The sequence below is a fragment of the Pseudomonas sp. MF6755 genome (genome assembly GCF_016405635.1).
Lineage (GTDB): Bacteria > Pseudomonadota > Gammaproteobacteria > Pseudomonadales > Pseudomonadaceae > Aquipseudomonas > Aquipseudomonas haemolytica.
In genome coordinates this window covers 1-56,174 of sequence record NZ_JAEKDA010000011.1, presented here as the reverse complement: position 1 = coordinate 56,174, position 56,174 = coordinate 1, and the positions used below count along the sequence as shown (strand labels likewise).

The 56,174-nt window shown below is 60.0% G+C and carries 53 protein-coding genes; 29 read left to right on the top strand and 24 right to left on the bottom strand.

The annotated features are described in order from the left end of the window. The first annotated feature begins 80 nt into the window (after positions 1-80). On the top strand, positions 81-1,364 hold the full coding sequence (locus JFT66_RS16095) for an autotransporter outer membrane beta-barrel domain-containing protein (protein ID WP_198859621.1): 1,284 nt from the start codon (positions 81-83) through the stop codon (positions 1,362-1,364). An 83-nt stretch (positions 1,365-1,447) separates the two neighbouring features. Here the strand turns inward: JFT66_RS16095 and oadA are convergent, their stop codons facing one another. After that, complete coding sequence (oadA, locus tag JFT66_RS16090; RefSeq protein ID WP_034116504.1) at positions 1,448-3,256, bottom strand: sodium-extruding oxaloacetate decarboxylase subunit alpha; 1,809 nt, start codon at positions 3,254-3,256, stop codon at positions 1,448-1,450. Positions 3,257-3,267: 11 nt separating this feature from the next. After that, positions 3,268-4,683, bottom strand: a complete 1,416-nt coding sequence (locus JFT66_RS16085; protein WP_003195732.1) for an acetyl-CoA carboxylase biotin carboxylase subunit — start codon at positions 4,681-4,683, stop codon at positions 3,268-3,270. Between the two features lie 195 nt (positions 4,684-4,878). On the opposite strand from JFT66_RS16085, the gene JFT66_RS16080 reads away from it, so the two are divergent. After that, positions 4,879-5,853 (top strand): LysR family transcriptional regulator, encoded by a 975-nt coding sequence (locus JFT66_RS16080; protein WP_034116505.1) that lies wholly within the window; start codon positions 4,879-4,881, stop codon positions 5,851-5,853. Here the strand turns inward: JFT66_RS16080 and JFT66_RS16075 are convergent. The 3 genes from JFT66_RS16075 to JFT66_RS16065 form a co-directional block, all read right to left on the bottom strand. Then, the gene (locus tag JFT66_RS16075) at positions 5,783-5,980 is read right to left on the bottom strand and encodes a PA3496 family putative envelope integrity protein (protein ID WP_153837314.1); all 198 of its coding nucleotides are present in this window, start codon (positions 5,978-5,980) and stop codon (positions 5,783-5,785) included. The genes JFT66_RS16080 and JFT66_RS16075 overlap by 71 nt on opposite strands. A gap of 226 nt (positions 5,981-6,206) precedes the next feature. Then, a complete protein-coding gene (gene hexR / locus JFT66_RS16070; protein ID WP_003177007.1) occupies positions 6,207-7,073 on the bottom strand; it encodes a transcriptional regulator HexR in 867 nt (288 codons plus the stop codon). A gap of 163 nt (positions 7,074-7,236) precedes the next feature. Then, positions 7,237-10,110, bottom strand: coding sequence for a putative bifunctional diguanylate cyclase/phosphodiesterase (locus tag JFT66_RS16065; RefSeq protein WP_034116506.1), 2,874 nt, complete (start codon positions 10,108-10,110; stop codon positions 7,237-7,239). Positions 10,111-10,389: 279 nt separating this feature from the next. On the opposite strand from JFT66_RS16065, the gene uvrD reads away from it, so the two are divergent. The 3 genes from uvrD (at position 10,390) to JFT66_RS16050 (ending at position 14,174) form a co-directional block, all read left to right on the top strand. After that, the gene (uvrD, locus tag JFT66_RS16060) at positions 10,390-12,573 is read left to right on the top strand and encodes a DNA helicase II (protein WP_198859620.1); all 2,184 of its coding nucleotides are present in this window, start codon (positions 10,390-10,392) and stop codon (positions 12,571-12,573) included. A gap of 188 nt (positions 12,574-12,761) precedes the next feature. Beyond that, positions 12,762-13,631 (top strand): Tim44 domain-containing protein, encoded by an 870-nt coding sequence (locus JFT66_RS16055; RefSeq protein ID WP_153871234.1) that lies wholly within the window; start codon positions 12,762-12,764, stop codon positions 13,629-13,631. 135 nt (positions 13,632-13,766) lie between these two features. Then, positions 13,767-14,174 (top strand): SMI1/KNR4 family protein, encoded by a 408-nt coding sequence (locus JFT66_RS16050; RefSeq protein WP_017739032.1) that lies wholly within the window; start codon positions 13,767-13,769, stop codon positions 14,172-14,174. Positions 14,175-14,190: 16 nt separating this feature from the next. Here JFT66_RS16050 and JFT66_RS16045 read toward each other — a convergent pair whose 3' ends face one another. Next, positions 14,191-15,954 carry a cation:proton antiporter gene (locus JFT66_RS16045; protein ID WP_034116509.1) on the bottom strand — a complete coding sequence of 588 codons (1,764 nt, stop codon included), beginning with the start codon at positions 15,952-15,954 and terminating at the stop codon, positions 14,191-14,193. A gap of 296 nt (positions 15,955-16,250) precedes the next feature. Here JFT66_RS16045 and JFT66_RS16040 point away from each other — a divergent pair, with 296 nt between their 5' ends. Further along, positions 16,251-16,736, top strand: coding sequence for an acyl-CoA thioesterase (locus JFT66_RS16040; protein ID WP_034116510.1), 486 nt, complete (start codon positions 16,251-16,253; stop codon positions 16,734-16,736). Between the two features lie 79 nt (positions 16,737-16,815). Here the strand turns inward: JFT66_RS16040 and pdxY are convergent, their stop codons facing one another. Further along, the gene (gene pdxY / locus JFT66_RS16035) at positions 16,816-17,688 is read right to left on the bottom strand and encodes a pyridoxal kinase PdxY (RefSeq protein ID WP_034116511.1); all 873 of its coding nucleotides are present in this window, start codon (positions 17,686-17,688) and stop codon (positions 16,816-16,818) included. 117 nt (positions 17,689-17,805) lie between these two features. Here pdxY and JFT66_RS16030 point away from each other — a divergent pair, with 117 nt between their 5' ends. Then, positions 17,806-18,201 carry a DUF3301 domain-containing protein gene (locus JFT66_RS16030; protein WP_198859619.1) on the top strand — a complete coding sequence of 132 codons (396 nt, stop codon included), beginning with the start codon at positions 17,806-17,808 and terminating at the stop codon, positions 18,199-18,201. Here JFT66_RS16030 and JFT66_RS16025 read toward each other — a convergent pair. Genes JFT66_RS16025 through dksA form a run of 4 tightly spaced genes read right to left on the bottom strand, consistent with a single transcriptional unit; the run spans position 18,195 to position 21,483 of the window. Beyond that, positions 18,195-19,157, bottom strand: coding sequence for a CobW family GTP-binding protein (locus JFT66_RS16025; protein ID WP_153871232.1), 963 nt, complete (start codon positions 19,155-19,157; stop codon positions 18,195-18,197). The genes JFT66_RS16030 and JFT66_RS16025 overlap by 7 nt on opposite strands. 44 nt (positions 19,158-19,201) lie before the next feature. Beyond that, a complete protein-coding gene (locus JFT66_RS16020) occupies positions 19,202-19,846 on the bottom strand; it encodes a DUF1826 domain-containing protein (protein WP_153837308.1) in 645 nt (214 codons plus the stop codon). Continuing rightward, positions 19,846-21,051, bottom strand: coding sequence for a zinc metallochaperone GTPase ZigA (gene zigA / locus JFT66_RS16015; RefSeq protein WP_198859618.1), 1,206 nt, complete (start codon positions 21,049-21,051; stop codon positions 19,846-19,848). Before zigA ends, JFT66_RS16020 begins: the two co-directional genes overlap by 1 nt. 27 nt (positions 21,052-21,078) lie before the next feature. Beyond that, positions 21,079-21,483, bottom strand: a complete 405-nt coding sequence (dksA, locus tag JFT66_RS16010) for an RNA polymerase-binding protein DksA (RefSeq protein ID WP_034116516.1) — start codon at positions 21,481-21,483, stop codon at positions 21,079-21,081. A gap of 127 nt (positions 21,484-21,610) precedes the next feature. Between dksA and JFT66_RS16005 the strand changes: the two genes are divergently transcribed. Then, entirely contained in the window at positions 21,611-21,979 is a 369-nt protein-coding gene (locus JFT66_RS16005; RefSeq protein WP_034116517.1) for a hypothetical protein, read from the top strand. Here JFT66_RS16005 and JFT66_RS16000 read toward each other — a convergent pair. Next, positions 21,976-23,187, bottom strand: a complete 1,212-nt coding sequence (locus JFT66_RS16000) for an N-acetylmuramoyl-L-alanine amidase (protein ID WP_034116518.1) — start codon at positions 23,185-23,187, stop codon at positions 21,976-21,978. The two genes, JFT66_RS16005 and JFT66_RS16000, sit on opposite strands and share 4 nt — an antisense overlap. Positions 23,188-23,315: 128 nt before the next feature. Here JFT66_RS16000 and folE2 point away from each other — a divergent pair, with 128 nt between their 5' ends. The 5 genes from folE2 to JFT66_RS15975 are packed head-to-tail and all read left to right on the top strand — an operon-like array spanning position 23,316 to position 27,190. Then, positions 23,316-24,212 (top strand): GTP cyclohydrolase FolE2, encoded by an 897-nt coding sequence (gene folE2 / locus JFT66_RS15995; RefSeq protein ID WP_198859617.1) that lies wholly within the window; start codon positions 23,316-23,318, stop codon positions 24,210-24,212. Then, the gene (locus tag JFT66_RS15990) at positions 24,209-24,877 is read left to right on the top strand and encodes a metal ABC transporter ATP-binding protein (RefSeq protein WP_198859616.1); all 669 of its coding nucleotides are present in this window, start codon (positions 24,209-24,211) and stop codon (positions 24,875-24,877) included. The genes folE2 and JFT66_RS15990 overlap by 4 nt, the downstream gene beginning before the upstream one ends. Then, the gene (locus JFT66_RS15985) at positions 24,877-25,743 is read left to right on the top strand and encodes a metal ABC transporter permease (RefSeq protein ID WP_034116521.1); all 867 of its coding nucleotides are present in this window, start codon (positions 24,877-24,879) and stop codon (positions 25,741-25,743) included. The genes JFT66_RS15990 and JFT66_RS15985 overlap by 1 nt, the downstream gene beginning before the upstream one ends. An 11-nt stretch (positions 25,744-25,754) precedes the next feature. Then, positions 25,755-26,633, top strand: a complete 879-nt coding sequence (locus JFT66_RS15980; RefSeq protein ID WP_198859615.1) for a metal ABC transporter substrate-binding protein — start codon at positions 25,755-25,757, stop codon at positions 26,631-26,633. Continuing rightward, positions 26,630-27,190 (top strand): gamma carbonic anhydrase family protein, encoded by a 561-nt coding sequence (locus tag JFT66_RS15975; protein ID WP_005792581.1) that lies wholly within the window; start codon positions 26,630-26,632, stop codon positions 27,188-27,190. The genes JFT66_RS15980 and JFT66_RS15975 overlap by 4 nt, the downstream gene beginning before the upstream one ends. Before the next feature lie 17 nt (positions 27,191-27,207). Here the strand turns inward: JFT66_RS15975 and JFT66_RS15970 are convergent, their stop codons facing one another. Beyond that, positions 27,208-27,729: a DUF3617 domain-containing protein gene (locus tag JFT66_RS15970; protein WP_198859614.1), complete on the bottom strand. Its 522-nt coding sequence runs from the start codon at positions 27,727-27,729 to the stop codon at positions 27,208-27,210. Between the two features lie 130 nt (positions 27,730-27,859). Here JFT66_RS15970 and cls point away from each other — a divergent pair, with 130 nt between their 5' ends. Next, on the top strand, positions 27,860-29,299 hold the full coding sequence (cls, locus tag JFT66_RS15965) for a cardiolipin synthase (RefSeq protein WP_034116525.1): 1,440 nt from the start codon (positions 27,860-27,862) through the stop codon (positions 29,297-29,299). 138 nt (positions 29,300-29,437) lie between these two features. Here the strand turns inward: cls and cfaB are convergent, their stop codons facing one another. The 8 genes from cfaB to hflK (JFT66_RS15925) form a co-directional block, all read right to left on the bottom strand. After that, the gene (gene cfaB / locus JFT66_RS15960; protein WP_034116526.1) at positions 29,438-30,622 is read right to left on the bottom strand and encodes a C17 cyclopropane fatty acid synthase CfaB; all 1,185 of its coding nucleotides are present in this window, start codon (positions 30,620-30,622) and stop codon (positions 29,438-29,440) included. Between the two features lie 85 nt (positions 30,623-30,707). Further along, positions 30,708-31,496, bottom strand: a complete 789-nt coding sequence (locus JFT66_RS15955; RefSeq protein WP_198859613.1) for an HvfC/BufC family peptide modification chaperone — start codon at positions 31,494-31,496, stop codon at positions 30,708-30,710. Further along, positions 31,487-32,332: an MNIO family bufferin maturase gene (gene bufB, locus JFT66_RS15950; RefSeq protein WP_198859612.1), complete on the bottom strand. Its 846-nt coding sequence runs from the start codon at positions 32,330-32,332 to the stop codon at positions 31,487-31,489. The genes JFT66_RS15955 and bufB overlap by 10 nt, the downstream gene beginning before the upstream one ends. Positions 32,333-32,398: 66 nt before the next feature. After that, on the bottom strand, positions 32,399-32,653 hold the full coding sequence (bufA2, locus tag JFT66_RS15945; protein WP_034116529.1) for a BufA2 family periplasmic bufferin-type metallophore: 255 nt from the start codon (positions 32,651-32,653) through the stop codon (positions 32,399-32,401). 116 nt (positions 32,654-32,769) lie between these two features. Further along, positions 32,770-34,656: a cation-translocating P-type ATPase gene (locus tag JFT66_RS15940; RefSeq protein ID WP_198859611.1), complete on the bottom strand. Its 1,887-nt coding sequence runs from the start codon at positions 34,654-34,656 to the stop codon at positions 32,770-32,772. Beyond that, entirely contained in the window at positions 34,653-35,687 is a 1,035-nt protein-coding gene (hflK, locus tag JFT66_RS15935) for a protease modulator HflK (protein ID WP_198859610.1), read from the bottom strand. Before hflK (JFT66_RS15935) ends, JFT66_RS15940 begins: the two co-directional genes overlap by 4 nt. Beyond that, positions 35,684-36,679, bottom strand: coding sequence for a protease modulator HflC (gene hflC, locus JFT66_RS15930; protein WP_161793240.1), 996 nt, complete (start codon positions 36,677-36,679; stop codon positions 35,684-35,686). Before hflC ends, hflK (JFT66_RS15935) begins: the two co-directional genes overlap by 4 nt. A gap of 9 nt (positions 36,680-36,688) precedes the next feature. Next, positions 36,689-38,614 carry a protease modulator HflK gene (gene hflK / locus JFT66_RS15925; RefSeq protein WP_198859609.1) on the bottom strand — a complete coding sequence of 642 codons (1,926 nt, stop codon included), beginning with the start codon at positions 38,612-38,614 and terminating at the stop codon, positions 36,689-36,691. Between the two features lie 232 nt (positions 38,615-38,846). On the opposite strand from hflK (JFT66_RS15925), the gene JFT66_RS15920 reads away from it, so the two are divergent. Genes JFT66_RS15920 through JFT66_RS15895 form a run of 6 tightly spaced genes read left to right on the top strand, consistent with a single transcriptional unit; the run spans position 38,847 to position 44,527 of the window. Further along, positions 38,847-39,470 carry a CDP-alcohol phosphatidyltransferase family protein gene (locus JFT66_RS15920; protein WP_034116534.1) on the top strand — a complete coding sequence of 208 codons (624 nt, stop codon included), beginning with the start codon at positions 38,847-38,849 and terminating at the stop codon, positions 39,468-39,470. A 10-nt stretch (positions 39,471-39,480) separates the two neighbouring features. Next, positions 39,481-41,229, top strand: a complete 1,749-nt coding sequence (locus tag JFT66_RS15915) for a bifunctional alpha/beta hydrolase/class I SAM-dependent methyltransferase (RefSeq protein WP_198859608.1) — start codon at positions 39,481-39,483, stop codon at positions 41,227-41,229. A gap of 2 nt (positions 41,230-41,231) precedes the next feature. Then, on the top strand, positions 41,232-42,530 hold the full coding sequence (locus JFT66_RS15910; protein ID WP_198859607.1) for a phosphatase PAP2/dual specificity phosphatase family protein: 1,299 nt from the start codon (positions 41,232-41,234) through the stop codon (positions 42,528-42,530). Continuing rightward, complete coding sequence (locus JFT66_RS15905; RefSeq protein WP_034116537.1) at positions 42,520-42,963, top strand: hypothetical protein; 444 nt, start codon at positions 42,520-42,522, stop codon at positions 42,961-42,963. The genes JFT66_RS15910 and JFT66_RS15905 overlap by 11 nt, the downstream gene beginning before the upstream one ends. 9 nt (positions 42,964-42,972) lie before the next feature. Beyond that, positions 42,973-43,593 (top strand): lysophospholipid acyltransferase family protein, encoded by a 621-nt coding sequence (locus tag JFT66_RS15900; RefSeq protein WP_198859606.1) that lies wholly within the window; start codon positions 42,973-42,975, stop codon positions 43,591-43,593. Between the two features lies 1 nt (position 43,594). After that, complete coding sequence (locus JFT66_RS15895) at positions 43,595-44,527, top strand: phosphatidate cytidylyltransferase (RefSeq protein ID WP_198859605.1); 933 nt, start codon at positions 43,595-43,597, stop codon at positions 44,525-44,527. Between the two features lie 645 nt (positions 44,528-45,172). Here the strand turns inward: JFT66_RS15895 and JFT66_RS15890 are convergent. Then, the gene (locus JFT66_RS15890) at positions 45,173-45,721 is read right to left on the bottom strand and encodes a cytochrome b (RefSeq protein ID WP_170036618.1); all 549 of its coding nucleotides are present in this window, start codon (positions 45,719-45,721) and stop codon (positions 45,173-45,175) included. Between the two features lie 188 nt (positions 45,722-45,909). On the opposite strand from JFT66_RS15890, the gene JFT66_RS15885 reads away from it, so the two are divergent. The 8 genes from JFT66_RS15885 (at position 45,910) to JFT66_RS15850 (ending at position 53,186) form a co-directional block, all read left to right on the top strand. Continuing rightward, the gene (locus tag JFT66_RS15885; RefSeq protein ID WP_170036616.1) at positions 45,910-46,587 is read left to right on the top strand and encodes a thermostable hemolysin; all 678 of its coding nucleotides are present in this window, start codon (positions 45,910-45,912) and stop codon (positions 46,585-46,587) included. Next, positions 46,577-48,058 (top strand): AMP-binding protein, encoded by a 1,482-nt coding sequence (locus JFT66_RS15880; protein ID WP_170036614.1) that lies wholly within the window; start codon positions 46,577-46,579, stop codon positions 48,056-48,058. Before JFT66_RS15885 ends, JFT66_RS15880 begins: the two co-directional genes overlap by 11 nt. Next, positions 48,055-48,729 (top strand): TenA family transcriptional regulator, encoded by a 675-nt coding sequence (locus JFT66_RS15875; protein ID WP_170036612.1) that lies wholly within the window; start codon positions 48,055-48,057, stop codon positions 48,727-48,729. The genes JFT66_RS15880 and JFT66_RS15875 overlap by 4 nt, the downstream gene beginning before the upstream one ends. Continuing rightward, positions 48,716-49,525 (top strand): SDR family oxidoreductase, encoded by an 810-nt coding sequence (locus JFT66_RS15870; RefSeq protein ID WP_170036610.1) that lies wholly within the window; start codon positions 48,716-48,718, stop codon positions 49,523-49,525. Before JFT66_RS15875 ends, JFT66_RS15870 begins: the two co-directional genes overlap by 14 nt. Beyond that, positions 49,522-50,166: a tetratricopeptide repeat protein gene (locus tag JFT66_RS15865; RefSeq protein WP_170036608.1), complete on the top strand. Its 645-nt coding sequence runs from the start codon at positions 49,522-49,524 to the stop codon at positions 50,164-50,166. Before JFT66_RS15870 ends, JFT66_RS15865 begins: the two co-directional genes overlap by 4 nt. Before the next feature lie 12 nt (positions 50,167-50,178). After that, positions 50,179-50,838, top strand: a complete 660-nt coding sequence (locus tag JFT66_RS15860; RefSeq protein ID WP_170036606.1) for a response regulator — start codon at positions 50,179-50,181, stop codon at positions 50,836-50,838. Beyond that, positions 50,838-52,202 carry a sensor histidine kinase gene (locus JFT66_RS15855; protein ID WP_170036604.1) on the top strand — a complete coding sequence of 455 codons (1,365 nt, stop codon included), beginning with the start codon at positions 50,838-50,840 and terminating at the stop codon, positions 52,200-52,202. The genes JFT66_RS15860 and JFT66_RS15855 overlap by 1 nt, the downstream gene beginning before the upstream one ends. 798 nt (positions 52,203-53,000) lie before the next feature. Further along, entirely contained in the window at positions 53,001-53,186 is a 186-nt protein-coding gene (locus JFT66_RS15850; RefSeq protein WP_170036602.1) for a DUF3606 domain-containing protein, read from the top strand. Between the two features lie 442 nt (positions 53,187-53,628). On the opposite strand, the gene dmeF is transcribed toward JFT66_RS15850, so the two are convergent. Beyond that, positions 53,629-54,546, bottom strand: coding sequence for a CDF family Co(II)/Ni(II) efflux transporter DmeF (dmeF, locus tag JFT66_RS15845; protein WP_170036600.1), 918 nt, complete (start codon positions 54,544-54,546; stop codon positions 53,629-53,631). Positions 54,547-54,566: 20 nt separating this feature from the next. Beyond that, positions 54,567-54,842 carry a metal/formaldehyde-sensitive transcriptional repressor gene (locus JFT66_RS15840; RefSeq protein WP_170036598.1) on the bottom strand — a complete coding sequence of 92 codons (276 nt, stop codon included), beginning with the start codon at positions 54,840-54,842 and terminating at the stop codon, positions 54,567-54,569. A gap of 963 nt (positions 54,843-55,805) precedes the next feature. Here JFT66_RS15840 and JFT66_RS15835 point away from each other — a divergent pair. Continuing rightward, positions 55,806-56,018 carry a hypothetical protein gene (locus tag JFT66_RS15835; protein ID WP_198859604.1) on the top strand — a complete coding sequence of 71 codons (213 nt, stop codon included), beginning with the start codon at positions 55,806-55,808 and terminating at the stop codon, positions 56,016-56,018. The last annotated feature ends 156 nt before the right edge of the window (positions 56,019-56,174 follow it).

The following is a 56,174-nucleotide window of genomic DNA, read 5'->3' as shown; positions in this document are numbered from 1 at the left end:
ACCAGGAGTCGATAACCTGACAGTTATCGCCACGCCAGCTCGCTAAATTCCCGGCCTCATACATCAGAGGTTGGGAATTCATGTCTTTTGCACGCCAAAGAATCGCAGTTGCCATCAGCCTTGCGGTTGTCGCCAGTTTTCAACCTGCGCAAGCGCGAGGCGATATCGAATACAAGCCCAGTTTGAATCAATTCTATGACGCGGCCATCCCCACAGACGGGGGCCCGCTCCTCCCACCGCCCTACCCGGCACACATCACCCAACAGGCCACCTCGCACAACGGCCTGCAGGTTGCCAAAGTCCTGGAGCCGGCATTGATGGACCTTGTGAGCTCCGGCTTTTGGGACGCGGAAGAACTCAAAGACCTGCAAAAAGACTTTGAGGAACTGAGCAAACAGCCCGGTGGTATCGGCGCAGTCCTTGAACAATTGGCCGGTAGCCAAAACGCCAACCTGGCTGGCGCGACACAGAACTCCACGCAGCACCTGAGCAACCAATTGCTCTCCACCTTGCGCACGCTGCCTGCTAATGACGACGGCCACTTCTGGGTACAGGGCCTGGGCAACGGCGGCAACCTTAACTCACGGCGCGGTAGCGCCGGGCTGAAACATGGTACCCAAGGCTTGCTCTTGGGCGCTGACTGGGCACTCGACCACGCCTGGCGCATCGGTGTCATGGGTGCAAAAACCTCCAGCCGCTTCGACGCCCCACGTTTTGCCGCCGACCTCGACAGCTGGCACCTGGGTGGCTACGCGGTGCGCCAGGACGGCCCATTCGCCTTGCGCCTCGGGGCGGTCTACAGCAACCATGCCGGGCAAAACAAACGCAATGTCGCCGCCCTGAATTACAAGGAGCAGCTCAAAGGCAACTACAACGCCAACAGCCAAACCCTGTTCTCCGAGCTGGGCTATCAACTAGGCAGCGCCGATTTCAGTGTCGAGCCTTTCGCCGGCATCGGCTACCAACGCTATCAACGCGAAGGCTTCAAAGAGCGTGGTGGCCTGACTGCGTTGAACGTTGGCTCACAGACCCAGCAAAACCTGAACAGTACCCTCGGCCTGCGCCTGGCAACGGTGTATCGGTTTGATAACAATTTGAGCCTCACGCCCCACCTCAGCACGAGCTGGAAACACCGCTATGGCGACGTTGACAGCCAGGTGCGCCAAACCTCGCGCCATGCGCCGGACCTGATTGACGGCTTCACCATCACGGGCACTGCCCTGGATCGCAATAGCCTCGACCTGCAAGCGGGCCTGGACCTCGCCTTATCGGCAGACCACAGCATCGGCCTGACCTATACCAGCCAAGCCGGTACCGATAGCAGCAACCAAGGCCTGATGGGGCAGTGGAAAATGATCTTCTAAGCCTGCCAATCGCTCAATGGCAGGCAAAAAAAAGGAGGGCACCTGCCCCCCCGAGGATTAAACGTTAGTCTCGAAGGCTGTGATCAGCCTTCGATTTCAATCAGGATTTCGCCAGGGTTGACCCGGTCGCCCTTGGCCACATGAACAGCGGTCACCTTGCCGGCAATCGCTGCCTGTACCTCGGTTTCCATCTTCATGGCTTCGGTAATCAGCACGGCCTGGCCAGCCTTGACCACGTCGCCTTCCTTGACCAGCACGTCGACGATGTTGCCCGGCATCGCGGTGCTGACATGGCCCGGCTCAGTGGCGTGCTTGCGCTTGCTGCCGCCGCTGCTGACAAACTCGTTGAGCGGTTCGAACACCACTTCTTCCGGCATGCCGTCGATGGACAGGTAGAAGTGACGCTTGCCTTCGGCCTTCACGCCGACACCGGTGATGTCCACGCGGTAGCTTTCGCCGTGCACGTCGATGACGAATTCGGTCGGCACACCTTCGCCACCCGCACGGGCCACGCCACCGGCTTCAGGGATCGGCAGCAGCACTTCCGGCGCCAGGGTGCCGGCGTCGCGCTCTTCGAGGAATTTGCGCCCGATGTCCGGGAACATGGCGTAGGTCAGCACGTCTTCTTCGGACTTCGCCAACGCGCCGATTTCGCCGCGCAGCTTGGTCATTTCCGGCTTGAGCAAATCAGCCGGGCGCACGTCGATCACTTCTTCGCTGCCAATGGCCTGGCGACGCAGTTTCTCGTTCACCGTGCCCGGCGCCTTGCCGTAGCCGCCTTGCAGGTAGAGCTTCACTTCGTTGGTGATGGTTTTGTAGCGCTCGCCGGCCAGCACGTTGAAGAACGCCTGGGTGCCGACGATCTGCGAGGTCGGCGTGACCAGCGGTGGGAAGCCGAGGTCTTCACGTACACGTGGGATCTCGGCCAGCACTTCGCCCATGCGGTTAAGGGCGCCCTGCTCTTTCAACTGGTTGGCCAGGTTGGAAATCATCCCGCCGGGTACTTGGTTGACTTGCACGCGGGTGTCCACGGCGGTGAATTCGCTTTCGAACTGGTGGTACTTCTTGCGCACGGCGTAGAAGTACAGGCCGATTTCCTGCAGCAGCTCCAGGCTCAGGCCGGTGTCGAACTCGCTGCCTTTAAGGGCGGCGACCATCGACTCGGTACCCGGGTGGCTGGTACCCCAGGCGAAGCTGGAGATAGCGGTGTCGATATGGTCGGCACCGTTTTCGATGGCCTTGAGTTGGCACATCGCGGCTAAACCCGCGGTGTCGTGGGAGTGGATAAAGATCGGCAGGTTCTGCTCGGCTTTCAGCGCCTTGACCAGTTCGCCTGTGGCGTACGGCGTCAGCAGGCCGGCCATGTCCTTGATCGCGATCGAGTCGCAGCCCATGGACTCCAACTGCTTGGCCTGAGCCACAAAGGCCTCGACGGTGTGCACCGGGCTGGTGGTGTAGGCGATGGTGCCCTGGGCATGTTTGCCGGCAGCTTTGACCGCTTCGATGGCCACGCGCAGGTTACGCACGTCGTTCATGGCGTCGAAGATGCGGAACACGTCGATACCATTCACCGCCGCCTTGGCGACAAAAGCTTTGACCACGTCATCGCTGTAGTGGCGGTAGCCCAACAGGTTCTGACCACGCAGCAGCATTTGCAGGCGCGTGTTGGGCAACGCGGCGCGCAGTTTGCGCAGGCGCTCCCACGGGTCTTCCTTGAGGAAGCGTACGCAGGCGTCGAAGGTCGCGCCGCCCCAGACTTCCAGGGACCAGTAGCCGACTTTGTCGAGCTTGTCGCAGATCGGCAGCATGTCGTCGGTGCGCATGCGGGTGGCCAGCAACGATTGGTGGGCGTCGCGCAGGATGGTATCGGTTACGAAGATCTTTTTAGTCATTGGAATGTTCCTCACAGGCCTGCGTGGGCGGCGATGGCGGCGGCGATGGCCAGGGCCAGCTCTTCGGGTTTGCGCTTGATCGAGTAGTTGGTCAGCTCAGGGTGGCTTTCCACAAAGCTTGTATTGAACTGCCCGCTACGGAATTCCGGGTTACGCAGGATTTCCTGGTAATAGGCGGCGGTGGTCTTCACGCCTTGCAGGCGCATGTCATCCAGGGCACGCAGGCCGCGGTCCATGGCTTCTTCCCAGGTCAACGCCCATACCACCAGCTTCAGGCACATGGAGTCGTAGAACGGTGGAATGGTGTAGCCGGTGTAGATCGCCGTGTCGGTGCGCACGCCGGGGCCGCCGGGTGCGTAGTAACGGGTGATCTTGCCGAAACTGGGCAGGAAGTTGTTCTTCGGGTCTTCGGCGTTGATACGGAACTGCAACGCGAAACCACGGTGCTGAATGTCTTCCTGCTTGACCGACAGCGGCAGGCCCGAAGCGATGCGGATCTGCTCACGGACGATATCGATGCCAGTGATTTCTTCGGTGATGGTGTGTTCCACCTGCACCCGGGTGTTCATCTCCATGAAGTACACCTCGCCCTCGGCGAGCAGGAACTCCACGGTGCCGGCGTTCTCGTAACCCACGGCCTTGGCCGCACGTACCGACAGGTCGCCGATGTAGGCACGCTGTTCGGGGGTCAGTTGGGGGCTAGGAGCAATCTCGATAAGCTTCTGGTTGCGGCGCTGGATCGAGCAATCGCGCTCGAACAGGTGCACCACGTTGCCAAAGCTGTCACCGAGGATCTGCGCCTCGATGTGCTTGGGATTGACGATGCATTTTTCCAGGAACACTTCCGCCGAACCGAAGGCCTTGGTGGCTTCGGAGATGACACGGGGGAAGGCTTGTTCGAGTTCTTCGCGACTGTTGCAACGACGGATGCCGCGACCGCCACCACCGGAGGTGGCCTTGAGCATCACCGGGTAACCAATGCGGTCGCCTTCGGTGAGGGCTTCATGGATGTCGGCAACGTTGCCCTCGGTGCCCGGCGTCACCGGCACACCGGCCTTGATCATGCTGCGGCGCGCTTCGGTCTTGTCGCCCATGCGGCGAATCACTTCAGCGGATGGGCCAATGAACTTGATCCCACGTTCGGCGCAGATGTCTGCCAGTTCGGCGTTTTCCGACAGGAAGCCATAGCCGGGATGCAACGCATCACAACCGGTTTCCACTGCCAGGTTCACCAGCTTGCGCGGGTTGAGGTAGCCGGCCAGCGGCTCGGCACCAATGCTGTGGGCTTCGTCAGCACGTTTGACGTGCAACGCGTGGCGGTCGGCGTCCGAGTAAACCGCGACCGAGCGAATGCCCATCTCGGCGCAGGCACGCACGATTCGTACGGCAATTTCACCACGGTTGGCGATCAGGATCTTTTTTATCACTTGGAAATTCCCTTGAGCCGATTGCTGCGTCTTCGACCCGCTGAAGCCGGGTCGGCGCGTGACCAAATGTTTCATGACAGTCGCGAGACACACACTATGCGCACCGGAGAATTAACAAAAATCAATAATTATTGGGTTGTGTATAAGTAAAGACTTATAGTTGGCCGCATAGCCTGGGATGAGGGGATGTAGATCATGCGTAAGTCATTGATGAGACTGACATTACGTCAATTGCAGATCTTTCATGAGGTCTGTGATTTACGCTCCTACAGCCGTGCAGCCGAAGAAATGTCTCTCACACAACCAGCGGTCAGCCTGCAAATCCGCCAGCTGGAAGAACTGATCGGCCAGCCGCTGTTCGATTATGTCGGCAAAAAGCTCTACATGACCGAGGCCGCCGAGGCCCTGCAACGGGCCAGCCGCGATATTTTCGGGCGCCTGGAAAACCTCGACATGCAGCTCTCGGACATGCAGGGCTCGCTGCAGGGCCAGCTGAAACTGGCGGTGGAATCCAGCGCCAAGTACTTCGTGCCGCACCTGTTTGCCGCCTTCAAGCGCCAGCACCCGGAGGTGCAATTGCATTTGACCGTGGTCAACCGCGCCCAAGTCATTCGCCGGCTTTCGGACAACCGCGATGACCTGGTGATCATGTCCATGGTGCCCCAGGACATGGGCCTGGAATTCCTACCGTTTCTTAATAATCCAATTGTCGCCGTGGCGCCTCTCGACCACCCTTTGAGCCTGCAAGGGCCGCTGCGCCTGCAAGACCTGGAGCCTTACACGCTGCTGCTGCGCGAACCGGGGTCCGGGACGCGGCTGGCCTGCGAGGAATACTTCAAGGAAAAACGCGTGCACTTCACCCAGACAGTAGAAGTGGCCTCGGCCGAGGCGCAGCGTGAATGTGTGAGCGCAGGGTTGGGCGTGGCTTTGCTGACGCGCCACGCGGTCAACCTGGAACTGGCCACCGGCGGGCTCAAGGAGCTGCCGGTGGAAGAACTGCCGCTGTACCGCAGTTGGTGCCTGGTGCAGGCCAAGGCTAAACGCCTGTCACCGGTGGCCCATGCGTTTCTTGGCTTTATCCGCAGCGAACGGGTGCAAATCAGCGCGTTGGCTGAGCGTTTCGCTGGGCAGCCACGGGTGCCTGCCAATGAAGTTCCGGGTAGTCACTGATGCTCTGGAGCAGTTGGCGCTCCTGGCAACGGTCTTCGATGGCGCGACGGAACGCCATGCGGCGCTGGTCTTCCTGCTGACGACGGGTCTTGACGGTGCTGTTGCTGTCTTCGGAGTGCCGGGTCATTTGGAGTCTCCCAATGCGAGTACGGGGAGTACAGGATGGGCGCGGGGGATGACGGGGCGATGACAGCCTCATGAAGATTCTGGACACGCAATAGAATCCCATGTGGGAGGGGGCTTGCTCCCGATAGCGGAGTTTCAGTCACAAACTCACTGACTGACCTACTGCTATCGGGAGCAAGTCGAATCGTCGCACCGCCCCTCCCACATTGGGTGCTGTGTACGGTTTTTTAGTCGTCGAGGGCTTTGACGGATTTGGGCGACAACCGCAGGCTGCGCAAACTGCGCTTCACGCTCTTGAGGTGGTTGACCAGGCTCGGCCCACGGGCCATGGCCACACCCATCGCCAGCACATCGATCACCACCAGGTGGGCAATACGCGAGGTCAGCGGCGTATAGATTTCGGTGTCTTCATGCACGTCGATCGCCAGGTTCACCGTGGACAGTTCCGCCAACGGCGTCTGGCTCGGGCACAGGGTGATCAGCGAGGCGCCGCTCTCACGCACCAGGTTGGCGGTGATCAGCAGGTCTTTGGAACGACCGGACTGGGAAATACAGATCGCCACGTCAGTGGGCTTCAAGGTGACGGCCGACATCGCCTGCATGTGCGGGTCGCTGTAGGCCGCGGCCGTCAGCAGCAGGCGGAAGAATTTGTGTTGGGCATCGGCAGCCACCGCACCGGAGGCACCAAAGCCATAGAACTCGACGCGCTGGGCCTGGGACATGGCCGTCACAGCCTTTTGCAGCTCCACCGGGTCGAGCTTCTCGCGCACTTCCATCAAGGTGTGCAAGGTGGTGTCGAAGATTTTCAGGCTGTAGTCGGCGACGGAGTCGTCTTCATGGATCGCAAACTGACCAAAGCTGGCACCGGCCGCCAGGCTTTGCGCCAGCTTGAGTTTCAAATCCTGGAACCCGGAGCAGCCAATGGCGCGACAGAAGCGCACGATGGTGGGCTCGCTGATGCCCACGCTGTGGGCCAGGTCGGCCATGGAACTGTGCATCACAGCCGCAGGGTCAAGCAGCACATGATCGGCAACCTTGAGTTCCGATTTGCGTAACAGGTGGCGCGACTGGGCGATATGTTGCAACAGGTTCAAAGGGCAGGACTCTTGTTATTGGCAGGCGCCAGGGATGTAGCAAGCTTGTAGTTATACTACAGGAATTGTCGTTTTGCCCGTTCGATGCATCACTAAATCGCCCTGCTCCCCTCTGGTTTCAGCGGGCAGGCGCTATGTAGCCATAAAGGCGGCCTACGCTGCGTTAAGAAAAATCTGCATTTTTCCGTAACAAATCTGCCAGCCCTTTGGCCGGCATCGGCTGGCTGATCAGATAACCCTGCACTTCGTCGCATTGCTCACCGCGCAGGAAATCCAGCTGCTGCTGATCCTCCACGCCTTCAGCCACGACCTTGAGCGCCAACCCATGGGCCATGGCGATGATTGCACGGGTGATAGCCGCGTCCTCACGCCCCTGGCCCAGGCCACGGATAAAGGTCTGGTCGATCTTCACGTAGTCCACCGGAATGCGCTTGAGGTAGCTGAGGGACGAATAACCGGTGCCAAAATCGTCGATGGCCAGTTTCACCCCTAAATCGCGCAACTGTTGAAAGGTGGCGATGATGTGCTCAACGCTGTCGAGCAATTGGCTTTCAGTCAGTTCCAGCTCAAGGTATTGCGGATCCAGGCCGGTTTCTTCCAGCACCTGGCGTACCAGGCTGACCAGCTTGCCCTGGCGCAACTGATGCACCGACAGGTTGACCGATACCCGAATCGGCGCCAGCCCCTGGCGCTGCCACTCGCAGGCCTGCCAGCAGGCCTGGCGCAACACGAACTCGCCCAACGGCACAATCAAGCCGGTTTCTTCGGCCAGGCCGATAAAGTCGCCCGGCGGCACCATGCCCCAGTGCGGATGCTCCCAGCGGATCAATGCTTCGGCGGCATTCAGCTTGCCGGTGGCCAGGCATAGCTTGGGCTGGTAGAACACGCTGAGATGGCGTTCCTCGATGGCTTTGCGCAGGTGGTTTTCCAGCTGCAAACGTTCCAGCGTGCTGGCTTGCAGGCTGTCGGTGTAGAACTGGAAGTTATTGCCGCCCAGGTGTTTGGCGTGCTGCATGGCCATATTCGATTGGCTGACCAGTGCGGAGATTTCCCGCGCATTGTCCGGCAGCAGGCTGACGCCCATGGAAGCGCTGACCACCAACTCATGCCCTTCCACCGTCACCGGTACGCGCAGTTTTGCCAGCAGCCGCGTCGCCACGCGCGCCAGGCTCGACAAGTTGCCATAGGCATCAAAGAGCACGGCAAACTCATCGCCGGACAGGCGCGCGATGGTGTCGGCTTCGGGCAGCGCATTGATCAAACGCCGGGCCATTTTCTGCAATAGTTGGTCGGCCACTTCATGACCCAAGCTGTCATTGAGCAACTTGAAACGATCCAGGTTGATATGCAGCAGTGCCAGGCTGCGGCCACCCTGGCGAACGCGCTGGTGCGCCTCGCGTAGCCGTTCGCGAAACAACGAGCGGTTGGCCAGGCCGGTCAGCTCGTCGTAGTGGGTGAGGTAGCGCATACGCTCCTCGGATTCGCGCCGCGCCGACAGATCGGCGAAAAAGCCCACGATATGGCTGACGTTTCCCCGAACATCGCGCACTACGTTCAATTGCAGCCACTGCGGGTAGAGCTCGCCGTTCTTGCGCGTTTCCACCAACTCGCCCTGCCAGGTGCCGTGGCTGAGCAGCGCCTGGCGGATCACCGGGAAGTGGCGTCGCGCATCGCGGCTGCTGGGCAGTTCCACCACATTGCGACCGAGCATGTCGTCGATGTCAAAACCGGTGACACGGCTGAATGCCTGGTTCACCGCGATCAGCACGTACTCGGGATCAAGGATCACGATGCCTTCGCTGGCCGCCTCGAACACCGTCGAGGCGAGCCGTAGCTGTTCTTCCAGGGCTTTACTGGCGCTGATATCGCGGCGCGTGCCGAGCATGCGGGTCACACGGCCATTGGGCGCACGCTCTACCGCACGCCCGCGGTCCTGGATCCACACCCAATGCCCATCGCCATGGCGCACGCGGTACTCCACTTGGTAGTCCTCGCTGCGGCCTTTGAGATGCTCCACCAGCGCGCGCTTGAGCAACGGCAGGTCGTCGGGGTGCAGGCGCGGCTTGAGGTGGCTGAGCATCGCCGTGACGTACTCGGGCTCCAGGCCGAACAGCTCCTTGAGTTGGGTGTGGTGGACTTCGTCGGTTTGCAGGTTCCAATCCCACAAGCCCAGCTCGCTGGCTTGCAGGGCCATGGCCAGCCGCGCTTCGCTTTTATTCAGAGCGAGGCTGGCGGCATCCAGTTCGTGGCTGCGTAGCGCCACGCGGTCTTGCAGGTCGACCTGGGCTTCGCGCAGGTCCTGCTCTACCTGGCGACGCTGCTCCACTTCGCGTATCAACTCCAGGTTCAACTGCTCACTGCGCTGCTGCGCCTGCTGCAAATGCTCGATCAGCGCCTGATTCTGGAAGCGGCGCGACAGCCCACGCTGGATCAGGCGGTTGACTTGCCATGCCACCAGGCTCAGTGACGCCAGCAGGATCAGGCCGAGCACGCCCCAGCCCTGCTGCTGGGGGGTGCCATTCCAGAACAGGTAGACGATGGCCGGCAACAGGCACGGCAAGGCAAAGGACAAGAAGGCCCAAAGGTTCACGGCGTAGGCCACGCTGGCCGACAATGAAGCGGCGCCAATCAGGCCAAACACCCAGGCCTGATGCATAAAGCTGTCAGCGGGCACCAGGACGATGGCCGCGAAGGAAAGGGTCAGGCCACTGGCCGCCGAGCCGAGCATAAACATTCGCCGCCACACCGGTTGGGCCTGACGGCTGGGCATCGCCGAATCAAAGGCCGCCACCTGAATCACGCGCATCGCCACCAAGGCCAGCAGCCAGAGCAACCAGATGCTGTCGAGCATGTATTGCTGCGGGTTCCACAGTAACCAGGCGCAGACCAGGCCGTTGACCAGCATCAGCAGCGTCGGCAGCAACGAGCCCTGGTACAGCAGGCGCGTGCGCTCGACCGCCATTTCGGTTGCATAGTGTTTACGGATGACCTGCGCCGGCGCCGCCGAGGGGCCAAACAGGTCGGTGCTAAGGGTCATAGGCGGTGTTCTTATAATGGTGAGCCCGAAACGTCGACGGAGCATACACAAGCAGGCGCCTGGGCCAAACTGCTCCAGATCATAAAAAACTCGCAGAAACTGGCCGCAAACCTTTGGCCCAGACAGCTTGAGCAAGACGCGGCGCGGGCTGCAGTCCATGACCAACCGGTCATCCCTCCCGGCAGAATGTTTGCCCGGTCGGTAGCGTCTTGGATGTTTTCCGTCGACCACCTGGCATTGGGATTTGCCCGAGCTCCCTTAGGCCCATAGAATGCGTCGATGCGCGATGATCTCTCTCTTTTGCTGAACTCTCTCAACGATGCCCAACGTCAGGCCGTAGCGGCCCCCGTTGGCCGTCAGTTGGTCCTGGCCGGTGCTGGCTCCGGTAAAACCCGAGTGCTGGTGCACCGTATCGCCTGGTTGATCCAGGTCGAAAACGCGTCCCCGCATTCGATCCTGTCGGTGACCTTTACCAACAAGGCCGCTGCCGAGATGCGCCACCGCATCGAGCAGTTGATGGGCATCAGCCCGGCCGGCATGTGGGTGGGCACCTTCCACGGCCTGGCGCATCGCCTGCTGCGGGCGCATTGGCAGGAAGCGGGGCTGAGCCAGACTTTCCAGATTCTCGACAGCGACGACCAGCAACGCCTGGTCAAGCGCGTGATCCGCGAACTGGGCCTCGATGAACAACGTTGGCCGGCGCGCCAGGCCCAATGGTTTATCAACGGCCAGAAAGATGAGGGCCTGCGCCCGCAACATATCCAGGCCAGCGGCGACCTGTTCCTGGCCACCATGCGCAGCATTTATGAAGCCTACGAGGCAGCCTGCGTGCGCGCCGGCGTCATCGACTTCTCCGAGCTGCTGCTGCGCGCTCTCGACCTGTGGCGTGACAACCCAGGTTTGCTGGCCCATTACCAGAAACGCTTCCGCCACATCCTGGTGGATGAGTTCCAGGACACCAACGCCGTGCAGTACGCCTGGTTGCGCCTGCTGGCCAAGGGCGGCGACAGCCTGATGGTGGTGGGCGATGACGACCAGTCGATCTACGGCTGGCGCGGCGCGAAAATCGAGAACATCTACCAGTATTCCGAAGACTTCCCGGACGCGGTGACCATCCGCCTGGAGCAGAACTACCGCTCCACCGCCGGGATCCTCAAGGCTGCCAACGCCTTGATCGCCAACAACACCGGGCGCCTGGGCAAAGAGCTGTGGACCGACGGCGGCGAAGGCGAGGCGATCAACCTGTACGCGGCGTTCAACGAGCACGATGAAGCACGCTACGTGGTGGAAACCATCGAAAGCGCACTGAAGACCGGCCTGGCCCGCAGCGATATCGCGATCCTGTACCGTTCCAACGCCCAATCGCGGGTGCTGGAAGAAGCCCTGTTGCGCGAGCGTATTCCGTACCGTATCTACGGCGGCCAGCGCTTCTTCGAACGTGCCGAAATCAAGAACGCCATGGCCTACCTGCGCTTGCTGGAAGGCCGCGGCAACGATGCGGCGCTGGAGCGGGTGATCAATATCCCGGCCCGCGGCATCGGCGAGAAAACCGTTGAGGCGATCCGCGACCATGCGCGTCATGCCGATGTGTCGATGTGGGAAGCCATGCGCTTGCTGATCGCCAACAAAGGCCTGACCGGCCGCGCTGCCGGGGCGTTGGGCGTGTTTGTCGAGCTGATCGAGAACCTGGCCGCCAAGTGCGCAGAAATGCCTCTGCACCTGATGACCCAGACCGTGATCGAGCAGTCCGGGCTGATCGCCTATCACGAGGCGGAAAAAGGCGAGAAAGGCCAGGCCCGGGTAGAAAACCTTGAGGAGCTGGTCAGCGCCGCCCGCGCCTTCGAAAACACCGAGGAAGACGAAGAGCTGACGCCGCTCGCCGCCTTCCTTGGCCATGCGTCGCTGGAAGCAGGCGATACCCAGGCCGATGAGCATGAAGACAGCATCCAGCTGATGACCTTGCACAGCGCCAAGGGCCTGGAATTTCCGTATGTGTTCCTGGTGGGCATGGAGGAAGGTCTGTTCCCCCACAAGATGAGCCTGGAAGAACCCGGCCGCCTTGAGGAAGAACGCCGCCTGGCCTATGTGGGCATTACCCGGGCGATGCAGAACCTGGTGATGACCTACGCCGAAACCCGACGCCTGTACGGCAGCGAGACCTACAACAAGGTATCGCGCTTCGTACGTGAAGTGCCGAAGGGGTTGATCCAGGAAGTGCGCCTGTCCAACAGCGTCAGCCGTCCGTTCGGCGGTGGCCAGCAGCAGAACTCCAGCAACATGTTTGCCGGTTCCGAAATTCCGGAAACCCCATTCAGCCTCGGCCAGCAGGTCAAGCATGCGATCTTCGGCGAAGGCGTGATCCTCAACTTCGAAGGCGCCGGCGCCCAGGCCCGGGTGCAGGTGAACTTCGCCGAAGGCAGCAAGTGGCTGATGATGGGTTACGCGAAGCTCGAAGCGGTCTGAAACATTTGCCTACATGAAGGTTTTGGCCTGCCCTTGTTTTTAACAAGCGCGGGCCAATATCTGTCGTACGTCCTACAGACCCTTCGGATTCGGTCTTACGCAAAAGCCCGAAACATTATGCCGCTAGCCACTGTCACGACACCTGTGCAACATGGCGCGCGTGCAATCCACAAATGGGAATTCCCTTTATGAAACGTTTTCTTAGCATCGCCATGGCGCTGTGCATCGGCTTGACGATGAGCATCGACGCCAACGCCAAACGCTTCGGTGGCGGCAAAAGCTCGGGCGCGGCACCGACTCACCAGACCAGCCAGATGGCTCCAGCCGCGGGTGCCGGCGGTGCTGCCGCCACTGCAGGCGCAGCCGGTGCCGCTGGCGCTGCTGCCAAGGCCGGCGGTGCTTCGCGCTGGCTGGGCCCTCTGGCCGGTATCGCTGCCGGTGGCCTGCTCGCTTCCATGTTCATGGGCGGCGGCTTCGAGGGTATGCAGATCTTCGACATCCTGATCCTGGCCGTCATCGCCTTCGTGATCTTCCGCTTTATCGCCGCCCGTCGCCGCAAGCAGCAGGAGCACCTGGCTCCAGCCGGCGCGCCGATGCAGCGTGAAGTGTTCGAGCAGAAGCCAGCCATGGGTTCGATCTTCGGTGGCTCGGCAGCCCCTGCCGCCGCCCGTCCGGTGATCAATGCACCGGCCTGGTTCAACGAAGAGCGTTTCGTCGAAGCGGCCCGCAGCCACTTCCAGTCCCTGCAACAGCACTGGGACGCCAACGAAATGGACAAGATCTCCGAGTTCGTGACCCCGCAACTGCTGGAGTTCCTCAAGCGCGAACGTGCCGAAATCGGTGAAGCATTCCAGTCGACCTACATCGACGACCTGCGCGTACAACTGGACGGTGTGGATGATCGCGCCGACAAGACCATCGCCACCCTGACATTCAGCGGCGTGTCGAAGACTTCGCGTTTCGACCAGGGCGAAGTATTCAGCGAAAGCTGGAACATGGAACGCCCACAGGGTGACAATCAGCCATGGCTGGTCGCCGGTATCCGCCAGAACGGCTGAAACCAGCACGTTTGAGCAAGCGATAACAAAAACCCCGGACTTGTCCGGGGTTTTCTATTTCACGGTTGCACTTATAGCGAGCTACTGTATAAAACGCCCCTATAAACCGCGCCATCTAGCAAGAGGATCCCGGCCGTGGAAGAAATCATCGAACAATTGCGTGAAGCCAACGAACCGGTTCCGGTTCCTTTGGAGCTGCCAGACGAAGACCAACTGGTGGAAATCGAAGAACAACTGTTCATCGATATCCCGTTTGTCTTCCGTGAGTTCCTGCTCACCGTCAGCGACGTGGTGTATGGCAGCCTGGAGCCGGTGACCGTCACCGACCCACAATCCCACACCTACCTGCCGGACGTTGCCGCCAACGCCTGGGATGCTGGCGTCGACCGCAGCATGATCCCGATCTGCCAGGACGGCGACGACTACTACTGCGTCGAAGAAGACGGCACCGTGGTGCTGTGGTCCGGCGAGGAAGAACTCGTCACCGAAGAAACCTGGGAATCGGTATGGCACTGGGCGCGGGACGTCTGGCTGGAAAGCTGAGCGCCACACCCAGCCTTTAGTGGTCCGGCGTATCCTTGTGGTTATCTAACGTTTCCAACAGGGCAACCTGCATCCGCGTATGCACACGGATAAACCAGCGCCAGAGCACCGCCGCTACCGCCGCCGTGACCACGGCAATCAACACCAGCAACTTGTTGGTCGGCAGAATGCTGGCCGACAAGGCTGCCAATAGCAGGAAGATCACCAGCAGCGACAAAATGGGGATCAGTTCCGCAATCACCCTTCGCACACGCTGGGTATGCCGCCCGGCCATTTCCGGCTTCACACTCATTTCCGCCAGCAACATCGACAGCGCCTTGAGCTTGCGATACGCCGCAATCAGGAACGGTAGCGACAACAGCAGTGCCCCACCCCAGATCAATGCCTTCTGCCAGCTTTGGTCACTGACCCAGCCTTCCAGATACCCACCGATGCGCGCCGCGAAAAAGCTGCCGGCAAAGAAGATCGCGATCACCAACGCCAGGTTTACCCCTACCTGCAGGATGATTTTGCGGATCATCGAGGCCAGCATCGCGCCCTCGCCCTGAGGCTGAATGCTGCGCAGCCATTCGCCATACATGCCGAATACACGGCTCATGCGCTTGGGCATTACCGCCGCGATCTTCAATGACAACGGGTCGGCACCGCGAATCAGGTAGGGGGTGAGCAAGGTCGTAATCGCCGAAACCGCTACTGCTACCGGATAGAGGAAATCACTGGTCACCTGCAGGGTCATCCCCAGCGCCGCAATGATGAAAGAAAACTCACCAATCTGTGACAGCCCCATGCCGACCCGCAGCGAAGTGCGCCCATCATTGCCGGCGATAAATGCGCCCAGGCCGCAGGACAGCATCTTGCCCAGCACCACGGCGACGGTGATCACCGCAATCGGCCAGGCGTATTGCAGCAGGATATTCGGGTCGATCATCAAGCCAATTGCGACAAAGAAGATCGCACTGAACATGTCGCGAACCGGCTCGATCAGGCGCTCGATCTTAATCAATTGCCGGGATTCAGCCATGATCGCGCCAATCAAGAACGCCCCGAGCACCATGCTGTATTCAAGCTTCACCACCAGCAGGCAGAAACCGAAACACAAGCCCAACACGGTGATCAGCAGCATCTCGTTGCTTTCAAACCTGGCCACATAAGCCAGCAGGCGCGGCACCAGCAAAATGCCGATCACCAGCGCGACGATCATGAACAGAGAAAGCTTGCCGACCGTGGAGAACACTTCGCCGGAGCTGACTGTGCCACTGACGGCGATGCTCGACAGCAAGGCAATGATGCCGATACCCAGGATGTCCTCGACGATCAGCACACCGAAAATCAGCTGGGCGAAACGCTGGTCTTTCATCTTCAGGTCATTGAGGGCCTTGACGATGATGGTGGTCGAGGAAATCGCCAGGATCGCGCCGAGAAACAGCGAGTCCATGGTGCTCCAGTCGAACCAGCGGCCGATCTCGTAGCCGATCCAGATCATCAGCACGATCTCAAGGAACGCCGCGATAAACGCCGTGGCCCCCACCTTGAACAGCTTGCGCAGGCTGAACTCCAGGCCCAGGCAGAACATCAGGAAGATTACCCCAAGCTCAGCCAGGGTCTTGATTGTGTCTTCATCGTGGATCAGGCCAAACGGCGGGGTGTGGGGGCCGATAATGAAGCCGGCGACGATATAGCCCAGCACCACCGGCTGCTTGAGGCGGTGAAACAGGATGGTGACCACCCCTGCCACCAGCATGATCACGGCCAAGTCCTGGATGAAGCTGATGGCGTGCATGGCGAGGGGCTCCTTGAGGGTACCGGCGCTTTTCCCACTTCCGGCCGCGCTTTTGTACGGCCTCAAAGAGCGGAAGGAAAAGTCTGCCTTGAACGTAAGAAAAGCCCTGAGATGGGCTTTTGAAGGTTAACACCGCGACTTCTGCTGAAAAGCCGGTGCAATATATGGAAACAGATCGATGCATGCGTGACGGCAAGCCGCCCACTGGCGTCCCGTTAGGGATGGCGCTGCAAAGACTCCAGCACCCGCAGAGGTGCCCGCCCCCCCAACCAATGCCTACAACCCGTGAGTGTGCTATGGAACCCGGAAACGCCCAGCTGTCGATGACGGTACTGATGACCCCTGACATGGCCAACTTCTCAGGCAATGTCCACGGCGGCACGCTACTCAAGTACCTCGACGAAGTGGCCTACGCCTGCGCCAGCCGTTATGCGGGTCGTTATGTGGTCACGTTGTCGGTGGACCAGGTGATTTTTCGCGAGCCGATCCATGTCGGTGAGCTGGTGACTTTCCTGGCGTCGGTCAACTACACCGGCAATACGTCGATGGAAGTGGGCATCAAGGTGGTGACCGAAAACATCCGTGAGCGCTCGGTGCGCCATACCAACAGCTGCTTCTTCACCATGGTGGCCGTGGACGACCAACGCAAACCCGCCGCCGTGCCGCCCCTGCAGCCGCAGAACAGCGAAGACAAACGCCGCTTTGTGCAGGCCCAGCAACGCCGGCAGATTCGCCAGGAGCTGGAAAAGCGCTACCGGGAAATCAAAGACGAAGCGCCTTAGTTCAAAATCTGCAAACCCAATCCAAATGTGGGAGCAAGTCGAATCGTCGCACCGCCCCTCCCACACTGGTTTTGCATACTTACAGACTGATCGGCGTGGCTTCGAAGCGCACACGCGGATGGGCGATGCGATCCTGAGCCCGAACCAACTCCAGTTCATAACTGGCGCAAGCCTGGGTTTCCAGCAGCACTTCATGCACCGCTGCGGCGGTGAACTCAAAGGCTGCCACCAGGCTGTCGCCCAGCAGCACCCGCGCCAGGAACAGGCCTGAAGTCAAATCGCCCACACCCACCGGCTGACGCGGGAATGCCAGCAGTGGCCGACGCAGATGCCAGCTGCCGCCTTCGGTCACCAGCAGCATTTCAAAACCCTCCGGCAGCTTGCCTGGATAATCCAGGTGCTTGACCAGTACCGCCTTCGGCCCACGCGCCAGCAGCGCCCTAGCCATGCCCAGGCAATCGAACAGCGATTGCGGCTTGCGCCCGGCAAAACTGTCCAGCTCCAGTTGGTTGGGGCAGAGGAAATCCGCCATGGCCGCAGCCTCATCCAGCAGGAAATCGCTGACCTCCTGCGGCACGATGCAGCCCTTTTCCGGGTGGCCCATCACCGGGTCGCACAGGTACAGCGCCTTGGGGTTGAGCGCCTTGATACGTGCCACACCGCTAAGAATGGCGCGGCCCTGGTCTGCACTGCCAAGGTACCCGGACAGCACCGCATCACAGTTGCCCAGCTCACCAATCGCGGCAATGCCTTCCACCAGCGCCGGAATTTGCTGCGGCGCCAACACTTCGCCCGCCCACTGTCCATACTGTGTGTGGTTGGAGAATTGCACCGTGTTGAGCGGCCAGACATTCACCCCGACCCGCTGCATGGGGAACACGGCGGCGCTGTTTCCGGCGTGGCCAAAGACCACATGAGACTGGATCGCAAGCAGATGAGGTGTGCGTTTCATGCGGGAGGTTTCCGTAAAGCCGTTGAAATTCTGGCCGCGCAGTATGCGACTAAACGCAACCTGTACGACAGACCGGCGACACAGTTAAGCTGCTCTCACTTTGTTGGAGTTCATGGAATGCTGACCCTGGGAAACATCTTCGTATTGATGCTGCTGGCGACCGGCGCCGCCTGGGTTTGGCACAACCACGGCCTGCGTGAACGGGCTCTGGAGCGGGTCAAGCAGCATTGCGCCAAGCTCGATATCGAGCTGCTCGACGGTGCGGTGGCGCTAAAACGCATCGGTTTCGTGAAGGATGCCAATGGCCGGCGGCGCCTGGCACGTATCTACAATTTCGAGTTCACCGTGACCGGGGAAACCCGTCATGCCGGGGTCATCACCCAGTTCGGTGCCCACAGTGCGCAGATCGAACTGGCGCCCTACCCGTTCGAGGCCAAGGAGCCGTTGCCCTGCGCCGAGGTGATCGAATTGAGCCAATGGCGCCAGGACCATGCCACCAAGAAACGTCAGTAACGGCAGGCTGCCAGGTCAGCCTGCAATGCGGCCACGTCCTGTGGTTCGCTGAAGATCAATTCAATCCGCGAATCCCGCCGCCATTCACTGGCTTGCCAGGCCAATAGGCTGTTATCCACAGCGTTGGCCGAGACCCAGCCCTGGAGGCTGTGGATAACCAGTTTGGCACGGCGCCAGTCGAGGCTTGATAGCCAGTGATGCAGGCGGCTGACATCGAATTGCTGGCTCGGATGCCAACGCCAACCAACACTCCAGCCACCCTCCTGGTTCTGGCTCAAAAAGATCGGCAACGCAGGCTCACTCCAAATGGCCGGCATTTGCGCCAGCCCTTGAGGGAGCTCGACGTTATCCACTGCCTCTTGCGCCTGCGCATTCAAGCCTGGCAACCGTTCAAGCGGCAATTGCGCCCGGCGTGTCCAATAGAGCGCGCAATGGGGTAATTGCCCCTCAATCGCCTGACGTTGCGCAGCATCCAGCGCCTCATCCTTGTTCAATACCAGTAGGCCGGCGCTGGCCAACGCCTCTTGCTGTGCCTGCGGCAACGGCTTGCCCGCCGCCAGCGCCTGGGCATCCAGCACCAGCACACAGGGCTGCACTGCCAACACGTTTTGCCAGGGCGCCTCCCGCAGTTGTTTGAGCAACTGCGCCGGATGGCCCAAGCCTGACGGTTCGATAAACAACCGATCCGGCTTGGCCTTACGCAGCAAGCGACCCAGCCCTACCTGGAAAGGTGCACCATTCACACAACACAGGCAGCCTCCCGCCACTTCTCCCAGAGCGATACCGTCATCGTCTTGAGTCAGCAAGGCGGCGTCCAGGCCGATCTGGCCGAACTCGTTGATCAGCACCGCCCAGCGTTCGTTGGCCGGGCGCTGAGCGAGCAGGTGCTGGATCAGGCTGGTCTTGCCGGCGCCCAACGGCCCGGCAATCACGTGAGTGGGAATGTTCTGCAGCATGAGAGGCTTCATTCAGACCGTGTAGAGAGCTTGATCCTACCCGGTTATGCCAGCCAATCCAGCGTCAGGATCAACCGCCGTTCATTGGCCTGGAGCGCTGGCGAGCGGTGGATCAGGCCGTGCCCTTCGTTACCGTGCCATTTCGTACCCTTGAGCAATGCCACTTCGCCGCAATGGATCTGCTCGATACGCTCGGTAGGCTCGGCGTCCTCTTGGCCCAGGTTGCGGCGGTCCATGACGCCTTCGCGCAACCATTGGCTGCCAATACCGGCGTAGGTGGTGATCAACCGAACCGGTACATGATCGACGTGAAAACGCGGGCACATGGCCTTGTCCAGCAGCCGCAGACGCACACCAATACGCTTGGCGCCGAGCAGGCAGGCAAACGCGCTGACCAACCACGACACATCGGCGATAAAACCGGCGTAGCCCTCAAGATCGCGACAACTGGACGCCAACCCCTGCAAGTTCGGTACGGCGTCTTCGCTGTCGAGCTCAATCACCAAGGATTCAGCCAACGGCTCATTGAGTGCAACCAGCAAGGCACCGAATTCGGCGATATGCAGGGGCAGTTGGCGCTGCCAAACCGCCAGGTTGATGCCATCGTTGAGGATATCGGACAGCGCCAGCGGGGTTTCCCCACGGGCCTGGCGGATCACGGGGCGCAGGGGAATAACCGGGGCCAACATCAGGCTACCTGCTCATACCAAGGGCCAAAAGGATCGAGCAGTAAACGCCAACCTTCGACGCCCAGCGCCATTTCTTCATCGTTGAGCAAGCACGCATCCAGCTCGGCACGCATCTGGTTGAAGTCGATGTTTTGCCCGATAAACACCAGTTCCTGGCGGCAGTCACCAGTGCTCAATTGCCAGTTACCCATGATCGCCGCCACGCTTTCTTCGTCCTGAGGCCACTGGCTTTTCGGCACAAAGCGCCACCAGCGCCCGGCAAACCCATGGCGCATCAAGCCGCCGGCCTGGGACCAACTGCCAGCGTCCTGATGTTTGCTGGCCAACCAGAAGAAGCCCTTGGAACGCAGCAGCTTGCCGTTCACCCACGGGCGGTCGATAAAGTCGAAAAACCGCTGTGGGTGGAAGGGCCGGCGCGCACGGTAAGCCGTGGACGCGATGCCGTACTCTTCGGTTTCCGGCACATGTTCACCGCGCAACTCCTGTAACCAGCCCGGGGCCTGGGCGGCACGTTCGAAGTCGAAGCGGCCGGTGTTGAGGATCTTGTGCAGCGGCACTTCGCCCATGACCATCGGGATGATTTCCGCCTGGGCGTTGAGGCGCTCGAGAATAGCCATCAACTCTTCGCGCTCACGGCGACTGATCAGATCGATCTTGCTGATCAGGATGACGTCAGCGAATTCGATCTGCTCGATCAACAGGTCTGTGATGGAGCGCTCGTCCTCTTCACCAAGGGTTTCGCCGCGTGAAGCCAGGCTTTCGGCGGCCTGGTAGTCGAGCAGGAAGTTCATGCCGTCGACCACGGTGACCATGGTATCCAACCGTGCGATGTCGGCCAGGCTTTGCTCGTTTTCATCGCGGAAAGTGAAGGTTTCGGCCACCGGCAAAGGCTCGGAAATACCCGTGGATTCGATCAGCAGATAATCGAACCGACCTTCCTTGGCGAGCTTTGCGACTTCTTCCAGCAAGTCTTCACGCAAGGTGCAGCAGATACAGCCGTTGCTCATCTCTACCAGTTTTTTTTCCGAGCGATTGAGCGTGACGTCGCGCTGCACCTCGCTGCCGTCGATGTTAATTTCGCTCATGTCGTTGACGATTACCGCCACTCGCAGGTTTTCGCGATTGCGCAGGACGTAGTTGAGCAGCGTGCTTTTACCGGCGCCGAGAAAGCCGGACAACACGGTCACGGGGAGACGATTGGGCATCAGGTATTCCTCATCAGGGTTGGCCGGTCAAACTGCCCGTTTATGGCGTTCGCGCAGCTCTTCACGTTCTTTGGCTTCGATACACAGGGTCGCGGTGGGGCGCAGCAGCAGGCGTTGCAGGCCGATGGGTTCACCGGTTTCACGGCACCAGCCGTATTCACCGCGGGCCAACAGTTCCAGGGCGTCATCGATCTTGTCCAACAGCTTCTTTTCCCGCTCCAGCAGGCGCAGTTGCCATTGGCGTTGCTCTTCGGCACTGCCGATATCCGCCAGGTCGCTGTTGGTTTCCTGCTCGCGCAGTATCAGGAACTCGGCTTCAATGCGTGCTTGGAGTTCGTAGCGCTGAGTCAGCAGCAGCTCACGGAAGAAACCTTGCTGGACGTCATTCATGTAAGCGGCGGGTGGTTGGGCCAGGAGGCCTTGTTCGGTCATGGGAAGCGGTTCACGGGTCAGGTTGTTTTTTAATGTTATAGTATAACAACACAAATAAGCCAATCTCCCTTGCTCGTCGCGACGAAGGGCGCAATGCTTGATCAGGTTAAACATTCCGAGAACCTCAATGAGATACCTCTTGTGCACCCTGCTATTGGTAGCCGCAGGGCCGGCCTGTGCCCAAGCGCCCAGCCTTTTGGCTAACTGCACGCGCAGCGCCAACCTGCTGGCTTGCGTGGACCCGTTGGGGAATGCCTACAGCGTGGCGACCGTGGGAAGCACGACGTATCTGCGCGGTTTTGAAGTGATCGGCAAACGCTACTGGGCGCAGACCAACAGCCGCTATGGGCAGCTGACTTTCTTTACCGGCTTGGCATCCGATGGTGAGGCGTGGGTTGGTTACACGCGGCGCGTGGGCTGGACCACCATCAACCGGTTTTCCAGCTCAGGTGGCGCCAGCGCCAAATTCACCTGCAGCCGACTGACCGGCTGCTAGGCCTGGCCTTTCTTCTGCTCCTGCACCCACGCCATGTAGCTGTTCATTGGTGGGTTCTTCTGGAAATAATTTTTCAGACCTTCGAAAAGGCCGTCCGCCACCGCCTGTTGATGACGTGCCGTCACTAGCCGCTGGGCGTCTCGAGCGTTGGAGATAAACCCGGTTTCCACCAGGATCGAAGGCACGTCCGGTGACTTGAGTACCGCGAACCCTGCCTGCTCGACGCGCTTCTGATGCAAGCTGGTGATGCTTTGCAGGCTGCCCAATACCGAGCTGCCCAGTTGCAGGCTGGAGGCGATGGTAGCGTTCATCGACATGTCGAGAATCACCCCGGCCAGCATCGGGTCTTTGTCCTTCAGATTGAGCAAGGTGGTGGCGCCCAGCAGGTCTGCGCCGTTTTCGCGCTGGGCCATGAAACGCGCCGTGGCGGAGGTGGCGCCGCCTTCAGACAACGCATACACCGAAGCGCCCGATGCGGTAAGCCGTGGCGCGGCGTCGGCATGCACCGAAATGAACATATCGGCCTTGTGCTGGCGAGCGATGTCCACGCGCTTGCGCAAAGGCACAAAGAAGTCGTCATTGCGCACCAGTTTTACGTCAAAGCCCTTTTCGCGTTTCAAGCGCTTAGCCAGCAACTGGGCAATCGACAGCACCACATCTTTTTCGCGCTGGCCCTTGGAACCGACGGCGCCTGGGTCCTTGCCGCCATGGCCGGGATCGACCACCACAATGATGTCGCGTTTTGGGTGCCCCTTGCCCACCGGCGCCACTAACGGCAAGGGCTCAGCAGCGATTTGACGGGGTGCGCGAGTAACACTGGTCAGGTCCAATACCAAGCGGTGACCTTGTCCATCCTGGGGCGGCAGCACGAAGCTGTTGAGCTGCATCGGCGCGACCAAGTCCAACACGATGCGCGTATCGCTCTTACCAAAATGCCCGGAACGGATCGAGGTAATCCCACTGTTCTTCAGCGCCAGCTGGGAGAAGTCGCCACTGAGGCCGGCACCACTCAAGTCGATGATCAAGCGATCCGGTGCAGTCAGGGAAAAAGTCTTGTATTGCACCGGGCCACTGAGATCGAACACTAAACGCAGCTTGTCGTCCGAGCGCCACACGCGTGCATTGCGAATCTGCGTGGCGTAGGCCCCTAAAGGCAAAGTGAACAGGGGGCTGACCAGCAGCAGGTTGAGGAGCTGACGTCGGTGCATGGCATATACCGCAGATAAAGGAGCGTCCCTACTCGACATGACTGAATAAAGGCTGGATCAGAAATTTCATCGTAACGGTAATTGTTATACTATAACATGACTAATTATTTCCAACGATGGACCTGTCTATGAATGCGCTGACTCTGCCGGATATCGCCGCGCAGGCTTCACGCCAAGCCTTGCCACTCGACTGGGTGGGCATGTGCGGCATCGCCTTGCCTATCCTGATTGACGGTCAGCGCCTGACCGCCACCGCCGATGCAGGCGTGAGCCTGGACGACGGCACGGCCCGTGGCATTCATATGTCACGCCTTTACCTGGCCTTGGAGATGCTCGACCAGCAGCCGCTTACACCTGCACTTCTGCGTAATGTACTGCTTCGATTTCTCGACAGTCATGAAGGTTTATCTAAGAACGCCTACCTGCGCATCTACACCGATGTGCTGCTTAAACGCCCGGCACTGGTCAGCCCATTAGCTGGATGGAAAGGCTACCCGGTGAGCATCGAGGCACGTCTGGAAAACCAGATGTTCCACGTGGAACTAAAAATTGACGTTACTTATTCCTCAACGTGCCCATGCTCCGCCGCCCTCGCCAGGCAGTTGATTCAGCAGCAGTTTCTCGAGGATTTCGCCAATACGCCGTTGCAGCACGAAGACGTGTTGACTTGGCTCGGCAGCGCCAACGGCGTTGTCGCCACACCTCACAGCCAACGCAGCAGTGCACAGCTAACCATCCAACTGGATGAACAGCTGCCCGATCTGCCGCTAACCGAGCTGATCAACAGCGCCGAAGCCGCCCTCGGCACCGCCGTGCAAACCGCGGTGAAACGTGCGGACGAACAAGCCTTCGCCCTGGCCAATGGGCAGAACCTGATGTTCTGCGAAGACGCCGCTCGCCGTTTGAACCTCGCCTTGAAACGCTCGGACGCCGTCAAAGCCTTCCACCTCAAAGTGATCCACGCCGAAAGCCTGCACGCGCACGATGCCGTGGCTGAAAGCCGCTGGACGAGAGACTCTGCATGATCACCTGCGACGCTTTACGCTGGGGCGCCCCCGGGCAACCACTGACGCCGGCGCTAGACTTGACGCTGGAAAAAGGCAGCCTCACCGGCATCATCGGTGCCAACGGCACCGGCAAGAGCAGCCTGCTCAAAGTCATTGCCGGCTTGCAAAAGCCGCTGGCGGGCAAAGTCACCGTGGGTGTTCCACGCCGCGGCGGCCTGTCGTTCCTGCCCCAGCAGCAACACTTGGATCGCCAGTTCCCCATCAGCCTGCAAGAGCTGGTCGCCGCCGGCTTCTGGGGTACCCAGCACACTGCGCAACAACGCAGCCAACGCCTGCAAGCGGTATTGGAAGACTGGTGCCTCAGTGGTCTTGAACATCGACCGTTGATGGCATTGTCCGGTGGCGAATTGCAACGCGCCCTGCTCGCCCGCATGAGCCTGGCCGACGCGCCCATCCTGCTGCTCGACGAACCCCACGCGGCCCTCGACGAGGACGGCCAGGCGCTGTGCTGGAAACACATCCACGCCTGGCACAACGAAGGCCGCACGCTGGTGGTCGTCTGCCATGACCTGGCGTCTGTGCGTCACCACACCCCGCAGGTGGTACAAGTCAAAAACACCGGCTGCGTATTCGGCCCCAGCCAAGCGCTGATCCGCCCGCAACCGCATATGCAGGTAGCCTGATGCACCTCACCGCCCAGCTGTGGATGCCGTTCCATGACTTCGTCTTTATGCGCCGCGCGCTTATCGGCGGGTTGGTGCTCGCCTGCAGCACCGCACCGCTGGGGGTGTTTCTGATCCTGCGGCGCATGAGCTTGATCGGTGACGCGGTCGCCCACGGCATCCTGCCAGGCGCAGCGCTGGGCTTCTGGTTTGCCGGGCTGAGCCTGCCCGCGCTGACCATCGGCGGCCTGGGCGCCGGTCTGGGCATGGCCGGCCTGGCCGCGTGGATAACCCGCCGCACCGGTCTGCGCGAAGACGCCAGCCTCGCCGCCATCTACCCCATCTCCCTCGCCGCCGGTGTGCTGATCCTGGGCCTGGCCGGCAAGCGCCTGGACCTGCTGCACCTGCTGTTCGGTTCAGCCCTGGCCGTGGATCAAACCACCCTCACCGGCATGCTCTGGGTCTCGGGTTTCAGCTTGATCGCCATGGCGTTGATCTACAAACCGCTGCTGCTCGACACCCTTGATCCGCTGTTCCTGCAAACCGTCAGCCGCCTCGGGCCGCTGGCCCATGGCGTGTTCCTGACGCTGGTGGTGCTGAACCTGGTGATCGGCTTCCAGGCCATCGGCGCGTTAATGGTGGTGGGCTTGATGATGCTGCCGGCTATCGCTTCACGCTTCTGGAGCCGGCGCCTACCGGTGCTGATCGCGGTATCGGCGGTGCTGGGATGCCTGTCGGTGTGGCTGGGGTTGTTGTTGTCGTTCTACTACTCACTGCCCAGCGGCCCGGCGATCGTGCTGGTGGCGGGTGCTGGGTATGTGTTGTCCGTGGTGTTCGGTCCGGTGCACGGCTTGTTGCGCCGCCCGCCTTTGCTTACATCCCAATGAGGTGTTTCCCGATGCGCGCTCTACTCGTGCTGCTCAGTCTGCTGCTGCCGCTTTCGATGGCTCAGGCCGCAGACAAGCTCCAGGTGGTCACCAGCTTCAGTATTCTCGATGACATCACCCACCAGATCGGTGGCGATCACATCCAGATCAGCAACATGGTCGGCCCGGACGCCGACGCCCATACCTATGAACCCACGCCGGATGACGCCAAGGCGCTGCTGAAGGCCAAGGTCATCATCAAGAACGGCCTCGGTTTCGAGCCATGGCTGGATCGCCTGGTCACCAGCACCGAAACCCAGGCTACGGTGGTCACCGCCAGCAAAGGCGTGATTTCCCACACCATGGATGAGGATGGCGAAACCATTCCCGACCCACACGCCTGGCACAACCTGGCCAACGCCGAAATCTATGTGAGCAACATCACCAAGGCGCTGGTGGCCGCCGACCCGGCCAACACAACCGCCTACCTGCGTAACAGCCAGGCCTACCTGAAGCAAATCCACAGCCTGCTGGCCGAGGCCAAGGCCAAGTTCGGCGCGCTGCCACCAGGTAACCGTCGCATCGTCACCTCCCATGACGCTTTCGGCTACCTGGGCCAGGCCTATGGCATCCAGTTCCTCGCACCCCAAGGCTTGTCCACCGAACGTGAGCCCTCGGCTGCCGAAGTCGCCGCGCTGATCACCCAGATTCGCAAGGACAAGGTCAAAGCCGTGTTCATGGAAAACATCAAGGACTCGCGTCTGCTCAAGCAGATCGCTGATGAAAGCGGCGCACAGGTCGGCGGCACGCTGTACTCCGATGCCCTCGCCGCAGCCGGCCCGGCCAGCACCTTTATCGGCCTCTTCGAATACAACCTCAACACCCTCTGCGCAGCCTTGAGCAAGCCATGATCCGTAAAAACCCTTCCGGCGATCTGCCGGTGATCGCCGAATCGGCCTACGTCGACAAGACCGCAATCATCTGCGGCAAAGTCATCATCGGCGAGAACGTGTTCGTCGGCCCCTACGCCGTGATCCGCGCTGACGAAGTCGATGCCAGCGGCGCCATGGACCCGATTACCATCGGCGCCAACTCCAACATCCAGGACGGCGTGGTCATCCATTCCAAGTCCGGCGCGGCGGTGACCATTGGCGAGTTCACCTCTATTGCCCACCGTTCCATCGTCCACGGCCCCTGCACGGTCGGTGACCGCGTGTTTATCGGCTTCAACAGCGTGCTGTTCAACTGCGCCGTGGGCGATGGTTGCGTGGTGCGCCACAACTCGGTGGTCGACGGCCGCGACCTGCCCGCCGCCTTCTACGTGCCCTCCACTACCCGCATCGGGCCCAACACTGACTTGTCGCAATTCCCGCCGGTGAGTGTCAGCGCCTCGGAGTTTTCCGAAGACGTGGCGCGCACGAACGTTGACCTGGTACGCGGCTACAAAGCCCTGCAAAACGAGTTCTGACTCCTGCATTTCCTGCTTTAAGCGCGGGGTTTAACAGTACCGCAATCGTTGCCCAGCCACTGGGCGTGGCTGTCCAGGCTGCCCTTCTGCTGGATGCCGGTGGCATTGAAGGTACCGTTGACGGTGGTGGTAAATTCTTTCTGGCTCTGGAACGTCGCTACGCCTGTGCCTTGGGCTTTCGGGCAGCTGAAACGGAATTTCCACTGGTTGCCGCTCTTGTCGGTCACTTCCTGTTTGCAGCCCGATTGAGGGTCAGTCAGGGGAATCGAATCAGAGGCAACCTGGGCCGGGGTCAAGCATACCTGCACACCCTTGCCAGCCATGTTGATGCCTTGCTTTTCGAGCATGGCGCGTTGTTCAGGGGTCATCTGTTGCTTGAGCTGACCGAGGATCAGCGACAAGTCCGGCAGCTCCTGGTTATCGACCTTCATATTGCTGGTGGTCAATTCCCACAAGCCTGGCGCTAGCATCTGCGCCTGCGCCGCCACCGGCAGCGACAACCCAACAACCATGGCCAAACCAAGCAGACGAGCATTCATCGGGTAACTCCTGGGTAATTGTCGGCGTTAGACGTCGCAAAGCCGCCAGTGTTGCACGGCAAATAAAATAGCGACATTCACTGCCGTTCATGGTCTGTTACGCACTGGACTGCCTGGAGTTAAGTCGTTCATGGATTTCTTTGGCCCGCACCTGCTCGCCTACTTCATTGCCACGTTGCACGTTCTCGGGTCCCTCGCCGCGATCCACGCAGTACTGACCGTCCGCACCGCCCAAGGCTCGATCGCCTGGGCCTTGTCGCTGATGTTCATGCCTTACCTGACGCTGATCCCTTACCTGATCTTCGGCCGCAGCACCTTCGACGCGTACATCCAGGCCCGCCGCCAGGCCAACCAGGAAATGCACACGGCGATCACCGAACTGAACTGGCGCCCGTGGGTAGAGGAAGCGCTCGCTGCGCGCAACTCCAGCGCCTATGCCTCCCTGCGAGCCATGCCCAAGCTCGGCCGCATGCCGTGCCTGGCCAATAACGAAGTGCGCTTGCTCATCAATGGCGACGCCACTTTCGGCGCGATTTTCGAGGCCATTCGCAACGCCAAGACTGCCGTGCTGTTCCAATTCTTCATCATTCATGACGATGAGCTGGGCCGCCAGTTGCAGACCCTATTGAAGGAAAAGGCCGCCCAAGGCGTGGCCATTTATGTGCTGTACGACCGCATCGGCAGTCACGCCCTGCCCCATCGCTACGTACAATCGCTGCGCGACGCCGGGGTGCAGGTCAAGGCGTTCGCCACCCGCGGCGGCTGGCTCAATCGTTTCCAGGTCAACTTCCGTAACCACCGCAAGATCGTGGTGGTGGACGGTATCACCGGGTTTGTCGGCGGGCATAACGTCGGCGATGAATACCTGGGCAAGAAGCCGCCGTTGGCACCATGGCGCGATACCCATGTGCAGGTTACCGGCCCGGTGGTGGCGTGCCTGCAGGAATCGTTTGCCGAGGACTGGTTCTGGGCCGCGCGTGAGCTGCCACCTTTGATTCTGCCAGACGCCTACCCGGAGGACGGCGTGCTCTGCCAACTGCTCGCCAGCGGCCCGGCCGACCCGTATGAAACCTGCTCGCTGTTTTTCGTCGAGGCCATCCACGCAGCGACCGAACGGGTATGGATCACCAGCCCGTACTTCGTTCCCGATGAAGCCGTATTTGCCGCCCTGCGCCTGGCGGTGTTGCGTGGCGTGGACGTGCGCCTGTTGCTGCCATCAAGGCCCGACCACCGTATCGTCTATGCCGCCTCCAGCCTGTACGCCATCGAAGCGGTGCGCGCAGGCGTGCGGGTGTTCCGCTACAAGCCAGGGTTTCTGCATCAGAAGGTGGTGTTGGTGGACAGCGAAATCAGCGCCATCGGCAGTGCCAATATGGACAACCGTTCGTTCCGGCTGAATTTCGAAGTGATGTTGCTGACGGTAGATGCCGCCTTCGCCAGCGAGGTGGAGCACATGTTATTGGACGATTTCGCCCTGGCCCATGAAGTCAGCCAGGAAGAAAGCCGCGAGACGCGACGCCTGCAACAACTGGGGATGCGGGTGGCGCGCTTGATCTCACCAATTCTCTGACAGACAGAATAGGGAAAAAGTGGGAGGGGGCTTGCTCCCGATCGCGGTGGGTCAGCCAACTGATTAGTTACTGATACACCGCGATCGGGAGCAAGCCCCCTCCCACATTTAGCCCTTGATCATTTTTGTAAACGTGTTTCAGCGGTAAAGATCTTCCCGCGTCCACGGCAGTTCATGGCCACCATCGGCGTGAGGTTTCACCGCCAGGATCTGATGCAAATTGATCCAGCCCCGGGCAAACGCATAAGCACAACCCGCCAGGTACAACCGCCAGATGCGCAATGCCTGCTCCGGCACCATTTTCGCCGCCGCTTCCAGGTTGTCTTCCAGGCGCTCGCTCCAGTGGTCCAGAGTGCGTGCGTAGTGCAAACGCAAACTTTCGACATCGACCACCTCCAGCCCGACTTCACTGATCTCAGCGGTCATCATCGCCAGGTGCGGCAGTTCGCCGTTGGGGAACACGTAGCGCTCGATGAACTCCCCGGCGCCACGGCCTACCGGGCGACCGTCGGTGTGCTTGGCGGTAATGCCATGGTTCATTACCAGGCCGCCTTCACGCACGGCGCCGAACAGGGTCTGGCAGTATTGCGCCAGGTTGGCGTGGCCCACATGTTCAAACATGCCCACGCTCACCACTTTGTCGAAACGGCCGTCCTGGGGCAGGTCGCGGTAGTCGAGCAATTGCAGGTCAACCTGATCTTCCAGGCCTTCGGCTTTCACCCGCTCCCGGGCCAGCGCCAGTTGCTCCTTGCTCAAGGTGATACCAAACACCTTGACCCCGAATTCCCGCGCCGCAAACCGCGCTAGTCCGCCCCAACCGCACCCCACATCGAGCAGGTACTCACCCGGCTGCAACCGCAGCTTGCGGCACAAGTGGCGGAATTTGTCCTGTTGGGCCTGGTCGATGGACTCGCTGCCGGTTTCGAAATAACCACAGGAGTAAGCCATGTCCTGGTCCAGCCATAGCTGGTAAAACTCGTTGGACAGGTCGTAATGATAGGAAATGGCCGCCGCGTCGGTGGCCTTGTCATGGATCGAGCGTACCGGACGACTGCCCTCATCGTCAGCGACCAAGGCGTGACTCAACTCGTCACATACCCGGATCACCTCGGAGATGGAGCCTTCCAGCTCCAGCTTGCCCTCGACGAAGGCTTGGCCCAGTGAATCGAGCGTTGGATGGGTCAGCCTGGACACGACCGTGGGGTCCTTGACCACGATGGTCACACTGGGCTCGGGGCCCAAGTTGAATTCATGGCCGTCCCAGAGTCGAAGACGCAGCGGTAGCTGAAGATTCTGTAAGGCCGGTGGAAGTTGCGCGAGCATATATAGTCCCCCCTTGTTTCAGACGTCTGCTGAGAGGGTAGACCATGCTAAACAAAGTAGGAAGCTATCTATCGATAGCACCTTTCTATGGGGCTCGGCGCTCGAGCAAACCATCTTGGATCCACTGTTTCAGCCACGTGGCTGCCTGTAGTGGTGCACCCTCTGCATAAGTGACCGCCAGCTCAGTGCACAGTTCTGAAAAACTCCAACCGGTGGTCACCATCCCCGCCAGTGCACAGGCTTCACCGGGCTCCAGGCTACGGTAGCGGCACACATTTTCAGAGCGCCACACCAGGCAGATTTGAGCCAGCTCCAGCGCCTGGCTGCCGGGGAACTCCGATTCATCCTTGCTGGCGCGCCAGATCGCCACCGTGTTGAAGCGGCAAAGCAACTGCTGCACTGACGGCGCCAGGGTTACCTGCAACGCTGGCCAGTCCTCAGGCGCCAGTTGCGCCATGTCATCGAGGGTCAGCGGCGCACCTTGTGGTGCATCAAACGCCAAGGTGAACGCCCACTCCAGGCGCGCCAATTCCGCCAGCGGCGCACTCTGTTCAGCGACCAAATGCTCAAGGATAAACATCGCAAAGCGCTCGCCCAGCCAGCGCAGGCTGTAATGGGCCGAAGGATAACGACGGACATAGGCGTCGGTCAGCGAGGTAAATTCTTCATCCCCCAGCCAATACCAAATGGCACCGAAGTCATGGCGCAATACTTCCTGCAATCGCGACAGGTAGGCGTTGTGGTAAATCGCCAGGCCCGTGTCTACATCCAGTGTCGGGCCACCCAACAAGGTGGCGGCAAAGCCACTGTTGGCCACGGATGTTTCGGACAACAGATGCTGCTCAAAAGCCAATTGCCAGTCGATCAAGCGCATAGCGATCTCCGGGCCAATGCGTTTGCGCCCAGTTCACGGGCCTTGCTCAATTCGGTGAGCAGCTCCTCGAACGGCGGGAAATGGTCATCGCGTTCCAATAACGTAGACACCGGCCCTAGATGCTCCAGGGTCTGCTGATACAGTGCCCACACCGGGTCGCACACCGGATGGTCATGGGTATCGACCACGTAGTCGCCGTAATCCATATGGCCCGCCAAGTGCAGCTGGCGAATGCTCTCGGGCGGCAGGTTGCGAATAAACGTCCAGGCATCAAACCCATGATTACGCGAGCTGACGTAGACGTTGTTAACGTCCAACAGCAACTGGCAACCGCTCAGGTGGGCCAAGGCGTTGAGGAACTCCCACTCGGTGAATTCATCGGCCTTGGAGCGCACATAGCTGGAGACGTTTTCCAGCACCAGCGGGCGCTGCAATACATCCTGCACCTGACGCACACGGCCGGCCACGTGGTAGAGGCTTTCTTCGGTGTAAGGCAGAGGCAGCAGGTCATGCAACTGGTGCGCGCTGCCGCGGCTCCAGCACAGGTGGTCGGAAATCCACGCCGGCTGAATGCGCTCTGCGAGCTGTTTGATTTGCTTCAGGTAATCGATATCAAGGGCATGGGGCCCGCCGATGGACAAGGACACCCCGTGCATCACCAAGGGATAACGCTCGGCTATCGCATCCAGGTAGTACAAGGCTTTGCCGCCCTGCACCAGATAATTCTCGGAGATCACTTCGAACCAATCCACCGCAGGGGATTGCTCCAGGATCTGCTCATAGTATTCGTTGCGTAAACCCAGGCCATAACCCAGGGAGGGGAAGGAATTGGTCATCATGAACTCCGGCAAAAGTGCCCGCAGCGGCGCAGGGAAACCGCTGCGGTTGCACTCGGTTGTCGCTTACTCGCCGACTTTGCCGCCAGCCTCGTCGCAAGCAGCCTTGGTCATGGCCTTGAAGCCGTGGCCTTTGCAGACAGCCTGACCTTTGCAGGCGTTTTCGGCGGTCTTGCAATCGTTCATGCCTTTGCAGGAGGTGACACCGTAGCAATGAACCGTAGGTGCGTCGGCAGCCTGTACCTGGGTGGCGACACCGGCAAACATGGAAGCAGCAGCGATAGCCAGGGCAGCACCGGAAACGGCTTGTTTGATGTTCATTGTGTAGTCCTCATAAATCGGTAGTGGAGTCGGTCTGAACGGATTGCGCAGTCTCGACACACCACTAGAGTGAGGCCCCCCATCGGCGTTACAGCCGTGTGCACATATTTCTGAAATTATTCGTCGAGCTTCAACAGCGGCTCCTGGAAGCGCAACAAACGCCCGGCGTTACCCAGTACCAGCAAGGTACTGAGGTTATGCAGCACCGCCGCAATCATGGCGCCCGCCGCACCGAGCCAGCCAAATGCCGCGAACACTACGATGGCCAGCGTCCAGCCCAAACCGATGATCACGTTCACCTGCAACGTCTGCCGGCACTGGCGACTCAAGCGCACGCAAGTGCCCAAGCGGCGCAAATCGCTGCCGATCAACACTACATCCGCCGACGCCAGGGCGATGTCCGCACCGCCCGCGCCCATCGCCACGCCGACCACACCGGCCTTGAGTGCCAGGGAGTCGTTGATGCCATCGCCCACCACCATCGGCCGGAAGCCACTGCTGATTTCCCCCAGCACGCGGTTGAGCTTGTCTTCCGGCAGGGCTTGGGCTTCGACATCACTGATGCCCACGTCCAGCGCCAGGCTATCGGCCACGCTTTGGCGGTCGCCGGTCAGCAGCAGTTGGCGGCCCAGGCCCAACTCACGCAGTTCCTGCAGGGCCTGGCGCGCCTCCGGCTTGACACTGTCGGCCAGCAACAGCCAGGCCAGGAACTCCCCGTTCAACGCCAGCCCGGCTATCGGGCCGTCATGGGTGGGTACGCCGGTAGTGACGATGCCCAACTGTTCGAACAACTCCGGCCGCCCCAGTGCTGCTTCGCCCTGCTCGGTCTGTGCCACCACGCCCAGGCCCTGGCGCTCGCGGATGTCGGTAAGCACCAGCATCTGCTCCTGGGTCGCCAACCCCGCCAACGCTCGGCTGACCGGGTGACTGCTCGCCGAACCGAGGCTGGCCGCCAGGTTCAGCAACACCTGGCGATCCGGCGCGGTGGTGTCGATAGACTGCAAGCGCAGGGCGCCGAAGGTCAGGGTGCCGGTCTTGTCGACCACCAGCGAGGTCAGGTCGGCCAACTCTTCGAGAAACGCCGAGCTGCGGATCAGAATCCCATGGCGCGCCGCCACGGCGATCCCGGCAATCGCCGTGGCCGGCGCCGACAACACCAGCGCGCACGGGCACGCCGCCACCAGCACCGCCAACATTGCCTGGGCGTCGTTGGTGACAAACCAGGTCACCGCCGCCAGCAACAGCACCAGCACCATATAACTGCCGGCATAACGCTCCAGCAGCCGAGTGATCGGCGGCTTGGAGCGCTCGGCGTTCTGCATCAGTGCGATGACTTTGCCCAAGGTCGACTCGTCGCCGGTACGCGTCACCTCAAGGCGCAACAGGCCATCGAGGTTGATCGCACCACCGAACACCTGCACGCCAGCGCTGGCTTCCAACGGTACCGACTCACCCGTGATCGGCGCCGTGTCCAGGCTCGCCTGGCCGGACAGCACCACGCCATCGGCCGGCACGCGATCACCGGCGCGCACTTCGACGATATCGCCGGTGTTCAGCGTGCCGTTATCCACTTCGGTGACGGTGCCGTCCGCCTGCACCAGGCGCGCGTGACTGCGGGTAAGTTTGCCCAGGGCATGGATCGCTTCTTGGGAGCCGATCACGCTGCGCTCTTCCAGCACATGGCCGAAGATCATGATGATCGGCAGCAGCGCGGCGGTGAGCAGATCGCCGGTGGCCCAGGCGCCGAGCATGGCCAGGGCGATCAATTGGTCGGTGATGCCGTGCAGGCTGGGGAAGCGCAGGCTGTACCAGGCCGAACGCATCACCGGCACCGCCACCAACAGCGACGCCACGACAAGCAACAACTGGCTCACACCGCTCTGGTCCGGCGCCAGCCAGCGCCACACCAGGCCCAGTACCAGCAGCCCCAAGGCGAGCATGGCCAGGGTCAATTGGCGGGCAGCGCTGCGCTGTTCCGCGGTGGTCAGCATAGGTGCGCTCATTGTTCGGCTCCCTGGATGATCAAGCGGGAGTCGTCTTTGGGATCGACCGTTGTCACGGAACCTGCCTGGCCGAGAATCTTCGGCATGCGCTCGCGGTACAGGCGCAACAGCAATCCAGGGTCTTTTACCTGGGCCAGGCTGGCGACGGTGGCGGTTTGCGCCTGGGCACTGGCCAGGCGCTCGCTGGCCTGGGCGTGGGCGACTTGCACCTGGCGGTCAGCCTCCTGGTTCGCGGTCTGGGTGAGCTTTTCTGCTTCGGTGCGGGCGTTGGCTACCGCTTTGTCGGCTTGCTGGCTGGCGGTCAGCACCGCATTGAAGGCATTTACCGCCGGGCCCGGCAGGCTCGATTGCACATCGACGCGGGTGACTTCGATGCCCAGGCCCAAACCGCTGACTGCCAACTGCGCCAGGCGCTTATTGATGCCTTGCACCAGGTCGCCGCGCAGTCGCTCACGACGTTCGGCGGCGCCATTGTCGCTGCCGATCAGTTCCGGGCGCGCCACCAGAATAGTGTCCAGATCCCGCGCCGCAGTGAGGGCCACGGCGCTGCGCGTCACCAGCCGATCCAGGGCGGGCAGCACATGGTCGCCCTGCAACACGAAGGCGTAGGGCTCGGTCACCTTGTAAAACACCCGCACATCCAACTGCACCACGCCGGCATCGCCGGTCAACAGGTAGCCGGAACCGGCCAGGGCATCGCTCAATGGCGTGGCGAAACTGGCCACGCGATCAGCCTGCAGCGCCGCATCGGAACGCAACAGGTTTTCCACCCGGCGCTCGATCACCCGGTCCGCCGCCGGCAGCAGTACTACTTGCTCGAAGGGCTGCGGCCAGGCCAGCAACAGCCCGGCGTTCTGAATGCGATCAAGGGCGCCGAAATGCAGGACCACCGCACGGTTCTGCGGGTCGATCTGGCGCACATTGGAAAAGGCCCAGGCCAACGCCGCCAATACGGTGACCGCGTACAGCGCCAGGAAGGTCAGGCGCCCAGCCTGGATCCATGGGCTGTCCGGGCTGTCACGCTCGCTCATGGCTGGATGTCCTTCGGCCCGTCCACCAGGGCGCGGAACGGCGCGGCGTCAGTGCGCAGGATGATCTTGGTACCCGGCGTGACCACTGTGCCCAAGGTGTCCAGCGAACGCAGCAGGTTGTACAGCTGCGGATTACCGGCGTAGGCGCGGCCATAAATCTGCGCGGCTTCGACCCGCGATTGCGCTTCGATCTCGGCGGCTTTCACCGTGGCATCGGCCTGCACAATGCGCGCATCGCGCTCGGCGGCAGAACGGATTTGCGCCGCTTCGCGCTTGCCCACGGCTGTGCGCTCGGTGGCGATGGTTTCACGCTCGGCGCGCATGCGGTCAACCGTGGCGGTGAGGGTCACCGACGGCAACGTCAGACGCTCGATGCCGACCTGCGCCACACGCACGCCATAGGTGGTGAGCAATTGTTGATCAATCTGCTGGCGCAACTGCGCTTCGAAATCGGCGATGCGCACTTGGCTGGCATCGGTGTTGATCAAGCTGGACAGGTCAAAGCTGGCTGCGGTGGTTTCCAGCGCCGAACCGACAAAGGTACGAATCTGCCGCGCCGCTTCATCCGGCTGGTTCTGCACCGCGCGCATGAAGCGCTGCACATTGTCGGCATCGCCCTGCACCTGCCACGCCACATAGGCCTGCACGATAATCCGCAGGCCATCGCGGGTGCCCACATCCTGCAAGCCGCTGGACGTGGTGCGCAGGCGCAGGTCCACCGGGATCGCCGCTTCGAACGGCGCCGGCCAGCGCCAGCCAAGGCCCGGCTCCAGCAGCACCCGTGCAGGGTTGCCGAAGCGGGTAATCACCGTGGCCTCGCCGGAACGCACCTGCACCAGGCTTGCCGCTGCCACGGCAAACAGCACCAGCAACACCGCCCAGGCCATGCGGCGCCAAGGGAACGGCCCGGCCGCCTGCTCATCGCCGTGATGGTGATGGTGGTGGCCGTGATGGTGGTGATGACCGTGATCGTGAGAATGAGCGCTCAACAGACAGACTCCTTATTGAACGGCTTTACGCGGCGCCATTGGATCGGCGGGCAAAGTAAAAGAACGCAGATCGATCGTCGGCGCACTGTCGGCGCCCAAACGATGATCCAGAATAAGCAGCTTGGCGTGGGCAAAGCCCTGGCTCAGTTGGCCCAAATACTGTTCCAGCACGAAGGCTTGGCCCGCAGCGGCGTAGGCTTTTTGTTCGGCGGCAAAGCGCAGGTTCGCCGCTTGCGCGCCGGCATTCACTTCGCGAGCGCTGGCCTGGGCCTGATCGCGGGCCGAGCTGGCTTGCAACAGCGCCTGGTTGGTCTGCTCGCTGGCTGCGCCGCGTTCACGGGCAATCAGGGCCTGGGCGCCGATCTGCGCGGCTTGCACACCGTGGTAAGCGTTGGCGGCGCCGGCCGGTGGGTGGATTGCTTCGACTACCGTGGCGAGGATTTCCACGCCGCTGTCGAGTGTTTGCAGGTCGGCTTGCACGCTGCGGCCAATCTCGTCGGCGAGGCTGGTGCGTTGTTCGCCGAGCAATTGGTCGAGGGTGCGCGAGGCAAAGTCATGCACCAGGATGCGGCTGGCGGTGCTGCGGATCAGGGTCGGGATATCAGCGCTGTTATAGGTGGCGGCGAGCGCGGCCTGGTCGGTAAGGCCGATGCGGTAGACAAAGCGCACGTCCATATTGACGATCTGGAAGCCCTGTTTATCACCACTGCTGCTGGCAATGACCTGGGATTTGTCGTTCACATGGCTGGCGTCCCACAGGCGGTTGGCGATCAACGGCGCCGGGCCTTCGGCGGCGGCCAACTCCGGAGTGGCGGCTTCGCTGACGCTGGTCGCCAGTTCATGCACCACGCCGTTCTCCACGCTCAGTACGCGGCCCAACGGCCACGGCAAACCCGCATGCAGGCCAGGGCCGAACACTTCGACCGGTTTGCCAAAACGCTCATAAATCCCACGGCCTTGCAGGGGCACTTCATGCACGCCGGTCAGCGCCCAGCCGACCGCCAGCACTACTAGCAACACCGGCATAAACGCCCGGCGCATGTAGGTAAAGGCCCAGATCTGGCGCAGGTCGATACCGAAACGGTTGTGCAGCTCATGCTGCAGCGCCAGCAAGGGTTGTGGCGGCCAACGCAGCAGGCCGGCGATAAAACTCTGCGCCATCAAGCGCGGTTCGAGGCGCGGCTGGCGCGGGCTGAACAGCGACAGCACGCCCCGCAGCAGGAACTCCAGCGCCACCAGCGCCGGCAACAGGCCGATGAGTGTCGCCAGGCGCAGTGGCCAAACCGACTCGGCATTGGCAAACAGCAGGCAGATTGCACTGGTCAGCAGGCAGATAATCGCCACCCGGCTCAACTGCGCCAGTTGTGAAGCTTCCGGCCATTGGGCGACGGTTTCCTGGGCCAGGCGGCGCTCGAACACCAGCAAGCCAAACGCCAGGGCCAACGCCAGCGCTGCGCCGATGCTCGCGGATTGGCCAATGGCCGCAGCGGGCAAGGCCAGGTTCCAAAACTCGATGACGCTGACCAGCGCCAGCAACGACCAACCGCCCAACCACAACACTGGGGCGCCAACCTGCGCCAACAGGCCGTTGCCGAAACGATTGATCAAGCCCTTGTGCCAGGCAGTGGGATCACTGGGTGGTTCGATCAGCTCAGCGCTTGGCGCCTCCAGCGCCTGGGCACGCCAGTCGGCCACCCACCAGGCCGACTGCAAGCCGGCGACCAGCACCAACAAGGCCGAAGCGCAGTTGATCAACACCACCGGCCAGATCGACAGCGGCGCAAACAACGCCACGAACAGCGCCAGTACCCAACCGCAAATGGCCAGGATCGTCAGGCTGATACCGGCTTGGCGCAATCGACGGGCATGGAACACCCCTTGCTGAAAACGCGGAAGGCCCTCTACCGAAGCGCCATCAGCTTCTAGATCCACTTGCATCCACTCAACGCCCGCTTGCACACAATTCGTTACGATATAACACGAAGCGTGAAATTTTTGTTCGCTTTTGAACCCGCTATCGGGGGCAAGCCCCCTCCCACATTTTTTCTCTGTGTTCTCTGGAATGTGACTAACCCCCTATAAACACGAGCCATCACTAGTGTCGGCAACAATAAGTCGGCACACTCCAGAACAGTTTTTCGCGGGTTCACGGACAAGGAAGCGCCACCCCATGATTTCCATCTACCAACTCAAGCCGCGTTTTCAAAACCTGCTGCGCCCCCTCGTGCAGCGCCTCTATGACAACGGCACCACCGCCAACCAGATCACCGTGCTGGCCGGGGTGATTTCCCTGCTGGTGGGCGTGTTGATCGCAGGCTTTGCCCAGCACCTCTGGCTGTTTGTACTGATCCCGCTGTGGATGATTGTGCGCATGGCCCTCAACGCCATCGACGGCATGCTTGCCCGGGAATTCGGCCAGCAGTCACGCCTCGGTGCCTACCTCAATGAACTCTGCGATGTGATCGCCGACAGCGCGTTGATCCTGCCCTTTGCACTGATCCCCGGCGTGAGCCTGGCGCCAGTGTTGCTGGTGACGCTGCTCGCGATATTCAGCGAGTACGCCGGGGTGCTGGGGCCAATGGTGGGCGCATCGCGTCGCTACGACGGGCCGATGGGCAAGAGTGATCGAGCGTTTGTACTCGGTGTACTGGCCACCGGCGTGGCGCTGGGCTGGCTCGGCGCCGGTTGGGTCGAGGCGGTGATGTGGCTGGTTGCCGCGCTGCTCGCCTACACCTTGGTCAACCGGGTGCGTCAGGGCCTCAAAGAACAACCTCAAACTCCCCCTTCTGCATAAGGATTTTGCGATGCGCGAACAGCAAGAGCACACCTTCAGTACCCATGATGGCGTCGAGCTTTTCTACCGGCACTGGCCGGCCACGGCAGGCGCCGGGCCGCGCAAGGCGATTCTGCTGTTCCATCGCGGCCATGAGCACTCAGGGCGTATTGCCCACCTGGTAGATGAACTGGACCTGCCGGAGTTTGATTTCTTTGCCTGGGACGCCCGTGGCCACGGCCAATCCCCCGGCGAGCGTGGCGACAGCCCCAGCTTCGCCACCAGCGCCCGCGATGTGCAGACCTTCTGCGACCACATCGGCGCCACCTACGGCATCGAAGAGGAACACCTCGCCGTCATCGCCCAAAGCGTCGGCGCGGTGATCGCGGCCACCTGGGTCCACGATTACGCACCAAAGATTCGCGCGCTGGTGCTCGCCTCGCCGGCCTTCAAGGTCAAGCTGTACGTGCCCTTCGCCCGCCCGGGCCTGGCCTTGATGCGCAGGTTTCGTGGCAACTTTTTCGTCAACAGCTACGTCAAGGCCAAGTTCCTCAGCCATGACGCAGAGCGCGTGGCGTCCTACGACAGCGACCCGCTGATCACCAAAGCCATCTCGGTGAATGTGCTGCTGGGCCTCTACGAAGCGGCCGACCGGGTTGTGGCCGATGCCCAGGCGATCCAGGTGCCGACGCAACTGTTGATCTCCGGCTCCGACTTTGTGGTGCACCGCAAACCCCAGCAGCAGTTTTTCGACCGCCTCGGCAGCCTGAAAAAAGAGCTGCATATCCTCCCCGGTTTCTTCCACGACACCCTCGGCGAACGCGACCGCGCCGTGGCCGTGAGCAGCGCCAAGCGCTTTATCCTGCAGAACTTCGCCCACCCGCTGGACCGCGCTTCTTTGCTGGACGCCGACAAACTCGGCGCAACCTGCGCCGAATCCGAATCCCTGGCCGCGCCGCTGCCGCGCAACTCTCTGCGCGACCTGTACTGGCGCATGACCCGCGCCAGCATGGGCCTGGGCAAGAACCTGTCGGACGGGGTAAAGCTGGGCTTTGACACCGGCTTCGACTCCGGCAGCACCCTGGACTACGTGTACCGCAACACGCCCACCGGCAAGGGCGCGCTGGGGCGGATGATCGACACCAATTACCTCAACTCCATCGGCTGGCGCGGCATTCGCCAGCGCAAGCTCAACGTCGAGGAGTTGCTGCGCCTGGCCATGGCCAAGCTGCGTGACGATCACCGCGAAGTCCGTATCGTCGACATCGCCGCCGGCCACGGCCGCTACATCCTTGAAGCCTTGCAAGGCGTTTCACCGTTGCCGGAGTCGATCCTGCTGCGCGACTACAGCGACATCAACGTGCGCGACGGTGGCGCGCTGATTCGCGAAAAGGGCCTGGGGGACATCGCCCAGTTCGTCAAAGGCGATGCGTTCGACCGCGCCAATCTGGCCGCCCTGGACCCCAAGCCGACCTTGGCCGTGGTGTCCGGGTTATATGAGTTGTTTGCCGATAACGCCATGGTCGGCGGTTCACTGGCGGGCCTGGCCGAAGCTGTGGAGCCTGGCGGTTACCTGGTCTACACCGGCCAGCCATGGCACCCACAGCTGGAGCTGATTGCCCGCGCGCTCACCAGCCACCGCCAGGGCCAGGCCTGGGTGATGCGGCGGCGTAGCCAGGCGGAAATGGACCAGTTGGTCGAGGCCGCGGGCTTTCGCAAGATCACCCAGCGTGTGGATGAGTGGGGCATCTTTACGGTGTCCCTGGCACAGAAGATCTGAACATGCGCGAACCCGGTTTATTGAAACCCGCGGTCCTTTGGCTGCTGCTGTTGGCGCCGCTGTTTTTCAGCACCTACGGCTTCGCCACCTGGGTTACCAGCCAGCGCAGCGACGTCGGCACACTGGTGTTCGGCTGGGAAACCCATATGCCGTTCTGGGCCTGGACCATCGTGCCCTATTGGTCCATCGACCTGCTCTACGGCTTCTCCCTGCTGCTGCCCAATAGCCGTCATGAGCTGAAACAACACGCGCTGCGCCTGCTGAGTGCCCAGTTGATTGCTGTCAGCTGCTTCCTGATCTGGCCGCTGCGATTTACCTTCGAGCGCCCTGAACTGGACGGCGTATTCGGCTGGCTATTCGCAGTGCTGGCCGGTTTTGACAAGCCGTTCAACCAGGCGCCGTCGCTGCATATCGCGCTGCTGGTGATCCTGTGGGTCATGTATCAGCGGCACACCCAGGGATTCTGGCGTTGGGTGGTGAATGGCTGGTTCGCGTTGATCGGCATTTCGGTGCTGACCACTTATCAACATCACTTTATCGACTTACCCACAGGCGCCCTCGCAGGGTGGTTATGCGTGTGGTTATGGCCGGTGGAACATCCGAGCCCGTTGTTGAATGCGCGACTGACGCGGGATACCCAACGTTGGCGGCTGGGTATGCGCTATGGGCTGGGCGCGTTGATACTGGTGATACTTGCCTTCATGCTCGGCGGCGCGTGGCTATGGCTACTGTGGCCGGCGGTTTCCCTGGGGTTGATCAAGGCCAATTACTGCGTGCTCGGCGCTCCGGGCTTTCAAAAACGCGCAGATGGCCGTCTTACGCCCGCCGCACGCTGGCTGTATGCCCCGTATCTAGCTGGCGCGTGGGTCAACTCGCGCCTGTGGACACGCAAACATCCACAGCCCGATCTGATTGTGGATAACGTCTGGCTTGGGCGCATTCCTACGGCGCACGAGCAGAATTCATTCAAAGCCATTGTCGATCTGTGCGCCGAACTGCCGATTAATCCACAGGGCCGTGCTTATATCTGCGTGCCAGTGCTTGATCTGATCGCACCGACACCCGACGAATGCCTGAAAGCCGCGCACGCTATCGAGCAACTGCGTCAGCATGGGCCCTTGCTGGTGTGCTGTGCCCTCGGTTACTCCCGCAGCGCCACCGCCGTCGCCGCCTGGTTGTTGAACACAGGGCGTGCCGCTACGGTTGATCAAGCGCTGGCTATTATTCGTACAGCAAGGGCCACTGTGGTTCTTCACCCCGCCCACCGTAAAGCTTTGGAGGGTTTGCCTCATGCCCGCTGATATGGAACTCCAGGTGGTTGCCAGCCTGCTGCGCCGTGGCCGCTCACTGGATCAGTTATCCACAGGCCTGACGTTGCTCGGCGTACTGTTCGGCCTTGCCCAGTTGTTGTTGGCCAGTATTTCAACGATCTGTCTGTTGCTGGCCCTGTGGATGATTGTGTTGGGCCTGTTGCAAAAATACTGGGCGTTGCGCGTAGCCTTCGACGCTGACCTGTTCGCCCTGCTGGCCCGCGATACCACACGCACGCCAGATCTCGACGAGGCGTTGCAAACCCTTGGCCTGCAATCACCCAAGCGAGCTGGCCGGCCTTGGACCGAGCGCCGTCGCGGCGCCCTCAAACTGTTGCGCAAACAAGCCTGGTTGCTGGGCGCGCAAGCCCTGCTGACCCTGGGCGTCATCCTCGCCAGCCCCTGGCTACCTTTCGCCGGATAAGGAATCCCCATGTTCGAACCCGTGGTCGCCACGCTGATTACCTCCATGGCCCGCACCGTCACCGGCGCCCGCAGCCTGTGGCTGGGGTGCGCACCGGTGCCGGTGCAACGCATCTATTTCGCCAACCACAGCAGCCACGGCGACTTCGTGCTGGTATGGGCCTCGCTGCCGCAGAACCTGCGCAAATTCACACGCCCGGTGGCCGGCAGTGATTACTGGAACAAGAGCGCCCTGCGCCGCTACATCATTAACCGCGTATTCAATGGCGTGCTGATCGACCGCGAGCGCAAGGACCCTGTGGATAACCCTTTGCAGCCCATGCTCGCGGCCCTGGAAGGCGGCGACTCACTGATCATCTTTCCGGAAGGCACACGCAATCTGGAAGATGGCTTGCTGCCTTTTAAAAGCGGCCTGTACCACTTGGCAAAAAGTTACCCACAGGCCGAACTGGTCCCGGTGTGGATAGCCAACCTCAACCGGGTCATGCCCAAAGGCCGCGTACTGCCACTGCCGTTGTTATGCACAACCAGCTTCGGTGCCCCGCTGCAATTGGAAGACGGCGAAGACAAGGCCGCATTCCTTGCCCGCACCCGCGACGCCCTCCTCGCCCTCGCCCCGGAGCATTCCTGAGATGGATAACCAAACCCTGATGTTATTCGGCGGCATCGGCGCGATCCTGGTCATCGCCTCACTGATCGGCCTGGTCCTCAAACTGCGCACCCGTGGCAACCCCAACGCGGTGATCGACAACCTCAATGCCCGTATCAACGCCTGGTGGGTGATGGTGGTAGTGATCGGCGTGGCCTTCTGGCTCGGCACTGGCGCAGTAATCCTGTTGTTCTACGCCGTGTCGTTCTACGCCCTGCGCGAATTCCTTACGCTCACCCCGACCCGGCGCAGCGACTATCCGGCCCTGGTGGCTGCGTTCTACCTGGCCCTGCCGTTGCAATATGTGCTGATTTACGCGGACTGGTATGGGCTGTTCTCGATCTTCATTCCGGTGTACGTGTTCCTGCTGCTGCCGATCCTCGCCTCCTTCGGCGGCGACAGCACCCACTTCCTGGAACGCGCATCGAAGGTGCAATGGGGGCTGATGATCGCAGTGTTCTGCGTATCCTTCGTCCCCGCCCTGCTGACGTTGGACATCCCCGGCTACGAAGGCCGCAACCTGCTGCTGATCGCCTACCTGGTGATCGTCGTGCAACTCTCGGACGTGCTGCAGTACGTATGCGGCAAGCTGTTCGGCAAACACAAGATCGCGCCCAACCTGTCACCGTCGAAAACCGTGGAAGGGTTTGTGGGCGGGATTCTGCTGTCATCCCTGATCGGTGCGGCGCTGTGGTGGACCACACCGTTCAACCCCTGGCAGTCGTTCTTGATTGCGCTGTTGATCAACCTGCTTGGTTTTGCCGGCGGGATTGTGATGTCGGCGATCAAGCGTGACCGCGGCGTGAAGGACTGGGGGCACATGATCGAAGGGCACGGTGGGATGTTGGATCGGCTGGATTCGGTGTGCTTTGCGGCACCGATTTTCTTTCATCTTGTGCGGTATTGGTGGACCTGAGTCGCTCCTTTCTCAAACCCACTGCAGATCAAAATGTGGGAGGGGTAGCCCCGGTACAAACCGGGGACATGGTTTACAGGCGTAATCCAACCACCTCGGTAGATCCAAAACGTAAAAAGGGGCTGTTGAAAACAGCCCCTTTGGTGCTCAACAAAATATTTTGACACCAACAGCTCAGTAAACACTGGGGTAGACGGCTCAACAGAGTGCGCCGGCTGATCGAATATTTTGACACCTACCAGTCAATCTGACTAAACCAACCCTGATTTTCAACAATATATTTTGACACCGTGGGCACACCTAACGAGTAGCCACACTGTGATGGTGCTTGGTTAGCTGCAACCGCTGCGTAGTTGCGTGGACTTGACCACCCATTTGCATTCGACTTGACCAGTCGTTTGCATCGGAGTTGACCAGAATACTGAGTGGCCTTGACCGGCAAAAAACGGCCGATTCTGTTGAAAAAGTCGGCTTACCCAAAACGCTCGAATATTGATGGATGAAAACATCTCTTTTGCACGCTGCTACGTGAAATCCGACTCCTGAACCTTCTGCGCAAAACTCAGATTTCAATCTCAGGCGCGTACTTTTCTGCCGTGGAATTCGAAGCCGACTTTTTCAACAGAATCGGCCAATAGCTGTCCTTCATGAATTTCGCTCAAACAACATCCTTTCCAGCGTATTGTCCTTCATCCAATAGTGATGAAACAGCCCCGCCACCGCGTGCAAACCAATCAACCAATACCCTGTAGTGCCAACCAGCTCATGCCAGTACTTGAGCTGTTTTGCGAAGTCTGGGGCAATGGCTACCGGTGCCGGCACGTGAAAGCCAAAGTACGGGAACGGCTTATCGCCAGCTGCGAGCATCAGCCAAGCAAGGATGGGCGTTGCGATCATCAGCCCGTACAGCGAAAGGTGTGTCAGATGCGCGATAGCTGTCTGCCATACCGGTGGTTTTGGGGTTATCGGTGGTCGTGGGCTCAAGCGCCCGACCAGGCGAACCCACACCAGGGCGAAGATGCTTGTACCAAACAAGCCGTGAAAGCCCATGAGCAAACCCCGTGCTTCGCTGCCTTTGGGCAGATAACCCTTGATTTCAACACAGGCATATACCCCGACGAACAGGGCCAGCATCAGCCAGTGCAGGGTTATTGAAAGTTTTCCAAATCGGGTTACGGCGGTGTCGCTGGTCATAAGAAGCGTCTCTTGATTGTTGAGAGGAACGTTGAACCGGTTGCCTTGAACCGGCTGCGTAACACTGCTCGTCCTGTCTTAAGAGAGTCTGAAGATTGACTCTCAGGTTAACCTTCTTTCACCTTCAGACTTCGTTAAGAAATGGCTTGGATACTTCGCTCAAACCCATTGAGGGAGGCGTTCGGCCCATGCCCGATTTTGACTGGAACATACCCCTGCCGTTGTATTTCGGCCAAGCTGAAACGCGGCCGTTGACCCTGACAGCTGCGTTGCCGGATGACGCTTTGCGAGAGAAGCTCGAAGCCTTTATCCAGCAACGTTTCCGAAAGGCCCACGGCGCCGATATCCGCCACTTCATGCCCGAGCTGTTCGGCATGCACAACGGTGAGGGCCAGTTGTGCGCAGTGGCCGGTGTGCGTCGCGCGCACCTTGAACCGCTATTTCTGGAGCGGTATCTGGACGAGCCGATCGAGCCATTGATTAGCGCGGCCGCTGATCACTCGGTAGACCGAAATGCCATTGTCGAGGTTGGCAATCTGGCGGCTAGCGACACCGGCAGCGCGCGCCTGAGCATCATCGCCATCACCTATCTGCTGGCCATGGGTGGCCTGGAATGGGTGACGTTCACCGGCAATATCGGACTGGTCAACAGCTTCCGTCGTCTCGGCCTGAAACCCGTGACATTGTGCGCCGCAGATCCGGATCGACTGGGTGACGAGCGTCAACATTGGGGCAGTTATTACGAGAGCAAACCCTGGGTGCACGTCGGCGACATCCGCGCCGGGTTCGTCCACCTACGCAATATCGGCCTGTTCAGCCGCCTGGGCTTGCCGACCCCGATTGAAGGAGCCTGCCATGTCGCTTGAACTGCAACGCTTTCAGGAAACCTTGCGCGAGCATGCCCGGCGCAATGACAGCGCGACCGCGCTGTGGGGCGATACGCTGAAACTCGATTACGCCACCCTGTATGCAGAAGTGCTGTATCGCCAGGAGCGCCTGCGCGATGAGCAGGTGCAAGTCGTCGCCCTGGCGCTGGACAACGGCGTCGACGCAATGCTCTGGGATCTGGCGGTATTGTTCGAAGGGTTGACCTGCGTAACGCTACCGCCGTTTTTCAGCTCAGCACAACGCGCCCATTGTCTGGAGCAGAGTCAGGCCGAACGCGTGATTGCCGAACCGGAGCTGGAACCCGAACTGCGCGCTGCCGGCTATGAGCAACGTGGCGAGTTCTGGTGTCGCACCTTCAGCAGTCAAAGACGCATGCCGATGGGCACCGCCAAACTGACCTTCACATCTGGCACCACCGGCACGCCGAAAGGTGTTTGCCTGAGTGCCGACAGCTTGCTGCGGGTCGCACGAGAGCTGGATCAGGCGAGCGAAACCACCCGGCCGCAGCATCACTTGGCGCTACTACCGTTGGCGATACTGCTGGAGAACCTAGGCTGTTATGCCGCGCTGTATGCCGGTGCGATGCTCAGTTTGCCGAGCCAGAAAACCCTCGGCATTCAGGGCGCCAGTGGCGTCGATGTCCCGCACCTGCTCGGTTATCTCGCCGGGCGTGCGCCGCATAGCCTTATTCTGGTGCCACAGCTGTTACTGATGCTAGTCAGCGCCGCCGAACAGAAAGCCTTCGCCCCGCAAACTCTGCGCTTTGCTGCGGTCGGTGGTGCACGAGTTTCCAAAGATTTGCTGGACCGTGCGCAACGGGTCGGCTTACCAGTTTTTGAAGGTTACGGTTTGTCCGAATGCGCGTCAGTGGTGTGCCTCAACCGCCCCGGCGCACTCCGACCCGGCAGTGTCGGTCGACCGCTGCCCCATGTCGAAGTGCGGTTGGCCGAAGACGGTGAAGTGCTAATCAAGGGCTCGACGTTGCTCGGCTATCTAGGAGACGCACCGTACGCCGATGAGTGGTGGCCGAGCGGCGACCTGGGCGAGTTCGACCCGGAAGGTTTTCTTTATCTCAAGGGCCGCAAGAAGCATCAGTTCGTCACCAGTTACGGGCGCAACGTCAACCCGGAATGGGTCGAGTCCGAGCTGACCCAGCGCCGCCACATCGCCCAGGCGTTTGTTTACGGCGAGTCCTTGCCGCGCAATCACGCCCTGCTCTGGCCGCATCGCCCGGACTGCACCGATGCCGAACTAGCCGCTGCCGTCGCCGAAGCCAACGAGGCGCTGCCCGATTACGCCCAAGTGCATCAGTGGACGCGCCTGCAGCACCCCTTCACCGCCGCCAATGGCTTTCTAACCGCCAATGGCCGCCCACGCCGCGATGCCATTGTCGCGCAATACCACGCCCAATTGACCGAATCCGTTGTCCGAGAGGAAGCCGCATCATGAGTTTTTTCGACACCCTGCAAGAAGCCACACAGCATGAACGCCACGAGCTGTTCAATCTGCCGATCATCCTCGATGCGTTGCACGGTAAGGTCAGCCTCGATAGCTATCGGGCTTTTCTCGCACAGGCCTACTATCACGTGCGCCACACGGTGCCGTTGATGATGGCGTGCGGCGCACGTTTGCCCACACGTCTGGAATGGCTACGCAAAGCGGTGTGCGAGTACATCGAAGACGAATACGGCCACGAACAGTGGGTGCTCAACGACATCGCAGCCTGCGGAGGTGATCGCAAGGCCGTGCATGATGGTCAGCCTTCGCTGCCGATTGAGCTGATGGTGAGCTTCCTTTATGACCTGATCGCCAGAGGCAACCCGGTGGGTCTGTTCGGCATGGTCAATGTCCTCGAAGGCACCAGCATCGCCCTGGCCACACACGCGGCAGGGAGCATTCGGGAGCGCCTGGCGTTGCCGGAAACCGCCTTCAGTTACCTGAGTTCTCACGGTTCGCTCGACATCGAACACATGCAAACCTATCGCCGCCTGATGAACCAGCTGGAAGATCCTGAGGATCAAGCGGCAGTGATTCATGCTTCAAAAGTCGTTTACCGACTGTACACCGACATGTTTCGCAGCCTGCCTCGTGACGCGGAGATTGAACATGCAGCTGCGTAACGCGCGCGTGGTCTTGACCGGTGCCAGTGGCGGAATCGGCATGGCTATCGCCGAAGCCTTGTGCGCCGCCGGTGCGCGAGTATTGGCCGTGGCGCGGCATCAGGAAGCCTTGGCCCCGCTGCTCAAACGCTACCCTGAGGCCCTGTGCTGGGTCGCAGCTGACCTGACACTGCCAAGCGACCAACGCAAAGTACTCGCCGCCGCCGAAGAAATTGGCGGAGTCAATCTGTTGATCAACGCTGCTGGGGTGAATCACTTCGCCATGCTCGAACAGCTCGACGACAGTGATATCAATGCGATGCTCGCGTTGAATATCAACGCGCCGATTTGCCTGACCAAGCTATTGCTGCCGCTACTCAAGCAGGCCGATAGCGCCATGGTAGTCAACGTCGGCTCGACCTATGGTTCGATCGGCTATGCCGGTTACGCCAGCTATTGCGCGACGAAGTTTGCCCTGCGCGGATTCTCCGAAGCGTTGCGCCGAGAGCTGGCCGACACCCGGGTCAGCGTGCTCTACGTCGCACCGCGGGCCACCCGCACGTCGATGAACAGCGTGACGGCGCAAGCCCTGAACGATGCGCTTAAGGCCAACGTCGATGATCCGCAAACCGTGGCCTCGGCGGTGATCCACGCGATTGCCGGGGACCGCCGCGACCTGTATCTGGGATGGCCCGAGCGCTTCTTCGTGCGCCTAAACAATCTACTGCCGCAACTGGTCGATCGAGGTCTGCGCAAGCAGTTGCCCCTGATCCGTCGCTTCAGCGAAAAACCCGAGAACGAGACCCTCAAACCATGAAAAAAATCTTCGCGTGCCTGTTGATCGCAACCCTCAGCCAAAGCGTCTGGGCGCTGGAGGCCGCCGACCAGCAACGCCTGAGCAGCATTCAACAAACCTGGGCGCACATCCAATATGAAGTGGCTGAAAAACAGCGCGCCGCCGCGTTCGAGCAGTTGTCCAGCGAAACTCAGGCGTTCACTGCGCAGCGCCCGGCGGTGGCCGAAGCCTGGATCTGGAAAGGCATTGTCACCAGCAGCTGGGCCGGTGCCGAAGGCGGACTCGGAGCGCTGGGAAAAGCCAAGGAAGCCAAGGCCGACCTGGAGAAATCCCTAACCCTCAACCCCAAGGCTCTGCAAGGCTCGGCCTATACCAGCCTGGCGGCGCTGTATGATCGTGTGCCCGGCTGGCCCATCAGTTTCGGCGATAGCGACAAAGCTGAACAGTTGCTCAAGCAGGCGCTGCAACTCAACCCCGACGGCATCGACAGCCTGTACTTCTGGGGCGATCACCTCTACCGTCAGAAACGCTACGCTGAAGCAAAAGCAGCGCTGCAAAAAGCCCAGCAAGCGGCGCCGCGTCCCGGCCGTGAAACGGCAGATGCCGGACGCCGCAAAGAGATCGCCACTCTGCTGGTAGACGTCAACAAGAAAACCGACTGACCAGGAGTCCTCGTGCGTGTATTACTGATTGAGGATGATGTGGCGCTAGGTGAAGGCATCCATCAAGCGCTGGGGCGCGAAGGATACACCGTCGATTGGCTCAAGGACGGCAGCAGCGCGCTGCATGCCCTGCTCAGCGAAACGTTCGATGTCGCTGTGCTGGATCTCGGCTTGCCACGCATGGACGGTCTAGAAGTACTGCGGCGCCTGCGCGACAGCGGCTCGAACCTGCCGGTGTTGATTCTCACCGCCCGCGATGCAACCGAAGATCGCATCGCAGGGCTGGATGCCGGTGCCGACGACTACCTGATCAAACCGTTCGACCTGGCCGAACTCAAGGCGCGATTGCGAGCGTTGTTGCGGCGCAGTGCCGGGCGCGCGCAAGCTCTGATCGAACATGCCGGCATCATCCTCAACCCCGGTACCCAGCAGGTCAGCTACAAGGGCCTTCCCGTAGCACTGACGCCCAAGGAGTATCAGTTGCTGCATGAACTGCTCTCACCTCCGGGTCGGGTGATGACTCGAGATCAGCTGATTCGACTGCTCTATGGCTGGAGTGAAGAAGCGGAAAGTAACACGCTTGAAGTGCACATCCATCACCTACGTAAAAAGTTCTCCACTGAGCTGATCCGCACCATTCGGGGTGTGGGCTATCTAGTGGAGGATCGCTGATGACTTCGATCCGCCGCCGTACATTGACGCTGATCATTGGCCTGCTGCTGGCCGGTCTGGCGGTGCTCAGCCTCTTCAATCTGCACGATAGCAATCATGAAATTGCCGAGGTTTACGATGCTCAACTGGCGCAGAACGCGCGCTTATTGCAAGGCGTGATGCGCATGCCGCTGGCGAGCAAGCAGCACGCCGAACTGTACCGGGCTTTCAATACCGCACTGGGCGAAGCGGTGCCGCGCGGCGATGGTCATCCATACGAACGGAAAATTGCTTTTCAGGTATGGAGCCCTGGCGGGGAGGTGTTGGTGCACACCGCCAGTGCACCGTCCTTCAGTTCACCGCCGACGCAACCGGGTTTCAGTGATGTGGTGGATTTGAACCATCGTCATTGGCGCGCCTTCCTCCTTGAAGACTCACAAAACGGCATGCGCATCTGGGTTGGCGAGCGCGATGATGTGCGCGCGGATCTGGTCGATCGCATCGTTCGCCATACGCTATGGCCGAACATCGTCGGCAGTTTACTGCTCGCGGCGATGGTCTGGCTCGCTATAGGCTGGGGCTTAAAGCCCTTGGCAAACATGGCCGAGACCCTGCGGGCCCGCCACAGCGGTTCACTTGAGCCGTTGCAACTGACACCGTTGCCCAGCGAACTTGAGCCCATGCAGGCGGCGCTCAACCGCATGCTCGCGCAGATTCAAGAAGTGCTTGGCCGCGAACGACGCTTCATTGCCGACGCTGCCCACGAAATGCGTACGCCACTCGCCGTGCTGCGGGTGCACGCGCAAAACCTACTGGAGGCAGGCACAGAGCAGGAACGTCGAGAATCGCTGGAATTCCTCATCTCAGGCGTTGATCGAACCAGCCGACTGGTCAACCAGTTACTGACCATGGCGCGACTGGAACCCCAACCTAATCCGCCACCGCTACAGCGCATCGACCTCTGCGAAACCGTGCGTAATAGTCTCGTGCAACTGACACCGTGGTTGTTGAGCAAAAACCTTGAACTGATATTCGATGTCAGCGACCAGCCATTTTATGTATTCGCCAACCCCTCCGCCATCGACATCGCGCTGAGCAACCTAATCACCAACGCAGCCAATTTCTCTCCCGAACACGGGTTAATCGCTGTGCAACTCAACCAGGCCGATGGCTTCTGTCATTTGACCGTCGACGACCAGGGGCCGGGAATTGATGAGTCATGTAGAGAGCGATTATTTGAGCGTTTCTATAGCCGTGGAACGGCGCAAGGAGCCGGTTTGGGGCTAACCATCGTCAACACAATCGCCATGCGCTTGAACGGTCGTATTGAATTGGTAAACCGGGCCGAGGGGGGGTTGAGGGCTACGTTATCAATTCCAGCCTAAGAATAACGGCAAAGCATCAAATGATTATTTCGTTTCGCACAGCCGGTAAACATCGTACGAGGAGGCAAGGTCCCAAATAGCGCAGGTTATGCGCTTACCAGTACAAGGGGCACTGGTAGGCCAGTGTAGGGAGCGCTGGTTACCGCAGCCATTAAAAAAGGCCCCCACACCGGGCTAACGTGTAGGAGCCTTTTGAACATAAGCGGCGTTATTGGAAAAGGTTACCGTAAGCGTTTACGACGTTAAGGGCGCATCGGTGCGTTTATCCAACTTTGGCTCGCAAGCATATTTCAAAAATTCCAGATTTTGAGGACGCTCTTAGAAATTAAAGGAGATACCTCTCGATAATCAGCGCGATGAATACTATCCACGACGCCGCCAACATACTAGTAATAGCAATCCATTGCGCGCCCATGACTTCGGTTCCGCTTATGCGCATCTATTCAGTGGAGAATAGCTAGTTGCCTAATCGGGTGTCTGTAGGAAATTGACCATGGGGCCTAGGATAATCAGTTTCGTCTACATTCATACGCCGGATGTGATCCGCCTGAACAAGAGGCGGTCACTCCGAAATGGAGTAAATTATCAATATCGGCTCAAAGCGATGGCGATTTCAGTTTTCACCATCATGTCGCTGATTGCCGAGCTATCATCTATCGATGCGACCGAATTCCCCGATTGCCAGAATCAAAGACTTACGATCAAGGGCTTCTAAAAAAATCTCAGAAAACCTCAGCTTTCTTCGTCTGCACAAACTACCCTGAGAGGTCACCTATGAACTCTGACAAGGAAAGTCCGATGAAAAAGCAAAAATCTGTGGCTGACACCGATGCGCTCATAATCAACATAAACGACGGGTTCGAGCTCAGTTTTTGGGCCGTGAAGTTCGGGGTAACTAAAGATAAGATCAGGGCTGCCGTCCGCCAGGAGGGGAATTCACTTACGGCAGTAAAGCGCCATTTCGCTCTCTCCCAGCACGCCTAACCATCCAAGACTACGATCGATAGACGTGAATGCGCCTCTAAACAGACTTCAGTTGCGCGTCAGCAATGCCACTCACTAGCCCGGTGAGGATTCTGCGTGTCCAAGGCGACAGAAGGTTGTGCAGCAAACTCCGCGTTATCAGCCAAATATGACCTATCACGCTCAGTAATAGCGGCAAGCTATGGCTTCCGTGATGTTCTGCATATCGAGAAAAACCGTGCTCGCTACGTTGGCCAAAACGACATGTTCTTTTTGCACCAACATAGGGCGCCATGTCCCATGGTGGTCCCATGGGGCTATTTTTCGGACGCCAAAAACCACAAACCCCCGACTTTCTCTAGGAACATCAGGGGTTTGTGTTTTAGAAATTTGGCGGTGAAGGAGAGATTCGAACATAGGGCGCGTTATTGGTAACGCTGTTCGATAGTGGGAGTGTTCTGAATCAAGCGGGCCGGAACTCAACGGTCAGATGACTGACTTCATGAACTGGTCTGAGCCGATCACGAATACTCTCAGCGCTCGCGGTGGATTCACCAATCACACTCACGATAGCTGCATGCGCTTCTGGTCCAAGGCGCCAGACATGCAAGTCTGTGATGGTTGCATCCCCTGGCCTCTCAACCAGCTCCCGGATCTCTTCCGCTACATGCTCGTCCGTTTTATCCAGCAGTACAGCAGAAGTCACCCCCATCAGCGTCCAAGCCCATCGTGCGATCACAATTGCGCCGACGATGCCCATAACAGGATCCAGCCATACCCAGCCTAGGTATCGGCCAGCGAGTAGTGCAGCAATTGCTAGGACAGAGGTCAGCGCGTCCGCGATTACGTGAACGTAGGCAGACTTCAGGTTGTTGTCGTGTCCAGGATGGACATGGTCATGACCATCATGGTCGTGACCATGACTGTGCCCGTGTCCCAGCAGCAGAGCACTAACAATGTTGACGATCAAACCGGCGATCGCGATGAGCGTAGCAGTGCCGAACTGAACTTCAGTTGGCTGTAAAAGGCGCATGACCGACTCAACGGCGATTATTAGGGAAACCATACCGAGAATCAGCGCCGAGGCGAACCCGCCCAAATCTCCGACCTTTCCGGTTCCGAAACTGTAGCGCTGGCTCGATGCATGGCGTTTTGCATATCCGTACGCCGCCGCCGCGATACCCAACGCGCCAGCGTGAGTCGCCATATGAAAACCATCGGCCAACAAGGCCATCGATCCAGTTATATAGCCGGCAGTAATCTCACCCACCATCATCACCACAGTCAGTGCCACAACCCAAAGTGTGCGCTTGGTATTTTCGTCATGCGATGAGCCTAGAAACACATGTTCGTGTACGTGACTGGTATTGGCGCTAATCATGAATATTCACCCGCATACTTTTACTTGGAGTAACGGCGAATGGCTTCAAGAAGCTCTTCGACGCCTTTTTTGCGCTCTTCTTCACTGAGCGAAGGGTTAGCAACATGCTCTCGAGCGTGGTCCTCAATGATTTCCTCCATCAAGCCATTCATTGCTCCACGAGTAGCAGCTACGAGGTGCAGTGTTTTGGCGCAATCGAGATCCGACTCTAATGCACGCTCAACAGCTTGAAGTTGCCCAGCGATACGCTTTACCCGCTTGAGAAGCTCTTCTTTGGTTGCTGCCAAGTGGCCCATCACATACTCCCCCGCCTCTATATTTTGCACAGGATAGGCATACCCCCTACCCCTATACAAGGTAATCAGAGAAAAATAGATCAACTTAAAATGCTGGGATGGAAAGAGATGCTGAGCGAAAGCGGGAGCACCAGGCCTGGAAGGCAGGTTTCGGTGTAGAACGACGAATTCAAGGACTAAGTTGCCGATCGAACGAAATGGCCCATCAAGGGCATTCTCCAAGCTTCATATTTGCACCAACATAGTGCGCCAGTCCCATGGTGGTCCCATGAAGGCTTTTTTAGGGCGCCAAAAACCACAAACCCCCGACTTTCTCTAGGAAAATCAGGGGTTTGCGTTTTAGTAATTTGGCGGTGAAGGAGAGATTCGAAACCTCAACAAGTCAAGAAGCTTCCGTATGCCACTCAGCGTCCACGCAATGACGGCTTTTGGCCGATTTCTGCCTGTCGTGAGGGGCAGCAAGCGGCCCAGAGTGTGTCAAAACCCTTGTTAGCGGCTTCCACTCTAGTGTTTTTTCCAACTCAGCCCAGGTCAGACATTAGTTGCTCAGATTACGTATAAGATTCCGGAAATCAGCAGGTACGCCGACAACGTGGGCTAGAGGCTAGAAATCTGGGGGTTGGATGATTGCAAGCAACGTTTCATATCTTTGTCCGGTTTGTGGATACCCCGGGCTTGAAGAGCCTCCATACGATGAGGTTGGCTGCTCTTCGTTTGGCATGTGCCCGTCCTGCGGTACGCAGTTCGGCTATGATGACGCAACATCTGCTCATGCTGATTTGCGGAGATTATGGATCTCTAAAGAGGCATTCCGGTATGCGAGACCGTATCGGTTCAGACACCGCGAATAGTCATCAAAAGCCAAACAATGCCGTCCCAGTACTTGATCGTTGCCAACACTAAAGCTCCAAGAATTGGTATCAAGGACAGCCCCTTCAGCAGCCGAAAGGTTCTGGTCAGTGTTTGGCCCTGTTTGTCCACCTGATCGATGGTGATCCTAAGCAGGCGTTGGAGCTTTGGTGGGTAGGTTTTTATCTTGTCTTTGAAATCATCGAAGATGACATTGAAGCTATGAAGCAGGCGCTCCGTCTGCAGCATTTGATTGTGCAAGATCGCAAGCAGAACCACCGAGACCACAGCCAGGCCGAGGACAAGGATAAAACCTTCGAACTTTGAGGTGGTTTTCTCCAGTGCTACCAAACCGGCTAAGGATGGTCTGAAGTAGCCATGTATTTCCCCGGCATACCACCTAGCGCAACTTTTAAACTCGCCAAATGATCAAAAAACAATCAATTCGACGAGTATTTCTTACGTTTTCGCCACCCGGACCCC

Excerpts from the sequence above, each read along its gene's own strand:
- JFT66_RS15985 (WP_034116521.1), top strand. The coding sequence starts at position 24,877 with ATGCACCTCACCGCCCAGCTGTGGATGCCGTTCCATGACTTCGTCTTT.
- JFT66_RS15885 (WP_170036616.1), top strand. The coding sequence starts at position 45,910 with ATGCCCGATTTTGACTGGAACATACCCCTGCCGTTGTATTTCGGCCAA.
- pdxY (WP_034116511.1), bottom strand. The coding sequence starts at position 17,688 with ATGAAACGCACACCTCATCTGCTTGCGATCCAGTCTCATGTGGTCTTT.
- JFT66_RS16030 (WP_198859619.1), top strand. The coding sequence starts at position 17,806 with ATGCTGACCCTGGGAAACATCTTCGTATTGATGCTGCTGGCGACCGGC.
- bufA2 (WP_034116529.1), bottom strand. The coding sequence starts at position 32,653 with ATGAACATCAAACAAGCCGTTTCCGGTGCTGCCCTGGCTATCGCTGCT.
- JFT66_RS16045 (WP_034116509.1), bottom strand. The coding sequence starts at position 15,954 with ATGCACGCCATCAGCTTCATCCAGGACTTGGCCGTGATCATGCTGGTG.
- bufB (WP_198859612.1), bottom strand. The coding sequence starts at position 32,332 with ATGACCAATTCCTTCCCCTCCCTGGGTTATGGCCTGGGTTTACGCAAC.
- JFT66_RS15895 (WP_198859605.1), top strand. The coding sequence starts at position 43,595 with ATGGATAACCAAACCCTGATGTTATTCGGCGGCATCGGCGCGATCCTG.
- cls (WP_034116525.1), top strand. The coding sequence starts at position 27,860 with ATGGATTTCTTTGGCCCGCACCTGCTCGCCTACTTCATTGCCACGTTG.
- JFT66_RS15865 (WP_170036608.1), top strand. The coding sequence starts at position 49,522 with ATGAAAAAAATCTTCGCGTGCCTGTTGATCGCAACCCTCAGCCAAAGC.
- JFT66_RS16055 (WP_153871234.1), top strand. The coding sequence starts at position 12,762 with ATGAAACGTTTTCTTAGCATCGCCATGGCGCTGTGCATCGGCTTGACG.
- JFT66_RS15840 (WP_170036598.1), bottom strand. The coding sequence starts at position 54,842 with ATGGGCCACTTGGCAGCAACCAAAGAAGAGCTTCTCAAGCGGGTAAAG.
- JFT66_RS16075 (WP_153837314.1), bottom strand. The coding sequence starts at position 5,980 with ATGACCCGGCACTCCGAAGACAGCAACAGCACCGTCAAGACCCGTCGT.
- JFT66_RS15905 (WP_034116537.1), top strand. The coding sequence starts at position 42,520 with ATGCCCGCTGATATGGAACTCCAGGTGGTTGCCAGCCTGCTGCGCCGT.
- JFT66_RS15955 (WP_198859613.1), bottom strand. The coding sequence starts at position 31,496 with ATGCGCTTGATCGACTGGCAATTGGCTTTTGAGCAGCATCTGTTGTCC.
- JFT66_RS15980 (WP_198859615.1), top strand. The coding sequence starts at position 25,755 with ATGCGCGCTCTACTCGTGCTGCTCAGTCTGCTGCTGCCGCTTTCGATG.
- JFT66_RS15910 (WP_198859607.1), top strand. The coding sequence starts at position 41,232 with ATGCGCGAACCCGGTTTATTGAAACCCGCGGTCCTTTGGCTGCTGCTG.
- hflK (WP_198859609.1), bottom strand. The coding sequence starts at position 38,614 with ATGCAAGTGGATCTAGAAGCTGATGGCGCTTCGGTAGAGGGCCTTCCG.
- JFT66_RS15915 (WP_198859608.1), top strand. The coding sequence starts at position 39,481 with ATGCGCGAACAGCAAGAGCACACCTTCAGTACCCATGATGGCGTCGAG.
- JFT66_RS16065 (WP_034116506.1), bottom strand. The coding sequence starts at position 10,110 with ATGACCCTTAGCACCGACCTGTTTGGCCCCTCGGCGGCGCCGGCGCAG.
- uvrD (WP_198859620.1), top strand. The coding sequence starts at position 10,390 with ATGCGCGATGATCTCTCTCTTTTGCTGAACTCTCTCAACGATGCCCAA.
- JFT66_RS16040 (WP_034116510.1), top strand. The coding sequence starts at position 16,251 with ATGGAACCCGGAAACGCCCAGCTGTCGATGACGGTACTGATGACCCCT.
- JFT66_RS15890 (WP_170036618.1), bottom strand. The coding sequence starts at position 45,721 with ATGACCAGCGACACCGCCGTAACCCGATTTGGAAAACTTTCAATAACC.
- JFT66_RS15975 (WP_005792581.1), top strand. The coding sequence starts at position 26,630 with ATGATCCGTAAAAACCCTTCCGGCGATCTGCCGGTGATCGCCGAATCG.
- JFT66_RS15875 (WP_170036612.1), top strand. The coding sequence starts at position 48,055 with ATGAGTTTTTTCGACACCCTGCAAGAAGCCACACAGCATGAACGCCAC.
- JFT66_RS15855 (WP_170036604.1), top strand. The coding sequence starts at position 50,838 with ATGACTTCGATCCGCCGCCGTACATTGACGCTGATCATTGGCCTGCTG.
- JFT66_RS15870 (WP_170036610.1), top strand. The coding sequence starts at position 48,716 with ATGCAGCTGCGTAACGCGCGCGTGGTCTTGACCGGTGCCAGTGGCGGA.
- folE2 (WP_198859617.1), top strand. The coding sequence starts at position 23,316 with ATGAATGCGCTGACTCTGCCGGATATCGCCGCGCAGGCTTCACGCCAA.
- JFT66_RS15880 (WP_170036614.1), top strand. The coding sequence starts at position 46,577 with ATGTCGCTTGAACTGCAACGCTTTCAGGAAACCTTGCGCGAGCATGCC.
- JFT66_RS15850 (WP_170036602.1), top strand. The coding sequence starts at position 53,001 with ATGAAAAAGCAAAAATCTGTGGCTGACACCGATGCGCTCATAATCAAC.
- JFT66_RS16005 (WP_034116517.1), top strand. The coding sequence starts at position 21,611 with ATGAGATACCTCTTGTGCACCCTGCTATTGGTAGCCGCAGGGCCGGCC.
- oadA (WP_034116504.1), bottom strand. The coding sequence starts at position 3,256 with ATGACTAAAAAGATCTTCGTAACCGATACCATCCTGCGCGACGCCCAC.
- hflK (WP_198859610.1), bottom strand. The coding sequence starts at position 35,687 with ATGAGCGAGCGTGACAGCCCGGACAGCCCATGGATCCAGGCTGGGCGC.
- JFT66_RS15940 (WP_198859611.1), bottom strand. The coding sequence starts at position 34,656 with ATGAGCGCACCTATGCTGACCACCGCGGAACAGCGCAGCGCTGCCCGC.
- JFT66_RS15900 (WP_198859606.1), top strand. The coding sequence starts at position 42,973 with ATGTTCGAACCCGTGGTCGCCACGCTGATTACCTCCATGGCCCGCACC.
- JFT66_RS16020 (WP_153837308.1), bottom strand. The coding sequence starts at position 19,846 with ATGTTGGCCCCGGTTATTCCCCTGCGCCCCGTGATCCGCCAGGCCCGT.
- JFT66_RS15920 (WP_034116534.1), top strand. The coding sequence starts at position 38,847 with ATGATTTCCATCTACCAACTCAAGCCGCGTTTTCAAAACCTGCTGCGC.
- cfaB (WP_034116526.1), bottom strand. The coding sequence starts at position 30,622 with ATGCTCGCGCAACTTCCACCGGCCTTACAGAATCTTCAGCTACCGCTG.
- dksA (WP_034116516.1), bottom strand. The coding sequence starts at position 21,483 with ATGACCGAACAAGGCCTCCTGGCCCAACCACCCGCCGCTTACATGAAT.
- JFT66_RS16095 (WP_198859621.1), top strand. The coding sequence starts at position 81 with ATGTCTTTTGCACGCCAAAGAATCGCAGTTGCCATCAGCCTTGCGGTT.
- dmeF (WP_170036600.1), bottom strand. The coding sequence starts at position 54,546 with ATGATTAGCGCCAATACCAGTCACGTACACGAACATGTGTTTCTAGGC.
- JFT66_RS15970 (WP_198859614.1), bottom strand. The coding sequence starts at position 27,729 with ATGAATGCTCGTCTGCTTGGTTTGGCCATGGTTGTTGGGTTGTCGCTG.
- JFT66_RS15990 (WP_198859616.1), top strand. The coding sequence starts at position 24,209 with ATGATCACCTGCGACGCTTTACGCTGGGGCGCCCCCGGGCAACCACTG.
- JFT66_RS16025 (WP_153871232.1), bottom strand. The coding sequence starts at position 19,157 with ATGCTGCAGAACATTCCCACTCACGTGATTGCCGGGCCGTTGGGCGCC.
- JFT66_RS16080 (WP_034116505.1), top strand. The coding sequence starts at position 4,879 with ATGCGTAAGTCATTGATGAGACTGACATTACGTCAATTGCAGATCTTT.
- zigA (WP_198859618.1), bottom strand. The coding sequence starts at position 21,051 with ATGCCCAATCGTCTCCCCGTGACCGTGTTGTCCGGCTTTCTCGGCGCC.
- JFT66_RS16000 (WP_034116518.1), bottom strand. The coding sequence starts at position 23,187 with ATGCACCGACGTCAGCTCCTCAACCTGCTGCTGGTCAGCCCCCTGTTC.